The 57,671-nt window shown below is 67.5% G+C and carries 47 protein-coding genes and 1 pseudogene (2 of these 48 only partly in view); 19 read left to right on the forward strand and 29 right to left on the reverse strand.

Annotation, left to right across the window (positions count from 1 at the left end; translation table 11 throughout):
• A protein-coding gene (locus tag G6N25_RS08130) for an acetolactate synthase large subunit (RefSeq protein WP_083075490.1) crosses the window boundary here: on the reverse strand, nucleotides 1-1,455 show its 5' portion. It extends 192 nt beyond the left edge of the window; 1,455 of the gene's 1,647 nt are visible here — the first part of the coding sequence; its start codon is at nucleotides 1,453-1,455; its stop codon lies beyond the left edge, outside the window.
• Between the two features lie 81 nt (nucleotides 1,456-1,536).
• Here G6N25_RS08130 and G6N25_RS08135 point away from each other — a divergent pair, with 81 nt between their 5' ends.
• Entirely contained in the window at nucleotides 1,537-2,913 is a 1,377-nt protein-coding gene (locus G6N25_RS08135; RefSeq protein WP_083075488.1) for an NADP-dependent succinic semialdehyde dehydrogenase, read from the forward strand.
• An 81-nt stretch (nucleotides 2,914-2,994) separates the two neighbouring features.
• On the opposite strand, the gene G6N25_RS08140 is transcribed toward G6N25_RS08135, so the two are convergent.
• From G6N25_RS08140 to G6N25_RS08150, 3 genes are all read right to left on the reverse strand, one after another.
• Nucleotides 2,995-3,933 (reverse strand): R2-like ligand-binding oxidase, encoded by a 939-nt coding sequence (locus G6N25_RS08140; RefSeq protein WP_083075487.1) that lies wholly within the window; start codon nucleotides 3,931-3,933, stop codon nucleotides 2,995-2,997.
• Complete coding sequence (locus tag G6N25_RS08145) at nucleotides 3,930-4,604, reverse strand: TetR/AcrR family transcriptional regulator (RefSeq protein ID WP_083075485.1); 675 nt, start codon at nucleotides 4,602-4,604, stop codon at nucleotides 3,930-3,932. The genes G6N25_RS08140 and G6N25_RS08145 overlap by 4 nt, the downstream gene beginning before the upstream one ends.
• 255 nt (nucleotides 4,605-4,859) lie before the next feature.
• Nucleotides 4,860-6,557 (reverse strand): acyl-CoA dehydrogenase family protein, encoded by a 1,698-nt coding sequence (locus G6N25_RS08150; protein WP_083075484.1) that lies wholly within the window; start codon nucleotides 6,555-6,557, stop codon nucleotides 4,860-4,862.
• A gap of 161 nt (nucleotides 6,558-6,718) precedes the next feature.
• Here G6N25_RS08150 and G6N25_RS08155 point away from each other — a divergent pair, with 161 nt between their 5' ends.
• Nucleotides 6,719-7,696, forward strand: coding sequence for a phosphotriesterase family protein (locus G6N25_RS08155; RefSeq protein ID WP_083075482.1), 978 nt, complete (start codon nucleotides 6,719-6,721; stop codon nucleotides 7,694-7,696).
• Between the two features lie 31 nt (nucleotides 7,697-7,727).
• On the opposite strand, the gene G6N25_RS08160 is transcribed toward G6N25_RS08155, so the two are convergent.
• Nucleotides 7,728-8,903 (reverse strand): acyltransferase family protein, encoded by a 1,176-nt coding sequence (locus G6N25_RS08160; RefSeq protein ID WP_083075481.1) that lies wholly within the window; start codon nucleotides 8,901-8,903, stop codon nucleotides 7,728-7,730.
• 156 nt (nucleotides 8,904-9,059) lie between these two features.
• On the opposite strand from G6N25_RS08160, the gene G6N25_RS08165 reads away from it, so the two are divergent.
• Together G6N25_RS08165 and G6N25_RS08170 are read left to right on the forward strand one after the other, a co-directional pair.
• Nucleotides 9,060-10,334, forward strand: coding sequence for a DUF3068 domain-containing protein (locus tag G6N25_RS08165; RefSeq protein ID WP_158084908.1), 1,275 nt, complete (start codon nucleotides 9,060-9,062; stop codon nucleotides 10,332-10,334).
• Between the two features lie 21 nt (nucleotides 10,335-10,355).
• The gene (locus G6N25_RS08170; protein ID WP_083075477.1) at nucleotides 10,356-12,059 is read left to right on the forward strand and encodes a hypothetical protein; all 1,704 of its coding nucleotides are present in this window, start codon (nucleotides 10,356-10,358) and stop codon (nucleotides 12,057-12,059) included.
• Nucleotides 12,060-12,256: 197 nt separating this feature from the next.
• On the opposite strand, the gene G6N25_RS08175 is transcribed toward G6N25_RS08170, so the two are convergent.
• The gene (locus G6N25_RS08175) at nucleotides 12,257-13,429 is read right to left on the reverse strand and encodes a glycosyltransferase family 4 protein (protein WP_083075476.1); all 1,173 of its coding nucleotides are present in this window, start codon (nucleotides 13,427-13,429) and stop codon (nucleotides 12,257-12,259) included.
• 388 nt (nucleotides 13,430-13,817) lie between these two features.
• Here G6N25_RS08175 and G6N25_RS08180 point away from each other — a divergent pair, with 388 nt between their 5' ends.
• The 4 genes from G6N25_RS08180 to G6N25_RS08190 all read left to right on the forward strand — a co-directional run bounded on the left by G6N25_RS08180 (nucleotide 13,818) and on the right by G6N25_RS08190 (nucleotide 17,358).
• Nucleotides 13,818-14,585: a class I SAM-dependent methyltransferase gene (locus G6N25_RS08180; protein WP_083075474.1), complete on the forward strand. Its 768-nt coding sequence runs from the start codon at nucleotides 13,818-13,820 to the stop codon at nucleotides 14,583-14,585.
• A gap of 115 nt (nucleotides 14,586-14,700) precedes the next feature.
• A complete protein-coding gene (locus G6N25_RS08185) occupies nucleotides 14,701-16,167 on the forward strand; it encodes an aldehyde dehydrogenase (protein WP_083075473.1) in 1,467 nt (488 codons plus the stop codon).
• A 406-nt stretch (nucleotides 16,168-16,573) separates the two neighbouring features.
• Complete coding sequence (locus tag G6N25_RS24130; RefSeq protein WP_264055877.1) at nucleotides 16,574-16,705, forward strand: hypothetical protein; 132 nt, start codon at nucleotides 16,574-16,576, stop codon at nucleotides 16,703-16,705.
• An 86-nt stretch (nucleotides 16,706-16,791) separates the two neighbouring features.
• Nucleotides 16,792-17,358 carry a TetR/AcrR family transcriptional regulator gene (locus G6N25_RS08190; RefSeq protein WP_083075535.1) on the forward strand — a complete coding sequence of 189 codons (567 nt, stop codon included), beginning with the start codon at nucleotides 16,792-16,794 and terminating at the stop codon, nucleotides 17,356-17,358.
• 3 nt (nucleotides 17,359-17,361) lie between these two features.
• Here G6N25_RS08190 and G6N25_RS08195 read toward each other — a convergent pair whose 3' ends face one another.
• The 12 genes from G6N25_RS08195 to G6N25_RS08250 form a co-directional block, all read right to left on the reverse strand.
• On the reverse strand, nucleotides 17,362-17,658 hold the full coding sequence (locus tag G6N25_RS08195; RefSeq protein ID WP_083075471.1) for a hypothetical protein: 297 nt from the start codon (nucleotides 17,656-17,658) through the stop codon (nucleotides 17,362-17,364).
• Entirely contained in the window at nucleotides 17,655-19,148 is a 1,494-nt protein-coding gene (locus G6N25_RS08200; RefSeq protein ID WP_083075470.1) for a class I adenylate-forming enzyme family protein, read from the reverse strand. The genes G6N25_RS08195 and G6N25_RS08200 overlap by 4 nt, the downstream gene beginning before the upstream one ends.
• A gap of 132 nt (nucleotides 19,149-19,280) precedes the next feature.
• Nucleotides 19,281-20,066, reverse strand: a complete 786-nt coding sequence (locus G6N25_RS08205; protein ID WP_083075468.1) for a crotonase/enoyl-CoA hydratase family protein — start codon at nucleotides 20,064-20,066, stop codon at nucleotides 19,281-19,283.
• A gap of 73 nt (nucleotides 20,067-20,139) precedes the next feature.
• Nucleotides 20,140-21,549, reverse strand: coding sequence for a WS/DGAT/MGAT family O-acyltransferase (locus G6N25_RS08210; RefSeq protein ID WP_083075467.1), 1,410 nt, complete (start codon nucleotides 21,547-21,549; stop codon nucleotides 20,140-20,142).
• Nucleotides 21,550-21,593: 44 nt separating this feature from the next.
• Nucleotides 21,594-22,799: an alpha/beta hydrolase gene (locus tag G6N25_RS08215; protein WP_179961658.1), complete on the reverse strand. Its 1,206-nt coding sequence runs from the start codon at nucleotides 22,797-22,799 to the stop codon at nucleotides 21,594-21,596.
• Between the two features lie 444 nt (nucleotides 22,800-23,243).
• A complete protein-coding gene (locus tag G6N25_RS08220) occupies nucleotides 23,244-23,624 on the reverse strand; it encodes a HepT-like ribonuclease domain-containing protein (RefSeq protein WP_083075464.1) in 381 nt (126 codons plus the stop codon).
• On the reverse strand, nucleotides 23,621-24,064 hold the full coding sequence (locus G6N25_RS08225; protein WP_197745674.1) for an XRE family transcriptional regulator: 444 nt from the start codon (nucleotides 24,062-24,064) through the stop codon (nucleotides 23,621-23,623). Before G6N25_RS08225 ends, G6N25_RS08220 begins: the two co-directional genes overlap by 4 nt.
• Before the next feature lie 402 nt (nucleotides 24,065-24,466).
• On the reverse strand, nucleotides 24,467-25,663 hold the full coding sequence (locus tag G6N25_RS08230; protein WP_142272755.1) for a hypothetical protein: 1,197 nt from the start codon (nucleotides 25,661-25,663) through the stop codon (nucleotides 24,467-24,469).
• Nucleotides 25,664-27,276: 1,613 nt separating this feature from the next.
• Nucleotides 27,277-28,566 carry a hypothetical protein gene (locus G6N25_RS08235; RefSeq protein WP_163672405.1) on the reverse strand — a complete coding sequence of 430 codons (1,290 nt, stop codon included), beginning with the start codon at nucleotides 28,564-28,566 and terminating at the stop codon, nucleotides 27,277-27,279.
• Nucleotides 28,567-29,549: 983 nt separating this feature from the next.
• A complete protein-coding gene (locus tag G6N25_RS08240) occupies nucleotides 29,550-29,732 on the reverse strand; it encodes a hypothetical protein (RefSeq protein ID WP_142272827.1) in 183 nt (60 codons plus the stop codon).
• Between the two features lie 28 nt (nucleotides 29,733-29,760).
• Entirely contained in the window at nucleotides 29,761-30,276 is a 516-nt protein-coding gene (locus G6N25_RS08245) for a hypothetical protein (protein WP_083076505.1), read from the reverse strand.
• A gap of 1 nt (nucleotide 30,277) precedes the next feature.
• The gene (locus G6N25_RS08250) at nucleotides 30,278-31,582 is read right to left on the reverse strand and encodes a molybdopterin-dependent oxidoreductase (RefSeq protein ID WP_083076509.1); all 1,305 of its coding nucleotides are present in this window, start codon (nucleotides 31,580-31,582) and stop codon (nucleotides 30,278-30,280) included.
• Between the two features lie 290 nt (nucleotides 31,583-31,872).
• Between G6N25_RS08250 and G6N25_RS08255 the strand changes: the two are divergent.
• Nucleotides 31,873-31,998 (forward strand): annotated as a pseudogene (locus G6N25_RS08255) (LysR family transcriptional regulator); the annotation flags it as partial.
• Between the two features lie 85 nt (nucleotides 31,999-32,083).
• On the opposite strand, the gene G6N25_RS08260 reads toward G6N25_RS08255, so the two are convergent.
• Nucleotides 32,084-33,343: a hypothetical protein gene (locus G6N25_RS08260; protein WP_142272828.1), complete on the reverse strand. Its 1,260-nt coding sequence runs from the start codon at nucleotides 33,341-33,343 to the stop codon at nucleotides 32,084-32,086.
• Between the two features lie 1,348 nt (nucleotides 33,344-34,691).
• Here G6N25_RS08260 and G6N25_RS08265 point away from each other — a divergent pair.
• Nucleotides 34,692-35,750 (forward strand): hypothetical protein, encoded by a 1,059-nt coding sequence (locus G6N25_RS08265; RefSeq protein ID WP_083076520.1) that lies wholly within the window; start codon nucleotides 34,692-34,694, stop codon nucleotides 35,748-35,750.
• A 268-nt stretch (nucleotides 35,751-36,018) separates the two neighbouring features.
• Entirely contained in the window at nucleotides 36,019-36,546 is a 528-nt protein-coding gene (locus G6N25_RS08270) for a hypothetical protein (protein ID WP_142272829.1), read from the forward strand.
• Nucleotides 36,547-37,106: 560 nt separating this feature from the next.
• Here G6N25_RS08270 and G6N25_RS08275 read toward each other — a convergent pair.
• A complete protein-coding gene (locus G6N25_RS08275; protein ID WP_142272830.1) occupies nucleotides 37,107-38,351 on the reverse strand; it encodes a hypothetical protein in 1,245 nt (414 codons plus the stop codon).
• A 1,407-nt stretch (nucleotides 38,352-39,758) separates the two neighbouring features.
• Here G6N25_RS08275 and G6N25_RS08280 point away from each other — a divergent pair.
• A complete protein-coding gene (locus tag G6N25_RS08280) occupies nucleotides 39,759-40,664 on the forward strand; it encodes an alpha/beta hydrolase (RefSeq protein WP_083076535.1) in 906 nt (301 codons plus the stop codon).
• 7 nt (nucleotides 40,665-40,671) lie between these two features.
• Here G6N25_RS08280 and G6N25_RS08285 read toward each other — a convergent pair whose 3' ends face one another.
• On the reverse strand, nucleotides 40,672-41,976 hold the full coding sequence (locus G6N25_RS08285) for an amidohydrolase family protein (RefSeq protein WP_083076538.1): 1,305 nt from the start codon (nucleotides 41,974-41,976) through the stop codon (nucleotides 40,672-40,674).
• The gene (locus G6N25_RS08290) at nucleotides 41,970-43,172 is read right to left on the reverse strand and encodes a CoA transferase (protein WP_083076542.1); all 1,203 of its coding nucleotides are present in this window, start codon (nucleotides 43,170-43,172) and stop codon (nucleotides 41,970-41,972) included. The genes G6N25_RS08285 and G6N25_RS08290 overlap by 7 nt, the downstream gene beginning before the upstream one ends.
• A 104-nt stretch (nucleotides 43,173-43,276) precedes the next feature.
• Between G6N25_RS08290 and G6N25_RS08295 the strand changes: the two genes are divergently transcribed.
• Both G6N25_RS08295 and G6N25_RS08300 read left to right on the forward strand, forming a co-directional pair.
• On the forward strand, nucleotides 43,277-43,726 hold the full coding sequence (locus G6N25_RS08295; protein ID WP_083076546.1) for a tautomerase family protein: 450 nt from the start codon (nucleotides 43,277-43,279) through the stop codon (nucleotides 43,724-43,726).
• 11 nt (nucleotides 43,727-43,737) lie between these two features.
• Entirely contained in the window at nucleotides 43,738-44,277 is a 540-nt protein-coding gene (locus G6N25_RS08300) for a TetR/AcrR family transcriptional regulator (RefSeq protein ID WP_083076549.1), read from the forward strand.
• On the opposite strand, the gene G6N25_RS08305 is transcribed toward G6N25_RS08300, so the two are convergent.
• The gene (locus tag G6N25_RS08305) at nucleotides 44,274-45,269 is read right to left on the reverse strand and encodes a MaoC family dehydratase (RefSeq protein ID WP_142272831.1); all 996 of its coding nucleotides are present in this window, start codon (nucleotides 45,267-45,269) and stop codon (nucleotides 44,274-44,276) included. The two genes, G6N25_RS08300 and G6N25_RS08305, sit on opposite strands and share 4 nt — an antisense overlap.
• Nucleotides 45,270-45,278: 9 nt before the next feature.
• Between G6N25_RS08305 and G6N25_RS08310 the strand changes: the two genes are divergently transcribed.
• Both G6N25_RS08310 and G6N25_RS08315 read left to right on the forward strand, forming a co-directional pair.
• A complete protein-coding gene (locus tag G6N25_RS08310) occupies nucleotides 45,279-46,445 on the forward strand; it encodes an acyl-CoA dehydrogenase family protein (RefSeq protein ID WP_083076555.1) in 1,167 nt (388 codons plus the stop codon).
• 132 nt (nucleotides 46,446-46,577) lie between these two features.
• Nucleotides 46,578-47,009 carry a CD225/dispanin family protein gene (locus G6N25_RS08315; RefSeq protein WP_083076561.1) on the forward strand — a complete coding sequence of 144 codons (432 nt, stop codon included), beginning with the start codon at nucleotides 46,578-46,580 and terminating at the stop codon, nucleotides 47,007-47,009.
• Here the strand turns inward: G6N25_RS08315 and G6N25_RS08320 are convergent.
• The gene (locus G6N25_RS08320) at nucleotides 47,003-47,971 is read right to left on the reverse strand and encodes an enoyl-CoA hydratase/isomerase family protein (protein WP_083076565.1); all 969 of its coding nucleotides are present in this window, start codon (nucleotides 47,969-47,971) and stop codon (nucleotides 47,003-47,005) included. The genes G6N25_RS08315 and G6N25_RS08320 overlap by 7 nt on opposite strands.
• A 2-nt stretch (nucleotides 47,972-47,973) precedes the next feature.
• On the reverse strand, nucleotides 47,974-49,503 hold the full coding sequence (fadD4, locus tag G6N25_RS08325) for a fatty-acid--CoA ligase FadD4 (protein ID WP_083076568.1): 1,530 nt from the start codon (nucleotides 49,501-49,503) through the stop codon (nucleotides 47,974-47,976).
• A gap of 121 nt (nucleotides 49,504-49,624) precedes the next feature.
• Here fadD4 and G6N25_RS08330 point away from each other — a divergent pair, with 121 nt between their 5' ends.
• Entirely contained in the window at nucleotides 49,625-52,219 is a 2,595-nt protein-coding gene (locus G6N25_RS08330; protein ID WP_232065725.1) for a helix-turn-helix transcriptional regulator, read from the forward strand.
• A 12-nt stretch (nucleotides 52,220-52,231) separates the two neighbouring features.
• Here G6N25_RS08330 and G6N25_RS24135 read toward each other — a convergent pair whose 3' ends face one another.
• Nucleotides 52,232-52,360 (reverse strand): hypothetical protein, encoded by a 129-nt coding sequence (locus G6N25_RS24135; RefSeq protein WP_264055807.1) that lies wholly within the window; start codon nucleotides 52,358-52,360, stop codon nucleotides 52,232-52,234.
• 52 nt (nucleotides 52,361-52,412) lie between these two features.
• On the opposite strand from G6N25_RS24135, the gene G6N25_RS08335 reads away from it, so the two are divergent.
• Complete coding sequence (locus G6N25_RS08335) at nucleotides 52,413-52,613, forward strand: hypothetical protein (RefSeq protein WP_142272833.1); 201 nt, start codon at nucleotides 52,413-52,415, stop codon at nucleotides 52,611-52,613.
• A 21-nt stretch (nucleotides 52,614-52,634) separates the two neighbouring features.
• Here the strand turns inward: G6N25_RS08335 and G6N25_RS08340 are convergent, their stop codons facing one another.
• The 3 genes from G6N25_RS08340 to G6N25_RS08350 form a co-directional block, all read right to left on the reverse strand.
• A complete protein-coding gene (locus G6N25_RS08340; protein ID WP_083076572.1) occupies nucleotides 52,635-54,464 on the reverse strand; it encodes a phosphoenolpyruvate carboxykinase (GTP) in 1,830 nt (609 codons plus the stop codon).
• Nucleotides 54,465-54,640: 176 nt separating this feature from the next.
• Nucleotides 54,641-56,116, reverse strand: a complete 1,476-nt coding sequence (locus G6N25_RS08345; RefSeq protein WP_083076593.1) for a hypothetical protein — start codon at nucleotides 56,114-56,116, stop codon at nucleotides 54,641-54,643.
• The gene (locus G6N25_RS08350; RefSeq protein ID WP_083076575.1) at nucleotides 56,113-57,186 is read right to left on the reverse strand and encodes a hypothetical protein; all 1,074 of its coding nucleotides are present in this window, start codon (nucleotides 57,184-57,186) and stop codon (nucleotides 56,113-56,115) included. The genes G6N25_RS08345 and G6N25_RS08350 overlap by 4 nt, the downstream gene beginning before the upstream one ends.
• Before the next feature lie 239 nt (nucleotides 57,187-57,425).
• Between G6N25_RS08350 and trmB the strand changes: the two genes are divergently transcribed.
• Nucleotides 57,426-57,671 carry the beginning of a tRNA (guanosine(46)-N7)-methyltransferase TrmB gene (gene trmB / locus G6N25_RS08355; protein WP_083076579.1) on the forward strand. Its footprint extends 555 nt past the window's final position, so the window shows 246 of its 801 coding nt (coding positions 1-246); it begins with the start codon at nucleotides 57,426-57,428; its stop codon lies beyond the right edge, outside the window.

The following is a 57,671-nucleotide window of genomic DNA, read 5'->3' on the forward strand; positions in this document are numbered from 1 at the left end:
GCCGAACTTCACGTAGTAATGCTCACCGAGTTCGAGGTCCATCTTCCACTCGATCAGGCCATAACCGCCGTCCTCCCAGATCAGCACCACCAGCGGTATCCGCTCCCGAACGGCGGTCTCGATCTCCTGCGAGTTCATCAGGAACGCGCCGTCGCCGACGACGGCCAGCACCCTGACCCCCGGGCGCGCCAGCTTGACCCCAAGCGCGCCCGGCAGCGCAAACCCCATGGTGGACAACCCGTTCGAGATCAGGCACGTGTTGCGCTCGTAGGTCGGGTAGAGCCGGGCCATCCACATCTTGGTGGCGCCGGTGTCCACCAGCACGACGTCGCCGCGGCCCAACGCCGCGCGGGTGTCGGCGACAACCCGAGCGGGTGCCAGCGGATAGCGCGAATCTTGTTGTCCCCGAGCGAATTCCTCGGCGAGCAGGCCGCAGCCGGGAACCTCCGGCTCGGCTTCGAAGACGTGGCCCGCGAGCGCATCCGTGAGCGCATCGAGGGAGGCGCTGATGTCGCCGATGATCCCGACGTCAACCGAATAATGCGCGTCGACCTCGGCCGGGAACCGATGAATGTGGATGATCTTCTTGTCCGCCAGCGGATTGATCCGGACCGGGTCGAACTCCTGCAACTCGTAGCCGACCGCGATGATCACGTCGGCGTTGTCGAACCCGAAGTTGACGTAGTCATGCCGCATGAACCCCAGGGTCCCGATGCTGTTGGGGTGATCGTCGGGCATCACGCCCTTGCCGTGGAAGGTGTTGGCCACCGGAATGCCGAACTCGTCGGAGAACCGCACCAGGGCCGCGGTCGCGTCGCCGCGGGCGGCGCCATGCCCGGCCAGCACCACCGGCCGTCGCGCGTTGCGCAGGATGTCGACGGCCCGTTCCACCTGGCGGGCCGCCGGCGCCTCGGCGCGAACGACGTTGCGCGGCAACGGCTTCAGGTCGTAGTCGGCGGCATCTTCGTCTATGTGCTCGGGCACGGCCAGGTAGACCGCGGCCGGGCGTTCGGACTCCGCCAGCTTGAACGCCTTGCGGAACATCTCGGGGATGGCGTGCGCGGTCGGCACCCCGGCGGCCCAGCGGGTGATCGGCGCGAACATCGACACCAGGTCGACGTACTGGTGCGATTCCTTGTACTCCCGGTCCTGGCCCACCTGCGCGGAGATCGCGACCAGCGGGGTGCTGTTGGTGGTGGCGTCGGCGACGCCGAGTTGCATGTTGATCGCGCCGGGGCCCAGGGTGGCCGACACCACCGCCGCCCGCCCGGTGACGCGCCCGTACATCTCCGCCATGAACGCCGCCGCCTGCTCGTGACGGGTGAGCACGTAGCGGATGCGCGAGGAGGCCAACGCCTGCACGAAGCGGATGTTTTCCTCGCCGGGCAGCCCGAAGACCACGGAGACGCCCTCGTTTTCCAGGCACTCGACCATCAGCTGAGCGGCTTTACTCATCCGGCACCTCCCTGAAAGCCACGATAGTGGCAGGCTTGATGCCGGAAGCTTTCACAACCACCACAGACGAAGGACGTCACCGTGCCCATCGCCACCATCAACCCGGCCACCGGCGAGACAGTCAAGACCTTCACCCCCGCAACCGACAACGAAATCGAGGCGGCGATCGCCCGCGCGCACGAGCGCTTCCTCCACTACCGCCGCTCCACCACCTTCGCCCAGCGCGCGGAATGGGCGAACGCCACCGCCGACCTGCTGGACAAGGAGGCCGACGACGTGGCGGCGATGATGACCCTGGAAATGGGCAAGACGCTGGCCTCGGCCAAGGCCGAGGCGCTCAAGTGCGCCAAGGGTTTTCGCTACTACGCCGAGAACGCCGAGGGGCTGCTGGCCGACGAGCCGGCCGACGCGGCGAAGGTGGGCGCCACGAAGGCGTACACGCGGTACCAACCGCTCGGGGTGGTGCTGGCCGTGATGCCGTGGAACTTCCCGCTGTGGCAGGCCGTCCGGTTCGCCGCGCCGGCGCTGATGGCCGGCAACGTCGGCATCCTCAAGCACGCGTCGAACGTGCCGCAGTGCGCGCTGTATCTCGCCGACGTCATCGCCCGCGCCGGCTTCCCGGAGGGCTGCTTCCAGACGCTGCTGGTTCCGTCGAGCGCCGTCGAGACCATCCTGCGCGATCCCCGGGTCGCCGCGGCCACCCTGACCGGCAGCGAGCCGGCCGGCCAATCGGTCGCCGCCATTTGCGGCGACGAGATCAAGCCGACGGTGCTGGAGCTCGGCGGCAGCGACCCGTTCATCGTGATGCCGTCCGCGGACCTCGACGAGGCCGTCAAGACGGCGGTCACCGGCCGCGTGCAGAACAACGGCCAGTCCTGCATCGCCGCCAAGCGGTTCATCGCCCACGCCGACATCTACGACGCGTTCGTCGACAAGTTCGTCGAGCGGATGCGGGCGTTGCGGGTCGGCGACCCCACCGACCCGGACACCGACGTGGGCCCGCTGGCCACCGAGTCGGGGCGCGACGAGGTCGCCAAGCAGGTGGACGACGCCGCCGCCGCGGGCGCGGTGATCCGTTGCGGCGGTGAGCGTCTCGACCGGCCGGGGTGGTACTACCCGCCGACGGTGGTCACCGACATCACCAAGGACATGGCGCTCTACTCCGAGGAGGTGTTCGGCCCCGTCGCCTCGGTGTACAAGGCCGACGACATCGACGAGGCCATCGAGATCGCCAACGCGACGACCTTCGGGTTGGGGTCCAACGCGTGGACTCAGGACGAGGCCGAGCAGCGGCGCTTCATCGACGGCATCGAGGCCGGCCAGGTCTTCATCAACGGGATGACCGTCTCGTACCCCGAACTGCCGTTCGGGGGCGTCAAGCGCTCCGGCTACGGCCGGGAACTCGCCGGACTCGGGATCCGCGAGTTCTGCAACGCCAAGACGGTGTGGATCGGCTAGCGGTTCCCCTGGCGAGCAGACGCAGACTCGCACGATTTCGCGTGGCGTTATGCGAGTCTGCGTCTGCTCGCGAGAGCTACTTCAGGCCGAGGCCGCCAGGGCGCGCCGGTCCTCGTCGGCGAACGTGTCCTCGAGCCGTAGCGGCGAGTAGTCGAGGTCGATCTCGCCGAGCGGGCGCCCGCGGGCGCTGGAGATCGTGCCGAACCGCCGCATCCCCTTGTCGGCGGCATATTGCAGGAACTCGTCCGTCGAAAGGCCGAAGGGCATCGGGTCGTACAAGGCGAAGCCCTCTTCGATGAGGCGCAGCCCGAGCGGCATGAGTTCGTTCATGCGCGTTTCGAAGACGTCCCAGTTGGCATCGTCGGCGGCGACGTGGCGCCGGCAGGTGAAGGTGCCCCACGCCATGTGGCGCCGCTCGTCGTCGCCGATGCGGCGGACCAGCTCCTGCATGCCAGGAAGGATGCCGCGTTCCACGCAGATCTTGTGCCAGCCGAAATAGCCCGTCAGCGCCAGCATGCCTTCGACCATGTGGTTGTAGGTGACGGAGGCCCGGACCTGCGCGGCCGGCGAGGGATCGTCCGACAAGGTATTGAGGCAGGCCGGCAACTCCTCGTAGAAAATCGTGCGGTAGGTGGGGATGTCGTCGAGATAGGCGTGCAGGTCGTCGGTGATGCCGACGGCGTCGAGCCACATGCGGAAAACCTGGACGTGCTTGGCCTCCTCGAACGCGAACTGCGTCAGATACATCTCGTCGCCCAGCCGGCCTTCGGCCCGCATCGCCGACATGAACGGCTGGATGTCCTCGGTCACCGCCTCCTCGCCGGCGATGAACTCGGCGCACAGCCGGGTGGCGTAGTGGCGCTCGTCGTCGGTGAGCCGTTCCCAGTCCGCGCGGTCGCGGGAGAAGTCGATGTCGGCCGGGTTCCAGAACTTCGCGTTGCCGCCGGCAAACAGCTTGAGCGGCAAGCTATCCCAGTTGAGTCCGCCCCGCGCGAGCGAGCCCGAATGCGTGCGTGTCATGTGACCGCCTCCTCGGTTTTGACGGACAGGTTCGCCGAGAACGCGGCCGCCAACACCGCGACGAGCCTGCGCACGGCCAGCGCCGGCTGCTCGGGTGTGGGTTCGTCGAGACCGAGGATCGGATCCAGGCCGCGCATGTAGGGGGCCAGCGCGAGGTGCGGAAAGATCATGAGCAACAACGACAGCAGCGCGTCCGTGTCGGCGTCCGCGCGCAGATCGCCGCGGGTCTGGGCGCCGTGTATCAGCGGCCGCAGCACTTCCAGGTAGTGGCGATTACTGACGCTGCGCACACTGATGCGGGCCTCGGTGTCGACCTCGAGCGTCACCGCGGCGTGAAGGGCGCGTTCGTGTGGATGCTCCGCGTAGTAGGCCACCCAGCCGTCGAGCAGGTCGGTGAGGAATTCGAAGAACGGCCGGCGCGGGTCGAGCTCGCGGATCAGGTCCTCCATGTAGGCGCGCACCCGTTGGCTGGCGATGTCGGTGACGAACGCGTAGAGGTCGCGCTTGTCCGCGAAGTACTGGAACAGGCTGCCCTTGGCGACGCCCGCGCGGCGGGCGATGACGTTCAGGCTGCCGCGGGAGAAGCCGTGCGCGCCGAACTCGGACTCCGCGGCTTCTATCACCGCCGCGCGACGAGCGGGGTCGACGCGCGCCCACGTCACCGTCGGCATTGAGGCCTCCTAGCGTCGATGACCGCTGGTCATTCTACGGTGATCTACGTCACAGTCAAGGGTCGCTGCGGCACCGCCTAGACGCCGCCACCCGCCGCCTCACCCGCCGCCTCACACGCCGCCTCACACGCCGCCTCACACGCCGAGCGTCACGCTGGCGTGACTCTGGAAACCGAGCGCCACGCTGGCGTGACGCTCGGCGTGTAAGGCGGCGGCGCAGCGTGACGCTCGGCGAGGCGGGACGGGCCGCGGGAATCAGGGGCGCATGCGGTAGGCGCCGTTGATCGGCAGCACGTGCTCCTTCCAGATCTGGTCGTAGCGCCCGGGGTCGTGCACGGGACGCCGGACTATCCGCGTCGCGAAACGTGCCTGGGCGTCCGTCGTCGCGGGCTTGTCGCCGAGCTCCACGGCATAGCCGTTGAAGTCGCGCACCAGCACGGCGAAGATCTCGTCGATCAGCGCCGGATCCACGCCAGAAAGCCCGGCCTCTTCGAGGATCAGCTGCGCGTAGGGCACCGTCGCAAACAGTTGACCCACGGCGAAGGCAAAGTCGATGTCCTTCTGCTGCACCGCATCCGGGGTGGCGCTGGCCAGCATCTCGGTGAGCACCTCGACCTGCGAGCGCAGCAGCGCGACGTTGGGGAGGTGGGCGAAGCTCTCGAACGGCACGCGCCAGTCGTGGAAGCGCACCTTGCCCAGGCCACCGGTCGGTCCCTGGGCGAACAGGAACGTGTCGTCGGCGGCGTCGTCGCGGCGGGTGATCACGGGCAACTCGCCGCTCGGGGCGAACAGGAAGTTGGGCATGAACTTGCCGAGCAGCCCGATGTTGATGTGCACGGTGCCCTCCAGCCGGGGCAACAGCCCGATCTCGCGGGTCACGGCCTCGAAGAAGGTGTCCTTCTCGACGCCCTTGGCGGCGACGACGTCCCACAGGGCGGTCACCACACGCTCGCCCTCGCTGGTGATCTTCGCCTTGGTGAGGGGGCTGTAGAGCAGGTAGCGACGGTCGGCCGCCGACGCGCTGCGCATGTAGTCGCAGGCCCGGGTGGCGACCAGCCTCATGGCGGCCAGGCGCACGTAGGCGTCGGTGAGCAGCCGTCGCACGTGGCTGAAGTCGGTGACGACGGTCCCGTACAGGATGCGGTTGGACGCGTGGGTGACCGCCTCGTACATGGCGTGGGTGCACATGCCGATGGCGCCCCAGCCCAGGTTGTACTTGCAGACGTTGACGGTGTTGAGGGCGGCGTGGAAGGCGTCGGGGCCGCGGTGCAGGAGGTCGGCCTCGGTGACCGGGTAGTCGCGCAGCGCGTAATTGGCGACGAAGTTCTGCGAGTTCACCACGTTCTTGATCAGGTCGTACCGCTCGTGCTGGGAGTCGGCGGCGAAGAACACGTACTCGTCGGACCCGGCGATCTTGCCGAAGGTGGAGACCATCCGGGCGACGTTGGCGTTGCCGATGTAGTACTTCTCGCCATTGGCGACCCAGCCGTGTTCTGCGGGCGTCAGGATCATGTCGGTCTGGTACACGTCGGCGCCGTGGGTCTGCTCCGATAACCCGAAGGCAAACACCTCGCCGGCCTCCAGCTGAGCCGCCGCCCTGCGCTTGGCGTCCTCGTTGGCGCTCATCCAGATCGGGCCCAGGCCCAGGGCGGTGACCTGGAAGGGGTACCAGTAGCTCAGCCCGTAAAAGCCCACGATCTCGGCGAACTCGCTGATCCGGTAGGTGTCCCAGCGACAATCGTCGGCGCCGTACTTCGCGGGTGTCAGCAGGGAGGCGAAGATGCGCTCGCGCCCGATGTGGTCCAGGAAGTCGGAGTACCAGACGCGCTCGTGGTCGTCGTGCTTGAGCCGGGCCTTGCCCCTGGACTCGAAGAAGTCGACCGTCGCGGCCATGATCTCCCCCGAGCGACGGTCCGGGTAGCGGCGTTGCAGGTGGTTGGGATTGAGCAACATGGCGGGCTCCCAGGGGGTGCAGATGAAGACGAGGGTGACGGTACTGCACCAGCGCGTCGAGATCTGCGTTAGCGCGGGAAAGATCGAGTGGACCGCACGCCCGCGTCGATTTCGATGCGGGAGGAGACACGGGGAGACCCGGAGCGCTTAGCATCAGACAGGTGTCAGAAGTAAGCACCGCTCGCGGGCCCATCGACACCACCGATCTCGGCGTGACGCTCATGCATGAGCACGTCTTCATCATGACCACCGAAATTGCCGAGAACTATCCGGAAGCCTGGGGCGACGAGGACAAGCGGGTGGCCGACGCGATCGCCCGGCTGGGCGAGCTCAAGTCGCGCGGCGTGGACACCATCGTCGACCTCACCGTGATCGGGTTGGGCCGCTACATTCCGCGCATCGCCCGGGTGGCGGCGGCCACCGAGCTGAATATCGTTGTGGCGACTGGCCTTTACACCTACAACGACGTGCCGTTCCGGTTCCATTACGAGGGCCCGGGCGGGCTGCTGGGCGGCCCGGAGATCATGACCGAGATGTTCGTCCGCGACATCGAGCAGGGCATCGCCGACACCGGCATCAAGGCGGGCATCCTCAAGTGCGCCACCGACGAACCCGGCATCACCCCGGGCGTCGAGCGCGTGCTGCGCGCCGTCGCCCAGGCGCACAAACGCACCGGGGTGCCGATCTCCACGCACACCCACGCCGGGCTGCGCCGCGGCCTGGAGCAGCAGCGCATCTTCGCCGAAGAGGGCGTCGACCTGAGCCGCGTGATCATCGGGCATTCCGGTGACAGCACCGACGTCGGCTACCTCGAAGAGCTCATCGCCGCCGGCTCCTACCTCGGCATGGACCGGTTCGGCATCGACGTGATCCTGCCGTTCGAGGACCGAGTGAACATCGTGGCGACGATGTGCGAGCGTGGGCACGCCGACAAGATGGTGCTCTCGCACGACGCCAACTGCTACTTCGACGCCCTGCCCGAAGATCTGGTTCCCCAGATGGCGCCGAATTGGCATTACCTGCATATCCACAACGACGTGATCCCCGCGCTCAAGCAGCGCGGCGTCACCGACGAGCAGCTGCACACCATGCTCGTTGACAACCCTCGCCGCATCTTCGAAAGACAGGGCGCGTATTGAGTGAGCCGGCGCTCGGCGGTCTGCGCCGAGATCATGGCGCGATGGCATCCGCCTCAGCATCGATGGCCCGAGGCGTTTCGACAGGCTTGTGCTGCCGCTCCCAGCGACGCAGCGCCTCCCGGCAGGGCGACTCGACCAGGCCGTAGCTAACCGCGGCGATCGCCCAGCCGAAGACCAGCGTCAACACCAGCACCATCGGCATCCGGCCCGTGAACGGGAAAACCCCGAGCACCGGGAACACCATCGCCAAGGCGGCCAGGTGCCATATGAACAGACCGTAGGACCAACGCCCCAAGGTCACCATGCCGGTGGTGCCCAGCACCCGGTGTGGCGTGTCAACTCGATCCAGCACCAAGGGGGCGACCAGCGCGAACGCCACCAGTGAGCCCATCGCCGTCTTCACCGCGAACTGTGCGGCGGTGCCGGGAACGAGGCCCTCGGGACCGGCCAGCGGCGACGCCGCCACCAGGAAGGCCAGCACGGCGACGACGGCCATCACCATCCGTCGCCGCGCCAACACGTGCGGCAAGCCAACGGGGCTGTGCACCCACTCCGCCAGCAGCATGCCGGCCGCGAACCAGGAAAAGAACGCCGGCGGCCAGTTCAGCGGGTTGATACCCGGACCGGCATGCGCAAAAGGCACCCAGCCCCAGGCCCAGCTGAGGGCCGCGAGCGTGGCGATCGCCGGCACCCGCGCGCCGACGGGGAGGCGTCGCGCCAGCAACGCCAGGACCGGCAACGCCAGGTAGAAGCTGACCTCGACGGACAGGCTCCACATCTGCGTCAGGCCACCCGTCAGGGTGAGCGGCACATAGATCTGGGTGAGCGTCAGGTTGGCCAACCACACCGTCGGGCTGGCGTGATCCGCGTCGGGCAGCAGGGTCAGGATCACGACGACGGCCACCACATAGGCCGGCATGATGCGCACGACCCTCGACCGTAGGTAGTGACCCGTGCGCGGACGCGGCCCCAAATCCCGCGCCGCCGCCGCGTGCCCGCGCCATAACAGGAATCCCGACAACGCGAAGAACACCGCCACGGCCAGGTCGAAGCGGCCGAACAGCCGTCCGGCGACACCGCAGGAGTGTCCGGTCTGGAAGGCGACGTGCGTGACGACCACGCCCATGGCCGCGCACGCGCGCATCCCCTCCACGGCGGGCAGGAAGCTGCGGGCCCCGCCCACCTGCTGGCCATCGGTCACCACCACAGTGTGCCCGGCGTCTACGCCCCGGAATCGCCCGGGCAAAGCGACGCGAGGTGCGTAAGCCGGGGCCTTACATTCTGCTGTTAGGGTCGAACGGGTTTGCCTCGCTGCTTGATCAGGTCGGAGCGGGGCAAAAAGCCATTAGGAGGGCACAGCAACGTGAACCGCGCAGTCATGTTGCGCTTCGCCGCATGCGCAGTCATCGGACTCGGAGCCGCCCTGCTGATCGCCGCGCTGTTGCTGTCGACGTACACCAGCAGCAGGATCACCAAGATCCCGCTGGACATCGACGCCACGTTGACCAGTGACGGCTCCGGGACCGCGCTCGACAGCGCGTCGTTGGCCACCGACCACATCGTCATCAACCAGAACGTGCCGCTGGTGTCCCAGCAGCAGGTCACCGTCGAGTCGCCCGCCAACGCCGACGTCGTCACGCTGCAGGCCGGCACCTCGGTCCGGCGCACCGACAAGCAAAAGGACAGCGGACTGCTGCTGGCGATCGTCGACACCGTCACCCTCAACCGCAAGACGGCGATGGCCGTCTCCGACGACACCCACACCGGCGGCTCAGTGCAAAAGCCGCGCACCTTCGGCGACGAGAACCCGCCCACCGCGATCCCGCTGCGGCACGACGGGCTGTCCTACCGGTTCCCGTTCCACACCGAAAAGAAGACGTACCCCTACTTCGACCCGATCGCGCAGAAGCCGTTCGACGTCAACTACGACACCCAAGAGGACGTCAACGGTTTGACCACGTACCGCTTCACCCAGAACGTCGGCTACGACCCGGACGGCAAGCTGGCGGCCCCGGTCGTGTACCCGTCGCTGTACCCCGGCAACGAGGACGGCAAGGTCACCGCGTCCGCCGCGATGTGGGGTGTGCAGGGCGATCCCGGCGAGCAGGTCACCATGACCCGCTACTACGCGGCGCAGCGGACCTTCTGGGTGGACCCGGTGTCGGGCACCATCGTCAAGCAGACCGAGCACGCCAACCACTACTTCGCCCGCGATCCGCTCAAGCCGGAGGTGACGCTGGCCGATTACAAGGTCACCTCCACCGAAGACACCGTCGAATCCCAGGTCAACTCGGCCCGCGACGAGCGCGACCGGTTGGCGCTGTGGTCGCGGGTGCTGCCGATCACGTTCACCGCGGTCGGGTTGATCGCGCTGGTCGGCGGCGGGTTGCTCGCCTCGTTCAGCCTGCGGACCGAGAGCGCGCTGACCGACCCCGGCCTGGACCGTGGCGAGGAGTTCTTCGGCCGCGGCGGGCCCGAAGAGCCGGTGCCCGGCGCCGAAGCCGAGACCGAGAAGCTGCCCACGCAGCGCCCCGCCGCGCACGAAGATCCCGGCCCCGACGCGCCCACTTTGGGGCCCGACGAGCCGCCCGAGTCGGGACCCGAGCCGAATCCGCCCGGCCCGCCCGAACGGGAATAGCCCGGCTCGGATGCGTTAACCGTGCGGTGGACCCGACCGGGGTATGCGCTGCTGTTGGCGCTCCTGGTGGTTGGGCCGCTCCTGCGGCCGGGGTACCTGCTGTTGCGCGACGCGGTGTCGACGCCGCGGTCGTATCTGTCCGATAGCGCCCTGGGGCTGACGTCGGCGCCGCGGGCGACGCCGCAGGATTTCGCGGTGGCGTTGGCGTCGCATCTGGTCGACGGCGGCATCGTGGTCAAGGCGCTGCTCGTCGCGGGCCTGTGGCTCGCGGGATGGGGTGCGGCCCGGCTGGTGGCGGCGGCGCTGCCCTGCGCGGGCGCGCCCGGCGAGTTCGTCGCGACCACGCTGGCGATCTGGAATCCCTTTGTCGCCGAACGGCTTCTGCAGGGGCATTGGAGCCTGCTGGTCGGCTACGGCTGCCTGCCCTGGATTGCGACGGCGATGCTGAGGCTGCGATCCGGGGACGGCGGCGGGTTTTTCGCCCTGGCGTTCTGGATGGCGCTGGCCGGGCTGACCCCGACCGGCCTGCTGCTGGCCGCGACGGTCGCGCTGGTGTGTGTGGCCGTCCCGGTTGAGGGCCCGGGTGAGCCCCGACCGCGCTGGCTGTGCGCCGCGGCGGCGTTGGGCTTGGGCGCCGCGCTGGTGGCGGCGCTACCCTGGCTGACGGCGTCGGCGATGGGCGCGTCGTTGACGGCGCACGCGCCGGCAAGCGCGCCCGGGGTGAGCGCGTTCGCGCCGCGCGCCGAGCCCGGTCTGGGCACGCTCGCCAGCCTGGCCAGCCTCGGCGGGATCTGGAACGGCGACGCCGTACCGGCTTCGCGGGCAACGCTTTTCGCGGTGTCGTCGGCCGTGGTGCTGCTGGGCGTGGTGGCGGCCGGGTTGCCGACGGTGGCGCGTCGTCCGGCCGCGGTGCCGCTGCTGGTGCTGGCGGTGGTGTCGGTGTTGGTGCCGGCGGCGCTGGCCACCGGCCCGGGTCTAGGGGCGCTGCGGGCGGTGATCGACGCCGTACCCGGCCTCGGGGTGCTGCGCGACGGGCAGAAGTGGGTGGCACTGGCGGTGCCGGGGTACACGCTGGCGGGCGCAGGCGCCGTGGTGACGCTGCGACGCTGGTTGCGGCCCGCGCTGACGGCGCTGGTCTGCTGCCTCGCGCTGATCCTGGCGCTGCCGGACCTGGCCTGGGGCGTGTGGGGCAGGGTGTCGCCGGTGCGCTACCCGCCCGGGTGGGCCGCGGTCGCGGCGGCGATCAACGCCGATCCGCGGACGGTGGCGGTGTTGCCGGCCGGCACCATGCGGCGGTTCTCCTGGTCCGGCCCCGCGCCGCTGCTCGATCCGCTGCCCCGCTGGGTGCGCGCCGACGTGCTGACCACCGGTGACCTGCCCATCTCCGGGGTCGTCGTCCCCGGGGAGGGCAAGCACGCCCGGGCCGTGCAGGACTTGCTCCTGGCGGGGCCGGATCCCGCCGACCTGGCCCCGGCCGGCATCGGGTGGCTGGTCGTCGAATCGGACAGCGCGGGTGACATGGGCGCGGCGGCCCGCACGCTGGACGCGCTGACGCCGGTCTACCGCGACGACGAGTTCGCGCTGTATCGGATCGGCGGCGACACCCCCGGCGTCTCTTCCACCCGTCGTGGTGCGACGATCGTCGCGCACCTGGCGTGGCTGGCGGTGCTGATCGTGGGCGCAGTGGTCTGCGTCTGGCGGCGCCTGGCTAGACCACGCCGCTGACTTCGCCGAGGATCAAGTCTCGCGGTGTGCCGCGGCATGCACGCGATGAGACCAGCCGGTGACCCTTGTTATGCTGGGTGCGAGCAAGGATCCGGCTCTCCGGGCTGATAAGCCTCGACAGTCGGTCTGGCCCCTCGGTGTAGCTACGGCAGCCAGGGGCTGCTCTTCTTTTTGGGGGGCTTTTGGCACAGGCCCCGTTAGACCACGCCGCTGACCATGCGGCCGGCGTGCACCGCCTCCAGCACGCCGCGCATCGCGTCGGCGCTTTGGCGCCAGGAGAACTCGCCGCTGCGCATCTGCGCCTTGGTGCCGAGCTGATCGCGCAGCACCGGATCCGTAAGCAGTTCCTCAAGGCGATCCACCAGCTCGGCGCGATCGTCTACCAAGATCCCGGTCACCCCGTCGACGATCGAATCGGACAGGCCGCCCGAGGATCGGTAGCCGATGGTCGGCACCCGATGCTGGGCCGCCTCGACGACCGCCAGGCCCCAGCCCTCTTTGCGCGACGGCAGCAGGTGCACCCAGGAGCTTTGCAGCACATGGTGTTTGGTCAGGTCGTCGACGTGGCCGTGGAAGGTCACCGCGTCGGAAATGCCGAGCCGGTGCGCGTGGTCGACGAGCCGCTGCCGCCACCACCCACCCCCGACGACGTCGAGATGCAAACCGGGTATCCCCGGCCGCAGCGCCGCCACCGCGTCCAGGGCGTCCTCAATCTGCTTGTGCGGCACCAGCCTTGAGAGCACCACCACCCGCGGCGCTGCCGACCGCGGGCCGGACATCGACAGCACCGGCGCCTCGTCAAGGCCGTTGCGCACCACCGCGATCCGCCCGTCGTCGACACCGAGCGCGACCAGATCGCGGGCCGACGGCAGCGACACCGTCACGTACTGGCTGCGGCGGTTCACCCGCGGCGACAAGCTCGACTCGACAAACCAGCCCAGCCGGCCCAGCACCGGCCCGGCCACCGGCCACTGCTCGCGGTGGCAATGGTGCACCAGCACCACGACCCGTCGGCCATACACCAACCGGGCCAGGAACGGCAGGCCGTTCTGGCTGTCGACGACGACGTCGGGCCGCACGCGCCGCAGCGGTCCGAGCCCGAACCGGGCCAAGGCCATCGCCAGCAGCGCCCACACGTACACCGAGTAGTGCCCGCCCGCGCGGCTGATCCGCACGCCGTCGACGACGTCGCGTCGTGGCGCTCCGGGATAGCGGGCGGTGCGCAGCGTGACGGCGACGCCCGACGCGGCCAGCTGCGCGCCGATGCGCTGCAAGTAGGTTTCGCTGCCGCCGCCCTGGGGGTGCCCGGTGTCGCGCCAGCACAGCAGCAATACCGAGCTCAGACCGCGTTCACGCTCTGTGGCAGGCATCGGTCGGTAGCTTAGCCTGGCGACGATGAGCGTCCTGTCGGGGTATCTCTGGCCCTTTACCATGAGATTGACTTGACGGGTAGCGAACCATGGTGAGGAAGGGGGGTTGCAATGGCGCGGAAGCCTATGCCGGTCCCGCGGCCTGGTGATCGTGTACGAATCCGCTTCGGAGCACATACCGTCGACGGAGTCGTAACGAGCGTCCGCGGTAACCACCTTCACGTGAGCGTGATGATCAATGGGGCAGACGATCCGATCGACCGATTCATTCGGGCCGACGACCTAGTCCCTGCCTGAGTTGGTTGTTACCCCCGCCACCGTGCGGGGACCGAAGCGCCGCGACTCGACACTGCGTCCCACACCGTCTAAATCTGCGTAGGGTTGGCCGGTGGCGGTCACCGAGCTGTTTGCGCGGCGCGCGACCCTGGGCCGCTCGCTGCGCCTGCTGTCGGAGTTCCGTTACGAGCGGCCGGACCCGGCGCGGTTCTATCGCTTCCTGGCGTCCGACACCGCGGCGATGGTGGCTGACCTGTGGCTGGCCGCCCACGGAGAGCCCCCTTCCGGGCGGACGCTGCTCGACGTCGGCGGCGGGCCGGGATATTTCGCGTCGGCCTTTTCCGATGCCGGCGTCCGGTATATCGGCGTGGAGCCCGACCCTAGCGAAATGCACTCCGCCGGAACGGCTTTCGAGCGCGAGCCGGGCACGTTCGTCCGGGCGTCGGGCATGGCGCTGCCCTTCGCCGACGACTCGGTGGACATCTGCCTGTCGTCCAACGTCGCCGAACACGTGCCGCGGCCCTGGCGGCTCGGCGCCGAGATGCTGCGGGTGACCAGGCCGGGCGGGCTGGCCGTGCTGTCCTATACCGTCTGGCTGGGCCCGTTCGGTGGCCACGAGATGGGCCTGACCCACTACCTCGGCGGCGAGCGCGCCGCCGCCCGGTACGCCCGCAAACACGGCCGTCCGCCGAAAAACAACTATGGGTCGTCGTTGTTCGCGGTGTCCGCGGCCGACGGCCTGACCTGGGCCGCCAGCACCGGCGCCTTGGTTGCCGCATTTCCCCGCTACCACCCCCGATGGGCGTGGTGGCTGACGTCGGTGCCGGCGCTGCGGGAGTTCGTGGTGAGCAATCTCGTGCTGGTGCTCCGGCCGCGATGAAACATGTTCTCGTTTTGCCCCGGCTTGGGTAGGGTGGCGCCATGCCCGCCGACACGATGCAGTGGGGGCACCTCCCGCTTGCGGGGGACGGAGCGATGAGGAGGAATGGCGGAATATGACCGACATTAAGACCGAATACGACAAGCTTTTCATTGGCGGCAAGTGGACGGAACCGTCGACCTCCGAAGTCATCGAGGTGCACTGTCCGGCCACCGGCGAGTACGTCGGCAAGGTGCCGCTGGCGGCCGCGGCCGACGTTGACGCGGCGGTCGCCGCGGCGCGCGCCGCATTCGACAGCGGCCCCTGGCCCACCACGCCGCCGAAGGAGCGCGCCGCCGTCATCGCCAAGGCGAATCAGCTGCTCGAGGAGCGCAAGGAGCTGTTCGCGAAGCTCCTTGCCGACGAGACCGGCCAGCCGCCCATGACCATCGAGACGATGCACTGGATGGGCTCGATGGGGGCGATGAACTTCTTCGCCGGCCCCGCCGTCGACCAGGTCAAGTGGCGGGAGATCCGCAACGGCTCCTACGGGCAGACCATCGTCCATCGCGAGCCGATCGGCGTGGTGGGCGCGATCGTGGCGTGGAACGTTCCGCTGTTCCTGGCGGTCAACAAGCTGGGCCCGGCGCTGCTGGCCGGCTGCACGGTGGTGCTCAAGCCGGCCGCCGAAACCCCTTTGACCGCAAACGCTTTGGCCGAGGTGTTCGCCGACGCCGGCCTGCCCGAGGGCGTGCTGTCGGTGGTGCCCGGCGGGATCGAGACCGGGCAGGCGCTGACCTCCAACCGGGACGTCGACCTGTTCACCTTCACCGGCAGCTCGGGCGTCGGCAAAGAGATCGGCCGTCGCGCCGCCGAGATGCTCAAGCCGTGCACGCTGGAGCTCGGCGGGAAATCGGCGGCCATCGTCCTCGAGGACGTCGACCTGGCCTCCGCGATCCCGATGATGGTGTTCTCCGGGATCATGAACACCGGGCAGGCCTGCGTGGGCCAGACCCGCATCCTGGCGCCACGTTCGCGCTACGACGAAATCGTGGACGCGGTAAGCGCTTTCGTGCAGGCGCTGCCGGTCGGCCCGCCATCCGACCCGGCCGCCCAGATCGGGTCGCTGATCTCGGAGAAGCAGCGCGCCCGCGTCGAGGGCTACATCGCCAAGGGCATCGAAGAGGGCGCCCGGCTGGTGTGCGGCGGCGGCCGTCCCGAGGGCCTGGACAACGGATTCTTCGTGCAGCCCACGGTTTTCGCCGACGTCGACAACAAGATGACGATCGCCCAGGAGGAGATCTTCGGGCCGGTGCTGGTCATCATCGGTTACGACACCGAGGAGGACGCGATCAAGATCGCCAACGACTCGGAGTACGGCTTGGCGGGCAGCGTGTGGACCACCAACGTGCCGCGCGGCATCGAGATCTCGGAGAAGATCCGCACCGGGACGTACGCGATCAACTGGTACGCGTTCGACCCCTGCTGCCCGTTCGGCGGCTACAAGAACTCCGGGATCGGCCGCGAGAACGGGCCGGAGGGCGTCGAGCACTTCACGCAGCAGAAGAGCGTGCTGATGCCGATGGGCTACACCGCCGAGTAAGGCTTCCGCGCCGGGTAAGGCTTCCGGCTTCCGCGCCGAGCGTGTTCTGAGGGCGAGATTTCGGCCGATTTCTCGCCCTCAGAACACACTCGGCGTTTCGCCGTTAGGGGCCTAGAAGCGGGCCCGCGGCGGGCGTCACGCTGGCGTGACGCCCGGCAACTCGCGTCACGCTGGCGTGACGCTCGGCGTTTGGCGCTCGGCGTTCGAGGGACACAAGCCCTAGGTGTTATGCAATACAGCATAGAAACAGCGATCGTCGCGATCCGGCCGATCAGAGCCGTTAGCGCCTAACCGCGGTGTTTGTGGTGCTGTTCGGCTTACTTAGGGAATAGAACTTGCTTGCTGGACTGATGTCTTATATGGTCCTTAGCATAGTCATGGGCCACACACAGGCCGGGAGAAAATTATGTGGATCATCGAGCTCAACATCGCCGGCTTCCAATTCACCCGCGAGGTGCCCGACTTGAAGCGTCGGCCGTTCCGGTTCAGCCCGCGCAATATGCACTGGCCGGCGCTGCGGCATTCGCACGCCGCGTGACGCTGGCCACGGGAAGTACGATCGTGCCGACTACCGCCGACGCAAAGGACGCCGCTCCGGCGAAGCGCTGCGACACCCGCAAAAAGATGCTGGTCAGCGCCGCCGAGGTGATGCGCGAGCGCGGGGCGGCCGGGGTGACCATCGACGAGGTGCTCGCCCGCAGCGGCGCGCCACGCGGCTCGGTGTACTACCACTTTCCCGACGGGCGCAATCAGATCCTGGCCGAGGCGCTGCGGTACTCCGGCGATTCCATCACGGCCATGATCGACGACGCCGCCGGCTGGGGCGCCAGGGCCCTGCTGCGCGAGTTCGTCGAGTTCTGGGAACGGCTGCTGGCCGAGGGCGACTTCACCGCCGGCTGCCCCGTGGTGGCGGCGGCGATCGGCTCCGACGACGGCGACCCCAAGCTGTCGGCCGAGGCCGGCGCCATCCTGGACCGCTGGTGTGCCGCGCTGACCCGGGCGTTCGTCAACGACGGCTTCGACGACGCCGACGCCGCGTCGCTCGCGGTGATGTCGATCGCCGCCCTGGAGGGTGCCGTCGTGCTGTCCCGCTCCACCCGCTGCGTCAACCCGCTGCGCCAGGTTGGCGACCAGCTCGAATTCCTCATCAAGGCAAGGGAATTCGTCGTCCGCAACAAGATCGGGCAGTAAGCGTCAGTCGCTGGCCGGCAGCGGCTTGACCTCTTTGAGCTGCAGCGGGGTCGAGCCGACGCTGAGGCTGCCCGCGCCCGGCTTGGTCACCAGCACCTCGGCGCCGGTTTCGTCGACGTAGCGCTTGCCCATCACCGTGCCGTCGGAAAACGCCGGGTCCAGCGAGCCCGAGCGCTCGCCGCCGATCGGCACCATCGGCGCGCCGCCGCAGCGCAGATCGTCGAGGCTGTCGGCGCTCCTGACCACGATGACCTGGGTGTCACACACCTGGCTGGCGAGGCGGGTTCCATTTTTGATCATGCGCGCAATCCTTCTAAATCTTGGATGATCTCCCGGCGAAGCACCTTGCCGGTGGGCGTGGTCGGCAGCTCGTCGCGAAACACTACCCGGTCGGGGGTCCGCGACCCGCGCAAGCTCTTTCGGACGTGCTCCCGGAGTTCCTCCGGATCGGGATCGACACCCGCGGCCGGAACCACCACGGCGATAATCGCCTGGCCCCACTGCGGATCGTCGACGCCGACCACGGCGACATCGCGCACATGGGGGTGCTCGATGAGCACCTCCTCCAGCTCGGCGGGCGCGATGTTCTCGCCGCCGCGGATGATGGTGTCGTCGCTGCGTCCGCCGATGAACAGGTAGCCGTCCTCGTCGAGCAGGGCGATGTCTTTAGTTGGGAACCAACCGTTTTCGTCGAGCACCGAGCCGATCCCGGTGTAGCGGCCGGACACCTGCTCGCCGCGCACGAACAGCTCGCCGGTCTCGCCCGGCGGCAGCACCGTGCCCCCGTCGTCGCGGATCTGCACCTCGATGCCGGGCACCGGGCGTCCCACCGACCCCAACCGCTTCACGACGGCCGAATCCGACGCCGCCTGCGCCGCACGGTGGTCGTCGGGGGTCAGCACGGCGATCGTCGAGCTGGTCTCGGTCAGCCCGTAGGCGTTGACGAAACCCACGTGCGGCAACAGTTCCAGCGCCCGGCGCACCAGCGGCAGGCCCACCCGCGAGCCGCCGTAGGCCAGACTGCGCAGCGACGGCAGCCGATGACCGCCGGCCTCCAGCGCGGTGACGATACGGTCCAGCATGGTGGGCACGACCGTCGCGGTGGTCACCTGCTCGGCGTCGACCAGCCGCACCCATTCCCCGGCGTCAAAGTTGGTCAGGTAGACCATTTTTCGCCCGGCGTACAGGTTCGACAGCGCGGCGCTGACCCCGGCGATGTGGTACGGCGGCACGCAGATCAGCGCGGCGTCGCTCGCATCCGCCGACTCGAACTCCACCGTTCCGGTGACATAGCTGGTCAGGTTGTTGTGCGAGAGCTCGACGGCCTTGGGCTGCGACGTGGTGCCCGACGTGAACAACACGATCGCGACGGACTCCGGGTCGGGGAATTCCGCGGCCGACTCGCTGCCACGGGCCGCGGTTAGGAATTCGTCGGAGGCCATCACCCGGGCGGACTTGCCCCCGACCGTGTCCCGGTAGCGGCCGTCGATGACCACCAGCGGCTCGGGCAGCCGCTCGATCAGCGACTGGAGGCCCTCCGCGGACAGTCGGTAATTGAGAGGAGTGAAAGGCAGCCCGGCGCGCGCGGCCGCGAAGATCAGTGTCGGCAGCATCGCGCCGCCGGCGCCGACGTAGGCCACATGCTTGGCGCCCGAACCCGCGATAACCCCCGCGCCGCCGTCAGCGAGGTCGCTGAGCTGCTGCGTCGTCAGCCGCGTCGAACCGGAAACCACAGCCGTGCGCTCGGGGTTGCTCGACGCGGCCATCTCGAGCAGCAACGAGATGCTCATCCACGGCCCCTCTGCGTCTTTACAAAACTGCTCAATAGTGTAATCCAGCCTCCCCAGGCGTTAATGACTCTGCGCTGACCACGGGCCCTACTCGCACTTTTCCCTGGTGGACGCAGAATCAAATCCGAAAGCTCAGGTTCCCGTCCAGCGCGGTGGCCGCTTCTCGGCGAACGCGACCGCGCCCTCCCTGGCGTCGTTCGAGGAGAACACCGAGGCCAAAAGCTTGATCTGCTCGGCGAACATCGTGTCCCGGCTCCACCCGCGGGATTCCACGATGATGCGTTTGGTGGCGGCCACCGCCAGCGGCCCGTTGGCGGTGATCTTCTCGGCCAGCGCGATCGCCGCCTGAAGCGCCTTCCCCGGCTCGGCGAGCACATTGACCAGCCCCAGCTCGTGGGCCCGCTCGGCGGGCAGGTTGTCCCCGGTCAAAGCCAGCTCCATGGCGATCGCGTAGGGGATGCGCTCGGGCAACCGCAGCAGTCCGCCGCCGCCGGCCACCAGGCCCCGCTTGACCTCGGGGATGCCGAACGCCGAGTCTTTCGACGCCACGATCAGGTCGGTGGCCAACGCCAGCTCGGTGCCGCCGGCCAGCGCGTATCCCTCCACGGCCGCGATCAGCGGCTTGACCGGCGGGCGTTCCGTGAAGCCCATGCCGCGGCCCTTGACGACGACGTTCTCGCCGCGGGCGAACGCCTTGAGGTCCATACCCGCGCTGAACGAGCCGCCCGCGCCGGTCAGGATGCCCACCGACAGGCCGCTATCGCCGTCGAGCCGATCCATGGCATCGGCCAGGCCCCGGCTGACCGCGGCGTTGACCGCGTTCTTGGCCTTCGGCCGGTTGATGGTGATGATCAGGATGCGATCCCGTTGCTCGACGAGAACTTCCGGTTCGTTGGCCTCTTCGCTCCCAGTGCTCATAAGGCACGATGGTAACGGCCGATCAGAACGCCATTAACACCAGGCGAGAGTGCCGTTTCCGCGGCCGGACGGCTCAGGCCGGCGCCATGGCGGCCTCGATGACCGTAAGCTCCTCGGAAAGCCCTGCGGCCCTGCGGATTTCGATGAAGTCGGCGACCATGGCCTCGGTCACCTCGTGCGGGTCCTTGACGGTGGCGCCGTCGGACAGCACCGAGATGTTGAGCTGATCGACGTAACTCCACACGGTGATGTTGAGGCCGCTGCCGGCGGTCAACGGCCCGACCGAATAGATCTCGGTGACCAGCGCCCCGCCGACCCGGCCGCGCTCGCGCGGACCCGGCACGTTGGAGATGTTGAGGTTGAGGATCTTGTTCTGCCCGTCGCGGCCGGACGCCCACCGGAAGAAGGCTTCGGTGGGGGCGGGTGGCATGTAGGCCGCCCACCGGCTGACCAGCTCCGGCCCCATCAGCTGGTTGCTCTCCTTGGCGGCGATGGCGTTCTCGTGGCTGCACCGCACCCGCTCCAGCGGATCGTCGGAGTCCGTCGGCAGGCCCACCAACACGCCGGTGAAGCGGTTGCCGGAGATCCGCTCGGGTGAGAAGTCGAAGCTCATCGGCACCGACGCCAGCAGGGGTTCGGCCGTGCCGTCGTAGCGCAGCAGCAGCGTGCGCAGCGCGCCGCTCGACATGGCCAGCACCATGTCGTTGATGGTCGCGCCGAGCCGCTTGCCGGTCTCCTTGACGTCGGCCAGCGCCAGCGTGGCGGTGGCGAACCTGCGCTCCGGGGTGATCATGTGGTTCATGAACGTCGGCGGCGGCTCGAAGGGGCGGGTCAGTTCCGGGGAGAGCTTTCGCGGGCTGCGGCGCACCCGGCCCAGCCCCCGCGCCGTGTAGCTGACTGTCGCGGGGATTCGCCGAACGTGGCGCAGGTGATCGGCGAAGGCCGAACTCATCAACTGCCGCGCGGTGGGGGCCGGGTCCGACACGTACGGGCCGCCCTCCGGCCCGGGCTGCAGGTCCATGCCGCGGGCCATCAGGTTGGCCGAGGCGACGCCGTCGGCGAGCGCGTGGTGGATCTTGCCGACCACTGCGATCCTGTTGTTGGCCAGACCCTCGACGAAGTACATCTCCCAGAGCGGGCGGGTACGGTCCAGCGGGGTGCCGGCGATCCTGCCGATCGCCTCGTCCAACTCGCGGCGACCGCCGGGCGCGGGGAGCCGCCACGGGCGGACGTGATAGTCGAGGTCAACCTCGCAGTGCTCCCGCCACATCGGATGGTGGAGCTTGAACGGGATCTCGACGAGCTGATAGCAGAACGGCTCGAGCTTGTTCAGCCGGCCGGCGATGACCTGCCGAAAGGCTTCGATGTCGAAGTCACGCCGACCCGAAGCCAGCTCGATCACGGCGACCTTGATGGTGTGCATGTGCACGTTCGGCGTCTCGCTGTACAGCAGTACGGCGTCCCAGCCGCTCAGCCGTTTCACCGCAGCCCCTTACCCATAGAGGGACCATACTCAGCGGCGGAAGCTCAGATAACCTCTTTCGCGCCGATCTGTGTTTTGGTGCGGTAGACCTGGTTGAGGAACAGCGACGTGGCGTGCGCCGCGGCACCGGCCCGCTCGCCGTCGATGAGGTCGTAGCCGTGGCCCGCGCCGGGCAATTCCAGGTAGCCGACCGTCGAATGCGAGACCGCCTTCAGCCGCTCGACGAAGCCGCGGGCCTGTTCGACCGGGATGACGGTGTCCTTGCTGCCGTGAATCACCAAGAACGGCGGGGCATTCCGATGCACGCGGGCGATCGGCGACGCGTCGCGGAACACCTCGGGGTGACGGTCGATCTTGCGTTTGACCACCACGCGCTCGAGGAAGTCGACGAACCGGACGCGCTCGGGGGTCGAACGGTCCTCCCAGTCATAGCGGCCGTAGAGCCCGACCACCGCGTCCACCGAACTGTCGGCGCCCTCCGGCAGCTCCGCGCGGTGCGCGGCGTCGTCGGCGGTCAGCCCGGCCAGCGCGGACAGGTGCCCCCCGGCCGAACAGCCCGCTATGGCAACGAAATTGCGATCCCCGCCGAATTTGTCGACGTTGGCGCGCGCCCATGCGATGGCGGTCTTGACGTCGGTAAGATGGCGCGGCCAGCGGTGGTGCGGCGCGACCCGGTAGTCGATCGCCAGGCACACCCACCCCTGCTCGGCCAGCCGCGACATCAGCGCGGAGCCCTGGCCCATGCTCCTGCCGTGTACCCAGGCGCCGCCCGGGACGAAGATCAGGACCGGCGCGGGTTGGGCGGGCAGGTCCTTGCGACGCCACACGTCGAGCACCTGCGCCGGGCTGTCCCCGTAGTGGACGCCGCGGCGGTAGAGGTAGCGGCGCTGACGCAGCGCATCCCAGATCGGCGGCGTCTTTTCCGCCGTCGGCCACTCGGCGTCGAGGTCGGCCGCCGACACCACGCCGCGCAGGGCCGCGAGGGTGGCCTCGTTGGTGGTCTCCCGATCGCGGCGGCGCACGTCGTTGATGCCCGGGGTCAGCCAATCCTTCGTCATCGTGGACAGGGCTTGCGGGGCGAGCCGAGCGCCCCAGACGCCCATCGCCGTCAGCCCGCCCAGCGGCTCGAGGCTCTTGCCGACGACCGGCAGCGAAGCGCCTGCCACGCTTAGGGCCAGCATGTAGTCGGCGGGGCCGGCCCGCAGCAACCATCTCATGCAGGGCGTCATGCGGGGTCCCGGGACAGTCATGTACGGAGCGTACCCGCGCCCGGTTCGACGGAACTGACGATTGCGTCAAAGGGCTTTTCCGTGGCGCTGGTGGCGCGGGTGCGCTGGGCATTGGTGGCGCGAGCAGACGCAGAATCGCATAACGCTACGCGAAATCGTGCGATTCCGCGTCTGCTCGCCGTGCTTATGCGGGGCCACCGCGGAGGGTAGCTGAGCACGCAGCGGTGGGCAGCAGCCACCTGCCGCGGATGGAACCGAATGTCGTTGCGGACGAGGTCTTTTGAATGACCGTGAGCCTGTCTTCGATTGGTCAAGTCATGGACAACCACAGCGGGGGTGGACCAGACGCCAATCGACTGCCACCGGGTGCCGGGTTGACGGTGGCCAGGATTCTGTTGCCCAACAAGGCAACACGTAAAGGCATCGGCGGGCCGGCCGCCGATGTCGGCAATCGGCTCGAAGGCTTTATCCTCCCCCAAGACCCTCAGCCGCGTGATTGATGAGGATCTCCCGGATGCGGCTGGCTTCGGCGGGTAGACGATGCGCCAAGGCATTCCAAATGATTTCGTAGTCCACGTGGTCGTATTTGTGAGCGACGACGTTGCGGGTCGCCTTCATGCTGCGCCAAGCCACCTCGGGGTGAACGGCGATGAATTCCTCAGGTAAACGGGCGACGGCTTCACCGATCTTGTGCAGGATAGCCTCGGCCGCTAGCCGTAACGCCTCGTCGGAGTCGTAGGCGTCCTTGCCGCGGGCAACAAGCCGGGCCGCCGTGTCGGTGAAACGGATGATGTCAGAAAGAGTACGTGCGACACGGTCGACACGGGGGCCGGGCGGACGGCTCACAGCGGACGCGCCCCAGCGACGATGGACGTAGCCTCGCCATCGAGTCCGCGTTCGGACACCACGTCGACGTGCAGCCCGGTGAGTTCTTCCAAATCTGCGGTCAGATCGGCCAGGTCAAAAACATCGGCGTCGGACGCGAAACGCACCAGCAGGTCGATATCGCTGCCGGATACATCGTCGCCCCGGGCGGCAGAACCGAAGACACGCACCCGGCTGGCTCTGTGTTGACGCGCAAGGGCAATGATGGCGTCTCGATGTTTGGCGAGTACCACCGAGGGCCGGGGCTTTGCGACGGCGCCGAGCCTGTCGAGCATCGCCGCCGACGGGATGCGTTGTCCGCTTTCATAAGCCGCGATGTTGGGTTGCGCGACACCAGAGCGGGCAGCAAGCTCATCTTGCGTCAAACCCGCCGCCCGCCGCAGGTCTCCCACTTCGCTCACGCTGCGGATCATATCACTTGATATATCTATGGAGTGGTCGCCGGCCAGAGCCGTTACCGGCGCAATCAACCCATACGAGTACCTATATAGGAGCATCGAAACGCGCCACCGCCGTATGCAAGACCCGCACGTGCCGTGGGTTGGCTGCGATCACCGCCGCCTTCACGAGAAGCACTACTTCGAACCATCAATTCCCAGCGTTCAGCCCTCCCCGGCGTTTCGAGCGTTCTCCCCGGTACTACGACCTCTGCTGACTTCTGCCCCGTCCCCACCTTCCTCGCGAACCGTGTCGCTCCGGCACCACCAGCAACGCTGGACGTAGACGAATCGGCCCCCTTCTTGCGGAAGGGGGCCGATTGCCGTTGGTAGGTCACCGGCTCGCATCGGCGACCGCCAACGGAGTCAGAGCAACTTGAGGAGGTTGGAAATCAACAGCCCGATATTGGTTGCGAACGTTGCACCGAAGCTGGCCAATAGCGACGGCATTTTCGACGAAACGTTTTGCAGCAGCGTGGTCAATCCTGTGCTGATACCGCTGACGGCATTGCTCAGGGAGGGCCAACCATTGGTCAACTGGGTCACGAAGCCCTGCAGTGCGCCCTGAAGACTTCCACCGGTCGCGATATTCACCGCGTTGGGAGCAGTGATCGACTTCGCCAGCCCCGGGGCGAGAGCCTGCAACACGTTGGTGTTGAGGAGGGTGTCGAGCAAGCCACTGCTCGTCCCATTAGTGCCGTTGAGGAAGGCATTAGTCACCACGCCGGGGGTGTTGAGCAGGTTGCTGATCGCCCCCACCGGATCCCCATGGGACCACGCAGTTGATGCAGCCTGGAGACTTGTTCCGAGCGCTTGCTCGATCTGGCCTGGCATCGTGACGGTTAAATAGGAAGCGGTGTCGTTTATGCCGGTCGTCGTCAGATAGTCAGTCACGTTCGCCAGATTCTGGGTGAAGTATCGGGGGATCGCCAAAATATTTTCCAAAGGCGGCAGGACCCGCGCGATTGGAAAGAACGCATTATACAAACTCTGTACCACACCCTTGCCTCCTAGTCCGAAGGAGTAGAAATTTCCTGAGGCAAAGTAGGTGAAGGCCGTATTTAGGTCCCCCCAGAAACCGGCTTGTTGGGTTCCCGTGTAGAAGTTGACGAGGAGATTCGCGGCGGTTTGGTACGACTTGACATAGAGGTCGGCGTAGGAGAGCCAGTTGGCGGCGATCTGCTGCAAGGTCGGGAATGGAAGCGCTTGAATCAAATTGGCGGTTGTTTGCAGATTGGTGCCTGTTGCTTGAAAAGTGTTGACCCATGTCGCGAGCGGCAGGGGTAGTGCGGCGGGGTTGATGAAGTCGGTGAGTGCGGCTGCGGGCACCGCCGCCGCACTTGCGCCGCTGGCGAGGGAGGCTAGTTCGTTTTCCACGCCGGAGAATAAGTCGACCATGCTGCTGGCGGCGTCGGTGAGGTTGATGTCAGCCACGCTTACCTGGCGTAGTTGTTGGGCCGCATGAAGGCCGGGTAGGTGCTGGGCCATGGGGCCGGCGGCGAGGATGGCGGCGCTGGCCAGGGCGATTCCGGCGGTGATGTGGGGGCGGGCTGCGAGGTCCACGACCATCTCCTTTGCGCATTCTGGATAATGACGAGTTGAATGTAGCTGGGAAATATTGCGAGCCAATCGCGACAACGAAATAGGCAATTCACTACGGCGATATGCGTGCGCAGCAAAACCGGCCCGAACTGCACAAAAACTATTACCTGAATTGGGTCAAATTGAAGGCGCCACTAAAATTATTTGTTGACGGCATGGGAACATGCGTGACACGGCGTCGTTGCTAGGTGTCGACAACGCCATGATGTCAGTGTCTCGATCCGCTCATATCTAGGCAGTCGGCCCCGTCAACGTGCCGGTGGATTTCACCGTCCGGCACCACAGCATGCTGGCGCGAGCGGGCGGAAAAAACAGTCGTGCGGCTTGTCCGTACCGCCACGGCACAGGAGATAACCGTCGGCGGGTTCGAAGACGATCATGGCGGGTCAGCGCACGCCAGGCCGGGCAGTGCCGGTATCTGCTTGTGACACAAGCCAATACCGATCAGGTTCGGGGTCTTACCGAAAGCGCTCCGCTCGGGACAGGCCGAGCACACCACGTCTTTTGGGGTGCGCCGTAAACCGGGGCGCACGCAGGTGGCCCGGCGGTGGCGTCGGGTGGGTCGGCCAACTCGAAGCAACAGGTGGGCCGGGCGGGTGCGCAAGGGGTTGTCGTCGCCGGCGGCTACCTGGTTGCGGCAGATCTGGTGCGTCGCAGATCGAGGTGGATCGCGAGGTCGTCGTGGCGTGGCGTGCGGCGGGGGTGGCCGGGCAGCGCCGCGGTGGTCAATGCGGCGTTGGTGTCTGCACTGAAGCGCTATCGGTCAGCAAACGCAAGAGTTTTTACTATTCCCTGGCTAACAATTGTATTGTTGCGGTAATAGCTATCTTAAGTGGGGAGTGAATGCGGGGCGGTTGGTTACCGGTAGGTAGTTTCATATTTTACTATTGTCCCGCCAGGTAGGGTTTGCTAACTGCGTGCTAACAACGCGACTTACAGGAGTTTAGCTGCTCCATCAGGATTGCGGAGCCACACGTTCTTGAAGCGATCGAACAAAGCCTCTCGAAAGTGCCACGGACTTAGGTTCTTCCCAGGTACGTCCAGCTCACGGGCCTGCCTGACGTGGACTCCGCACCGCGCGCACATGCCATGCCCGGCCAGCCGAGCAAGAACGTCACCACGCCGAGCACCCTCCCCCACCGCGAACCCGCAGCTGTTCGAGGGAGGACGCACGGGGGTTTCTTCTTAATCACCTCGCGAACACCAGCAGGTCCACCGAGCCGTTGCCCCGTTTTCCGCCCGGCAGCAGCTAGGCAGCAGTTTTGCGCCATTTGCGCCGGCTTTCGTGGGCCACGAAACAGCCCGTGGCCCACCATAATTCGCCTCCGGCGATACTCCAATATCGCTGGCGCACAATAGAACTGGCCCGTAGCAGTAACGGCTAATCGCACGTACCCATGAGGGCGGCTTCGTTTTCCCAAAACGTTCTGGGGGAGGACATAAACGATGGGCCCCTTCTTGCGAAGGGGCCCATCGCCGTTGGTGGTCACCGGCTCGCATCGACGACCTCCAGCGGACTCAGAGTGCCTTGAGGAGGTTGAGGAGCAGCGTCATCACCTGACCTCCGACGTTGTTCAATAGCGACCGATCTGGCCTGTGGCGTTGCCCACGATCGCCCCGAGAGGCGCCAGCGCCGCTGGGACCCCTTGCAGCGCTGTGGCCAAACCACCCAGGCTGGGGAATGTCTGGCTGAATATCTGTCCCAAGTCGGCCGTCGCGGTGTTCCACAACGTGGTGAGGTCGGTTTGCACCGTCCTGCCAAAGGAGTTCAACGCGAACGGAATCACGCTGGACGTGTTCGTGCCCGCTTTTTTCGACGCCCCGATCGATTGCGAGAGCAGTAGGGGAACCGTCACCCCGAAGTCGTAAAGAAGACTGCCGTTGGTCGGGCCGATTAGCCCGCGTGAAAAGGCGGTGCCGACGAGCGGCGTGAACCCGTTGAGGAAGTCGCCGGTCAAGTTGGCCGGAGCGTTGACGATCGCGCTCAGCACCCCCACTGGGTCCCCGGCCTGTACCGCGTTGATCACCCCTTGAGCGGTATCGCCAAGCGCCGTGGGAACAGCCTCGCCGACGTAGTCGACCAAAGGCAAAACCGAGTCGAGCAAGAGGACCTGCGAGCCGGCCTCGGTGACCAGGTTGCCAAAGTTGCTGGCGATGTCGCCGGGGACCGCCAGGACGGGGAAGAATTGAAGCCCGGCCTGCACTAAAACGGTGGCCTCGAGATTGGTCCAGGCTGCGATCGCTCCGGAGAGGTTCCCCGCGGCGAGGCTGGTTCCAGCGGTGAACATTGTCTGGGCCAGACCAGTTGATCCAGTACTTGCCAAAATGTTCCAAAACTGGCCGCCGGTGGAACTGATCGCCTTGGCAAATATGTTGCCGTAGTTGAGCTCATTCAGCACGACCTGGGACGCCACTGGAAATGGATTCGCGAGCCACTGCTGGCCGAGCACGCCGATGTTGTTGGCGGCCGTCTGGAGGACGTTGGTCCAGGTGGTGATCGGGTTGACGAAGGCGCCGACGGTGGCCGCGGGCGCCGCGGCCGCAGACGCTCCGCTGGCGAGGGAGGCGAGTTCGTTTTCCACACCGGAGAACAAGTCGACGATGCCCTCGGCGGCGTCGGTGAGCTGAATGCCCGAGACGCTCACTGTGCGTAACTGTTGGGTCAGGTGAAGATCGGGTAGATGCTGGGCCAGGGGGCCGGCGGCGAGGACAGCGGCGCTGGTCAGGGCGACTCCAGCGGTGATTTGGGGGCGGGCTGCGAGGTCCACGACCATCTCCTTTGTAAATTCTGGATAATGACGAATTGAATGTAGCTGCGGATTATCGCCAGCGAATTGTGACAAGTAAAATAGCCAATCAACCACGACGATATATGCATGCAGCAAAATGGGCCCGAAACCGCAAAACCATTACTCGAATTGGGCTAAATTGAAGGCTCCGCCAAAATCATTCGTTGACGGCATGGGAGTAGGGTGACGCGGCGTCGTTGCCGGGTGTCGGCGACGCCATGATGTAAGCGTCTCGATCCGCTCGCATCCAGGCAATTGACTCCGCTTCACCGTGCCGGTGGATTTCACCTGCGCGCCGCCACAGCATGCCGATACGAGCAGGCGGAAGAGCGGTCGCGCGGCTTGTCCGTACCGCTACGGCCACACGGAGGTAACCCGTGGTGGATTCGGAGACGACCACGGCGGCTCAGCGCCCGCCAGACCGGACAGCGCCGGTATGTTCTTGTGGCACATGCCAATACCGATCAGATTCGGCGATCGGGCACACCACGCCCACCACTCTCTTGGGGTAGACCGTAAAACGGTGCGCACGGAAGTGGCGCCGCCGGCGCCGGCGGGGTGATCGCTGGGTGGGTCGACTAACTCGGGCAGCAGTGGGCGCGGTGGGTGCGAGAGGGGTTGTCGTCGCCGGCCGCTAGCTGGCTGTCACAGATCAGGTGAGCCCGCAGATCGAGGTGCATCGCGACGTCATCGTGGCACGGCGTGTGGCGAGCAGCGCCGCGGTGACGAACGGGGCCCGGCCGCACCGGTGTCGGCGGGCGAAGCGCTGTCCCTCAGCAAACACAAGGGTATTCACTCTGGCCTGGCGAACAATTGTATTGTCGCGGTAATAGCTATCCTAGGCGTAGGGGGTGAATGCGAGCCGATCTGTTACCGAAAGGTAGTTTCATATTTAACTATCATGGCGGTGGATAGCGTTTGCTATGACGGGTGCCTACAACACGGCTATCAGGGGGTTGTCCGCGCCGTACGGATTGCGGAGCCACGCGTTCTTGAACCGATCGTCTAAAGCCTCTCGAAAGTGCCACGGGCTTAGGTTCTCCGCAGGTACGTCCAGCTCACAGGCCTGTCTGGCGTCGACTCAGGCGCATGCCCTGGCCCACCGTCCGCTGCTGAGCGGGCTCTTTGGGCCAGCGCCACTGCAGCGGTGATGCGTGCAGCGGGGCCGCCAGGTCGGGACCATCTCCCGGCACCGACCACCACCGCACCGGCAACACGGCGTGGTGGCGGTGATCCCGCACGAAACCAAGGCGACTGCGCCGTCCGTGCTTACGCGCGGCCACCCGGCGCGCGGCTCGCCCGACGCGCCAGGGCGAGTCGCGCGGCGTAGCTGAGCGCGCTGGCGGCGAACATCGCCGCGGTGAGCAGCAGCCACCTGCCCAGGAACGGCTGCTGGGTTTGCCCGGTGGCCGCATGATAGGTCGTGGAGCCCTGCTCAATGATGCCCGGAAGGAAAATCACCAGCGTCAGTCCCGCGCCCAGGGCGGGTACCCGAATGTGGTTGCGGGCGGTGATGTTTGGATCAGCAGTGGTTCGCCGGGGGATCCGGGCGAACAGCGCGCGGTCGGCCAGCGCGTAGAGCGGGAAGAGCAACAGATCATGGCCAATGATGGCGGCGGCCAACCAAACGCCAATCGACTGCCACCAGGTGCCGGGATTCCACAGCGTTGCCGGTTTGACGGTGATGATGATGTAGCCCAACAGGGCGAAGCCGGACAGCATGGTCAGCAGGTGCAGCGGACGAGATCCGTAGATCGCGGTGAAACGTGGTGAGAATCCGGACATCTCAGCTTGGCTCGAACTCGATGGAGGTCACCCATTTGGTGTTGTGCACGCCCGGCATCCCCGGAACGATGATCCGCGCCGGATGGCCGTGATCCAACGACAGGTCGACACCATTGACCCGCAGCGCCAGCAAGGCGTCGGGATCGTGAATCTGGTTGGCCTGCAGCGTCGCTGAGCCGAATGCCCCGCCCCGCTGCAGTGATGTCACTCGCGCCGCACGCGGCGTGGGCACCCCCGCCAGCCGGGTCAAGTCGGCCAGCCGTACCCCGCTCCAGGTCTGCACGGTCGACCACCCCTCGACGCAGGCGATGGGCAGCCGCGCGGTGCGTTGCGGCATGCCGGCCAGGTCGGCGCGGTCCAGAACCACCTCCGAGGGGCCGCCGCGCAGCGTCAATCGCCAACTTGCGCCGACACTTTCGGTTGTGACACCCGCCGCGGCCGCGGTTTTGTTGACCGGGAAATCGCCTGTGGAATCGCGAAGGCCGCGGCCGCGCGGCAGCAGTAGCGCGGCGCCACGGGCCGCACCGCCGAGGGTCTGGCCGGCGGTCAGCGCGCCGATCAGCAACACGCCAGACCCGACCAGCGCCAGGGCGCCGCGCCTGCTCATCGTCGGTTCGGCCGGATGGGCGGGCACCAGCCCGTCGGGATCGGGTGGTTGCGGACGGGTATGGGCACGGTTGGTGCGCAACACCTCTCGTAGCGGCAGCGACCGCAGCCCGGTGACCATGCGCGGAATCTTGACCGCGACGTGCATCAGAAAGCCGGCGATGAAGATCCACGCCCCGAAATAGTGGCCGGTGTAGAAGCTGAACCCGAAGACGTAGTCGTACTGGATGTTGAGCACGCCGGTGACGATTTCGAACAACACCCCTCCAACCAGCATCAGCAACGACAATCGCTCCAGTATCTGGGCGATCGAGCGGGCCGGCGGCCACACGAACAGCCGCGGGATCACCGACCACAGCTTGGCCAGCACCACCGGGATAATCACCAAGCCCAGCCCCACGTGCAGCCCCTGGGTCAGCCGGTACAACCACGACGGACGGGTCGGCCAGGCGAAGGCGGGCAGGCGCAGCCAGCCGACGTCGGAGGGGATGGCTTGGCCGAGTTGCGGCGCGTACGCGATGTAGGACAGCAACCCGGTGATGATGACGATCGGCAGCACGATCAACAGCGCCAGCCCGAACACCGACGTCAGCCACGGGCCACGCAACGGGCTGCGAAACTGGGCCAGCCGCCGCACGCCCGGCGGTGGATGCCGGTCCAGCGCCCGCCACAGCTTGGCCGGAAAGCCGTAGCCGCTCACGAGGCGCCGGGCTCTTCCGGCCGTGCAACGGTCACCGCCGGACGTTACGACGAGCCCACCTCACCGACATGTTGATGTTCACGAGATAGGACTGCAGTTCGATCAATCGGATCAATACGTCGATCTCGCATCCGCTAACCGCTCCAGCCAAGGTCGATCCACCCACCGGGGTGGAATGGTTCACACGAGCGCAGTGGTTTTTAGTCGCGGACGCAAGGAGTCCAGATCACAGCCGCGCAAGTCCGGACATCGGGGTGGCAAGCGGCGCAGGTGGATGGTTCCGGTATCGCCCGGCCGATGAAAGTTCCATCGGTTCCCACGGCTCGATCTTTGTGAGGCTCTTCCTGAAATATCAGGTCATCACCGTGGTGGCGCCCAACAGTCCACTGGTCGTTGACATTCCGACACCGACGCTGGGCGCACAACGATTGGCCCCCTTCCTGGGAAGGGGGCCAATCGCCGTTGGTGGTCACCGGCTCGCATCGGCAACCGTCAGCGGACTCAGAGCAATCTAAGGAGGGCAGCGACCCACGATCCGATCTGGCCTGCCAGCGCTCCGCCCATGGTGCCCAACATCGCCGGCAGGTTCGCCAGCGCGGATGGGACGCTTTGCAATAATTGGGTCAATTGAGCGGCAAAGTTTCCACCAAGCTCGTTGGCCAAATTGCCTAGGCCGCTACCCAGGTAGTTCAGGCCGCTTAGAGCACTCGCTGTAGGCAAAGCACTGATTAGCTGGCTACCGAGATTTTGGAAACCAGCTACGAGGCTGCCACCGCTTGCAATGTTCTGGGCATTGGGTGCGACCATGGTCTTCGCGAGAGCCTGGCTGAGAACATTAGCCATCTGATTAAGCAGCCCGTTGGGATTGGCCAGGTAGCCACCAGTGCCAAGGGGATGTGCTTTCGTGGCCAGCCCGTTGAGAAAACCGTTTGCCATTGTGCCCGGGGTGTTGATCAGATTAGTCACAGCGCCGAGTTGGTCTCCAGCATTCCACAAATTGAATGTAGTCTGCAGGCTGGTGCCAAGGTTCGAAATCATGTCACCCGGCCCATCGAAGATCCCATAAATCCCCAAGGAACCAATACCAGTGCTTGTAGCATAGTTCAGCCCATTTGAGAGATTTTGCGCAGCGTATGCGGGAATCTTCAGAATGCTCTCGAGCGGCGTAAGGATGTCTGCGATCGGCTCAGCGTAGAGGCCTTCATAGAGATCGCTCACCATTCCCGAAATATTGCCTGTCATGTAGGCCGAATATGCCGAATTCAGCCACTTCATGAAATCCGTCGTTGCGGTCCCAGTAAGGTAATTAAACGCGCCAGTCCCGGCTTGCTGGTAGGCCCCCACGTAGTCACTCACGTATGAAATCCCGTTCGCCGCGATCTGCTGCAAAACCGGGAAAGGGGTTGCGCTCCAAGTGTTGTAAGTTGCCTGCAATTGGGTGCCCGCGTTCGCCAAGGTGGAAACCCACGTGTACACGGGCAGTGGCAGCGCGCTCGGGTCGAAGAAGTCGGTGAGGGCGGCGGCGGGCACCGCGGCTGCGCTTGCTCCGCTGGTGAGGGAGGCGAGCTCGTTTTCCACACCGGAGAACAGGTCCAGCACGCCGTCCGCGGCGGTGAGGTTGATGTCGGCCACGCTCACCGTGGGCAGGTGTTGGGCCAGGTGAAGATCGGGTAGGTGCTGGGCCATGGGGCCGGCGGCGAGGACAGCGGCGCTGGCCAGGGCGACTCCAGCGGTGATGTGGGGGCGGGCTGCGAGGTCCACGACCATCTCCTTTGAGCAATTCTGGATAATGACGAATTGAATGTAGCTGGGGATTATTGCGAACGAATCGTTATAATAAAGTAAACAATTCACTAGAACGATATATTTATGCAGCAAAACCGGCCCGAAGTACACAAAAACTATTGCCCGAATTGGGCTAAATGGATGGCCCCGCCATAATCATTTGTTGACGGCATTCGAGTGGCGTGATGCGGCGTCGTTGCCGGGTGTCGATAACGCCATGATGTAAGTGTCTCGATCCGCTCATATCGCAGGCAGTTGACCCCGTCACCATGCTGGTGGGCGGCGCCATAGCGGGGTGAGGCGGGCGGGCGGGGAAAAACAGTCGTGTGGCTTGCCCGTACCGCCACGACACAAGGGAGTAACCGTCGACGGGTTCGAAGACAACCATGGAGGATTGGCGCCCGCCGGACCGGACAGCGCCGGTATGCGCTTGGGGCACACGCCAATACCGATCATCGGCTGGTGACCGAGCACGCCACACCCGCCACTCTCTTGGGGTAGGCCATAAAACGGTGCGCACGGAGGTGGCCACGGCGGTGACGGCAGCGCGATCGCCGCATGGGTCGGCCACCTCGAAGCAACAGGTGGGCCCGGTGGGGCGGGGACGAATTGTCGTCACCGACCGCTGCCCTGGCTGCCACAAATCAGGTGAGCCCGCAGACCGAGATGCCTCGCGATGCCGTCATGGCGCGGCGTGTGGCGAGCAACGTTGCGGTGACGAACGCAGCCTGCCGTATCGGTGTCGGCTGTGAACACTATCTGTCAGCAAACACGAGAGTGTTTACTCTGTCCTGGCAAACAATTGGATCGCCGCGGTAATAGCTATCCTAAGCGCGGGGGTGAATGCGGGTCGGTCCGTTACCAGTAGGTAGTTTCATATTAAAGTAATATCCTGGCGGATGGTGTTTGCTATCCTATGTTCTATAACACGGCTAGCAGGTGTTTTTCGGCCACGTGGGGATTGCGGAGCCGCGCGTTCTTGAAGCGATCACCTAAAGCCTCTCAAAAGTGCCGCGGGCTTAGGTTCTCCCCAGGTACGTCCAGCTCACAGGCCTGTCTGACGTCGACTCGGGCACATGCCCTGGCCCACCGTCAGCCGCTGAGCGGACTCTCCGGCCGAGCCCGCTGCAACGGTGATATGTGGAGCGGGGCTGCCAGGTCGGACTATCCTCCCGGCACCGCCAACCACCGCACCGGCAACAACGGCGTGGTGGTGATGATCCCGCACGAAATCAACGGCTGAGGTATCGGGTGTGCACTGAACTGTCTCGAATTTGTCGACCAACTGTTCAGCATGACCGTCTGATCTGCGTACTCTCGACACATGCATCAGCACGATGACGATGCTCAAGCCGGCGCAGGGGAACCCGCCGACGCTGACACGCCGCGCCAAAATGCCGGAAATGACAAAGACGACGAGGCAGCGGCGCGCACCGATGCGGACGTCGCCGATCCGTTTCGGAAACTCGCTTCCTACCAGCGCTGTGTCCAGCGGATTCAAGCGGCGTGGCCAATGTTTGCCGCTCGCCGTCGTGAACGACTGCGGCAGGGCTTGTACGGCGCACCGGTCGAGAAGGTCGCCGAGAACATCCTCGAGGACCTGTTCACGACTGTCCTCGACTGGTCTTTGGCGGACGTCAACCTTCAGGTCGGTCGCGCGGATGTGGTGTTGTCTTACTTAGGGATTAAGCGGCTCGTGCTGGAAGTGAAACGGCCTGATTCGTTGGTCTGGCGGCGGGGCGCTGTCGAAGCGGCGTTGGATCAAGCGCGCCGCTATGCAGCCAGCCAGCGGGTGGGCGCAGTTGCGGTGAGCGACGCGACGATGTTGTATGCGGCCGACGTGATCGGCGGGGGACTGCGCGACCGTGTGATAGTGACTCTCGACACCCAACAACCTCCTGACGACCTGTGGTGGGTGTCGGTTCATGGCATCTATCGGCCATGCCCGAGCGTGGCGGTTGCGCTTGATACGGCGCCAAACCGTGACAGCTCCGGTGGAAGCGTGGCCGGTCCCGGCGTGGTGCTGCATCCGAAGTACGCACTCAGCATGCAGTGCTTCGCGTACGTGGGCACCGCTGACAACGCCCACACCTGGAAGTTGCCGTATCTTCTGGCCGACGGCAGCCCCGACGCTAAAAGGCTGCCGAAAGCCATCCAGTGCATTTTGAGTAACTATCGGGGCGCCAAGGTCGACATTCCCCGAGTCGCGGTCGGCGGTGTGCTGGTCCGCCTCGGGATCGCCGCGGCGCAGCTTCGCAAGATGCCTTGCCAAAACGCGTCGACCGCCGATGCGTACGTCGAGGCCCACCAAGCACTCGAACAGCTTGGTCGGCTTGCCGACGTCGCCTGCTGCAACGGGTTGTCCGATTTTCTCGTCGACTGAGCTCGATGCGTAGGTCAGGTGCGCCCAACCCGCCAGGCTTGTCGGGAGTGTCCGGAATGCAGCCAAGCGGCATACTGTTACGTACCTGCGTATGGGTCGCGTAAGCTTGTGCGTAGTTGTGAATGGTAGAAGGGGTGGGAATGGCCAAGACGGGCGCCGTGACCGTTGTCACTCGCAAAGAACTGACCAAAATGGTTAGCAGGGATACCCAGCCCAGTGAGGCGATGAAGTCCGCGTTAGCAGCACGGAACGCTAAAGTCCACGATCGTTGACGGATCTGCGCTTTGACGCGATAGACCGAAAGCACCGGCTCCAATATTTCGATTCGGGCGTCCGCGCTCTCGATGATTGGCTTCGCAGGGAAGCTCTTGCAGCCCACCGTGGAGGTTTGTCGAGAACCCACGTCTCCACAGAACGCGACGATGACGAGTTCGTCGTCCAGGGTTACTTCACCCTTGCTCCGACGATTGTCACGGAGCAGATACCTGGCAGCAGTGGGAGCCGAAGGGAGGGCTATCCCTCGTACGTGCTAGCCAAGCTGGCACGCAACCTAAACGTGGCGGGCACAGGACACGGCGCCGAACTGCTCGCAGAAGCGGTGGTCAAGACCGTGGAAGCAGCCGATGCGGCTGGCGGAAGGTTCCTCGTCGTAGACCCGCATTTCCGCGATTTGACACCCGAAGGTGCCGAAAGCTTGCGCACGTTCTACCGTAAGTACGGCTTCGCGGATCTTGAGGAATCGAACCGAATGTACGTGACTATTAGCACCCTGCGACGGGAGTTGGCCGGCAAGTGACGCCATCTCGGCGTCGTTTAGATGACCGCGAGCCGGTCGTCGGTCGATCACGATAGGACACCGAAGCAGCTTACCGCGCAGTCGCTTTCAGCCCGGTAGCATGCCGCTGCGGGCGTGCTACGTCGAGCCGCGCTTGCCTTGACTCGGATTCCGTTGCCCAGCAGGACAACACGTAAAGGCATCGACGGGCCGGCCGCTGATGTCGGCAACCGGGTCGAAATCTTTATCCACCCCCAAGACCCTCAGCCGCGCCGTCGATGAGGATCTCCCGGATGCGACCGGCTTCGCCGGGCAGACGATGCACCAAGGCATTCCAAACGAATTCATAGTCCACGTGGTCGTATTTATGAGCAACATCGACACTCCCCTCCACAATCAGGACACACTCCTGGAGGAAGCCGGGCCGAGTGTCATCTGGCCGATATTGGGTCGCGTACTCGCGGGCCGCTGCGCACCCGGCTGACAAACGCACCAACAAAAACGATTGGCCCCCTGCTTGTCTAGCTAGGGGGCCAATCGCCGTTGGTGGTCGCCGCTCGCATGGCGACCTCCGCGGGACTCTAGAGCGCTTTGAGCAGGGTCAGGAGCAGCGTCCCGATCTGGGCTCCGATGTTGCCCAACGCCGACCCGACCTGGCCGGTGAAGTTACCGATTAGCGACCCCAAAGGGGCCAGGGCCGCCGGGACGCCCTGCAACGCGGTGGCCAAACCACCCAGACTGGGGAACGTCTGGCTAAAGATCGTGCCCAAATCGGTCGTCATGGTGTTCCACAAGCTAGTGAGCTGAGTCTGCACCGTGCTGCCAAAGGTGTTGAACGCGCCCGGAAGAAGGCTCGATGTGTTCTGTCCGGCCTTGGCCCCGATCGATTGCGCGAGCAATGGGGGAACCAGCCCGAAGCTGGAAAGAACACCGCCGTTGCTGGGGGAAGTGCTGAGTAGCCCGGTAAGTGTGCTGCCTGAGATCGGATTGAAGAACCCGTTGAGGAGGTTGCCGGTGAGGTTGGCCGGAGCATTGACGATCGCGCTCAGCGCCCCCGCCGGGTCCCCGGCCTGCACCGCGTTGATCACCCCCTGAGCAGTAAGGGCAAACGCGTCAGGAACAATCGCTCCGAAGTACTCGATCGAAATCAAACTCGTATCGAACAAGACTTGCGTCGAGGAGAGCTCCGTGACCAATTTGCCAAAGTTCGTGGCGATGTCGCCGACGAGCGCCAGGGCTGGGACGAAGTTCTCACCGGCGCTTAATATTAAGCTGAGCTCGAGGCTAGTCCAGGTATTCACCGCTCCGAAGAGGTTCCCCGCAGCGAGGTCGGTCCCCGCGGTGAACATTCGTGCGGCCACGCCAGTTGCAGGCCTTGCCAAGCTGTTCCAAAACGAGGTGCCGGCGGTATTGATCGCCTTGGCCAATATGTTGCCGAAGCCGAGCTCATTGATCACGACCTGCGATGCCACCGGAAGTGGATCCGCGAGCCATTTCTGTCCGAGCAGACCGATGTTGTTGGCTGCGGTCTGCAAGACGTTGGCCCAGGTTGTGATGGGGTTGATGAAGACGCCGACGGTGGCTGCGGGCACACTGGCCACAGCGGCTCCGCTGGCCAGGGAGGCGAGTTCGTTTTCCACGCCGGCGAACAAGTCGATCACGCTGCTGGCAGCGTCGGTGAGCTGGATCTCCGTGACGCTCACTGTGCGTAACTGTTGGGCTAAGTGAAGATCGGGTAGGTGCTGGGCCATGGGGCCGGCGGCAATAACAGCGGCGCTGGCCAGGGCTACTCCAGCGGTGATGTGGGGGCGGGCTGCGAGGTCCACGACCATCTCCTTTGTAAATTCTGGATAATGACGAATTGAATGTAGCTGTGAAATATTGCGAACGAATCGTGACAACAAAATAGACAATTCACTGCGACGATAAACGAATGCAGCAAAACCAGCCCGAAATGCCCAGAAGCTACTACCCAAATTAGGCGAAATGGAAGGCCTCATCAAAATCATTTATTGACAGCATTCGAGCAGCGTGACACGACATCATTGCCGGGTGTGGACAACGCCTTGATGGCAGTGTCTCGATCCGCTCATGGCCAGGCAGTCGGCTCCCCGTCACCATGCCGGTGGATTTCACCGGTCGGCGCCACAGGATGCTGACGCGAGCGGGCGAAAAAAGCAGTCATAAGGCTTGTCCGTATCGCCACGGCACAAGGAAGTACTCATCGAGGGTCCGGAGGAGCCCATGGCGGGTCAGCGCCCACCAAGACCGGAGAGCGCCGGTGTGTGCTTGGGGCACAGGCTAATACCGATCAGGTTTGGTGACCGGGCACACCACACCCACCACTTTCTTGGGGTGGGCCGTAAACGGTGCGCACCGAGATGGCCCCGCCGGCGATCACGGTCAGGTGATCGCCGGCGGGTCAGCCAACCCGGAACAGCAGTGGGGCCCGGTGGGTGCGGGAAGGGTTGTCGTCGCCGACCGTTAGCTGGCTGTCACAGATCAGGTGGACTGCAGATCAATGTGCATCGCGAGGCCATCGTGGCGCGGCGTGTAGCGGCGGTGATCGGGCGGCGCCGCGGTGACGAACGCGGCCCGGCCGCGTCAGTGTCGGCGGCGAAGCGCCGTCCATCAGCAAACGCCAAAGTTTTCACTATACCCTGGCAAACAATTGTATTGCTGCGACAATAGCTATCTCATATGTGGGGGGAATGCGGACCGTTTGGTTACTGATAGGTAGTATCGTATTTAACTATTATGACGGGGTTTAGAGTTTGCTATCCACGTGTTGATAACGTGACTAGCAGGTGTTTTCCTACTCTACCAAGATTGCGGCACCACACGTTCTTGAACCGATCACACAAAGCCTCTCGAAAGTGCCACGGGCTTAGGTTCTTCACAGGTACGTCCAGCTCACGGGCCTGTCTGACGTCGACTCCACACCGCGCGCAGACGCCATGCCAGACAAGCCGAGCAAGAGCCTCACCTCGCCGGACACCCTCCCCCACCGCGAACCGCAGGTGTCCGAGGGACTATGCAAACACCGCGTCTCTAAGCCTGGATCCACCGATCGACTGTGGTCTTGGTGGTGAGTGGCATCGGTAGGGCTGGGGACGTGGTCGATCGCCCGACCTTGAGCCGATAAGCCGACCGACCCTCCGCCGCCCGAAGCTCTGGGCGACCACCGCGGTCCTTCCCGCGTCGGTGTGCTTCGCGTCGGCAATACTGGATCGATGCCGGACAATGACGTTCACCCCGACCTGCGCCGCATCGCCCGCATCGCCCCGCGACGCATGATCGGTCCCCGGAGCCTGCCGGTCATGCGGGCATTGAGCGGGCTGACCGGTCGGCTTCGTAGGCCCGGCGTGGACGGCGACGTCGAGGTGGTCACCCTGGGATCCGGGGCCGGCGTTCGGCTGTTCCGGCCCGTCGGCGTGAGCGAACCCACGGCCGCGCTGCTGTGGATCCACGGCGGCGGATACGTGATCGGCACCGCCCAGCAGGACGACAGGCTGTGCCGACGGTTCAGCGGACAGCTGGGCATCACCGTCGCGTCGGTGGAATACCGCCTGGCGCCCGAACATCCGTATCCCGTTCCGCTGGAAGACTGCTATTCGGCGTTGGCGTGGCTGGCCGGCCTGCCCGCGGTGGACCGGGGCCGGGTGGCGATCGGCGGCGCCAGCGCCGGCGGTGGCCTTGCGGCGGCACTGGCCCTGTTGGCGCGAGACCGCGGCGAGGTCATCCCGGCGTTGCAGCTGTTGGCGTATCCGATGCTGGACGACCGAAGTTCGTCGACCGCCGGCAACGCCAACTACCGGCTGTGGGACGCGCGCAGCAACCACTTCGGCTGGACGGCCTACCTCGGCGATGCCGACCCGCAGGTCGCCGTCCCCGGACGCCGCGACGACCTGAGCGGGCTGCCGCCGGCGTGGATCGGCGTCGGAACCAACGACCTGTTTCACGACGAAGACCTAACCTACGCCGAACGCCTGACCAAGGCCGGCGTCCCGTGCCAGGTCGAAGTCGTTCCGGGCGCCTTCCACGGCTTCGACTTGTTGGCGCCGAAAGCCCAAGTGTCACAGCGGTTTTTCGACAGCCAGTGCGCAAGTTTGGGCGCAGCGCTCGCCCCGGCGGGCTGATCGCCGGTCACATGGCGAAGTAAGCGAGCTCACCGCCGATGATGGTGGCCGCCACCATGCCGGCGTCGAGTTCGGCCAGCGCCACCACGGGCGGCTCGGTCAGCACGCAGAGGTCCCCCGGCTCTCCGGCCTCGACGGTCCGCGCCCGCCCCGGTTGATCCGGGCGGCCCAGGAACATCGTCAAAGCCGTTAGCGCCGAAACACATTCGTTCGCGTTGAGGACGGCGCCGCTCGGCGTGGTGCGGTGCACGGCGGCGCGCATCGCCGTCCACGGGTCGCCGTGGCCGAACGGCATGTCGGTGGACAGGGCGACTGGCACCCTGGCGTTCAACAGGGATGCGACGCGCCACAGCTGGCGGTGCTCGGCGACGGGGACCTCGGCGAGGTACTGATCGCCGCGCTCGGCGACGAAGTTGGGCTGGGTGACCACCGTGACTCCGAGGTCGGCGAGATCGGCCAGGCTGTCGTCGGGCACCACGGCGGCATGCTCGATGCGATCCAGCGGATGGCCACCTGCGGCGCGCAGGGCCGCGATCGTGACGACGAGTTGGGCGGCGGTCACGCAGTGCACGGCGACCGGCCGGCCCGCGTCGTGGTGATCGGTGATCCATTGGGCGAGGCCCTCCAGGTCGAGGCGATCGTCCTGCAGGATCTTCTTACCCGGCGACAGAAACCGCAGCCGCGGCCGGAATTCGCCGCGGCGGTGTGCCACCAACAGCGCGACCATGTCGTCGGCGTCGAGGTCGGGGGTGGCGTCGGTGACCCCGGTGACGCCGGTCGCGGTGATGCGGCGACCCAGTTCGGCCAGGTCGGTTTCGCGCCGCGCCAGCGCGTCCGACCAGGCGCGATCGGCGCTGCGCAGTCGCCCGTCTGGATGCTCGGCCATGCCGACCCGGCCCAGCGCCTCGGAGTTGAGGATCCACAGCACACCGCTGCGGTGCTGGATGCGCACCGGGACGTCGCGCACGACGGCATCGAGGGTGGTGCGGTCCAGCTCGCCGGCGACCGACTCGTGGTAGCCGACGGCGCGAATCCACCCGTCGGGGCCCGGCGTGGCGTTCGAGAGCAGTTGTGTCAGTTGAGCTTTGGTGCTGACGCCGGGCGGCCCGACGAAGAACGAGTCCAGCGCGGAGGCCGCCGAGCGCAGGTGCACGTGGTGGTCATAAAGCCCCGGCAGGACGGTGCCGCCGCCGGCGTAGAGCACGCCCTCCCCGGGGCTGGCGGCCAGGTCGTCACCCAGCTCCTCGATCCGCGCGCCGACCCGGATGTCGGTGATCCTCCCGTCCAGCAGCGCGGCTCGCCGAATCAGCATGACAGGCAGTGCCTTTCGGATACCATGCGGCGCACGGCGCCGTTGTCGGCTCCGAGTTCGGCCGCCGGATGGCATGCGGGCGGCGCCTGCGGTGGCGGGGCCGGGTCCCCCGAGACCGACGGCCCGACGGGCAGCGCCGCGTAGGTCGCGGCGACGTTGGCCATCGACACGTGGATCAATTCGCCGCCGCCCCGGCTCAGCGAGTCGGCCACCGCCAGGGCCGCTTCCAGCCCGGCCAGCGGGTCGGCGATGGCGTCGCCGCAGAACACCGGCCCTTTTACATCGGCACCGGCGGCGGCGCGGACCAGGCCACCGGCCACCGCGGCGTCGTCGCCGAACGCGGGTCTGTGGTCGTCGTATCCGGTGATGCGCAACCAGATTCGGCCCGGCCGGGGTGCGACGTGGTCCGGCCCCAGCCGGCGCCGTGCCAGCGCCGTGGGGCGCGAGCCTTCGATCACGATGTCGGCGGCGGCGAGCAGCTCGCGCAGCTCGTCGGCCTGGTCGTCGAAATCGATGCAGTAGGACAGCTTTTGGCTATTGATCCAGTCGTAGAACGCGCGGTTGCCGGCCCGGGTGCCGTCGAGGCGGCGCGGGCTTTCGACCTTGACGACGGTGGCTCCGGCGCGGGCCAGCAGGCGCCCGCACAGCGGGCCCGCCCACATCGACGAGAGATCGGCCACCAGCAGGCCCGCGGGCCCCCGCGTCGTCGCCCGGGGGCCCAGCCGGTCTATCCGCGGCCCTCGCGGCGCGGCCTCACCGAGACCGGCCGCCGGGATGTCGAGCAGGGCGGCCCGCTCGGTGATCGCGGACACCGGATGCGTTGCGGCCCAACGCCGCAGGGTCGGCCAGGGGTCGGCGGCGACTTCGTCGGCCTGCAGCAGCGCGGGCACGGCCGCGACATCGTCGGGGCGCGACAGCGTGATCGCGCACCAGCCGTCCCGGGCCGCCAGCAACCGGGTGGCGCCGCCGGCCGACACGCGGCCGCGGCGGGTCAGCCCGAGCAATGCGGCCCGGCCGGTCAGCACGCCGGCCGCGTCGACGGCGATATCCAGTCGCCGACCGACCGCGGCGGCCACCCGCTCGGCGCGGGCCAGGACGTTGGCGCGGGAGAAGTCGGGCGGCCCGTCGGGCAGTCCCGTCAGGTAGGCCAGCCCGCTGCTTCCCCACCTCGACACGGCCGAGCTCACGCCCACCATTGTGCGCGCGGCTCGCGGCGGAACGCCGCGTGGCAACCCGGGCTTGAGTTAGTGATCAATCACTAATATAGTGACGACATCACGCCTCGTGGAAAGGGAAAGCCATGCCGCACTTGCAGCTGGACACCGCGGGTTTCTATTCGGTCGACGTCAAGCGCGAATTCGCCCGTCGGCTCGGCGAGGTCTATGCCCGGCAGATGCAGACCTCCGCCGACATCGTCGACGTGACGATCCGCGAGCACGGCCCGGGCGGGGTGTGGCGGTGCGGGGACGAACCGCATCCGTCGGCCGTGCTGTCGTGCGACATCAGGCGGGGACGGACGGCGGACCAACGCGCCCGGTTGGCCGACGCTCTGGTCGACGTCGCGGTGCAGGTCCTCGGCGCCGACGACCGCTACTTCAACGTGGAATTCACCCAGCACGACGGGGACGAGATCTACAGCGCCGTCGAGATCGACGGCGTGGTCCACCGCGGCCTCGCGCCCGACTGGAGCCCGTCGGAGGCCACAACGCCTCTGCGGGAACAGATCCGCTCCGAGGCGCACGGCGGTTAGTCGCGGTGCGGATGAGCGCCGAGGACCGGCGCGAGGAGGTGCTGCACGCGGCGATCATCGAGTTCGCGCACCGCGGCTTCGGTGCGACCTCGACCGAGGCCATTGCCCGGCGCGCGGACGTGTCCCAGCCGTACCTGTTTCGGCTTTTCGCCGGCAAGCGCGACCTCTTCCTCCAGTGCGTGGAGCGGTCCTTTCGGCACACCGAGGACTCGTTGCGGGAATCGGCACGCGGACTCACCGGGCCGGACGCGATCACCGCGATGGGCCGCCGCTACCGGGAGCTGATCACCGACTCCGCATACGTCCAGTTTCAGCTGCAGCTGTATTCCGCCGCGCCCGACGATCCGTGCGGCCGCGAATTGGGCCGTCACCACCTGGCCAGCCTGTGGCGCATGGTCGCCGACGTCACGGGCGAGGACCCGACGGAGGTCACCCGGTTCCTGTCCACCGGGATGCTGCTCAACGTCCTTGCCGCCCTGGGCATCCCGCACGAAGCCGACCGGCATGACCTGCCGGGCTCGCTGGAAGCGTGGGCCCGCGGCGCCGGTTAGAACTGCAGCGCGCTGTAACGCCAGTCCAGCACCGGACGGTCGGGATCGCCGGCCGCGTAGACCAGCGACCGCAGCCCCAGCACGCCGCCGTGGTCGGTCGGGCGGGCGGTTTCCACGTGCAGCTCGCTATATAAGGTGTCCCCCTCGTGCACCGGGCCGGTGTGATCGCAGGACTCCCAGCCCAGGACCGTCGCCAGGTTCGGCAGCAGCCTGCTGGCCTGCGCGAGCGCCAGCCCGATGGTGTGCCCGCCGTAGACCAGGCGCTGGCCGCCGACACGCGAATCATGGTGCACCGCGGCGATGTTCAGCGTGAGCCTGGCGAGTTCGGGCGCGCCGGTGACCACGTCCCCGGTGCTGCGCAGCACCGCGCCCACCAGCCCGGGGTCGAAGTGCGGGCCGGGCACCTTGTTCCGGAACGCGTCGGCGTCCCATTGCGCGGTCGGATCGTGGGCGGGGCCGGGGACGTCGGCGCCGACGGCCGACAGGTCGTCGGCGGCCGCGCCAGAGGGGCTCCAGTCCGGGCCGGCCGGCAGCATGGCGCAACGGTAGAAGTCGAGGACCAATCGGTCGGCCTGGTCGATGGTGATCATCCGCAGCGCCGCCATCCCCGTCGGCACCCGGCCCGGCTTGAGCGAATTCGCCCGCAGCCCAACCACTTCCGTGCGCGTGTACAGCGAGTCGCCGATGAGCGGGAAGCGGTGAAACACCAGGCCGCGGTAGAACAGGTTGGCCTTGACCCGCTGGGTGGCCAGCGTCGACTGCCCGATCGCCACGTCGCACACCAGCGCCGGATGCGCCAGCGGCCCCGGCGAGCCGGTCACCGCCGCACACAGGTCGGTGTCCAGGGCCAGCCGCAACCGGTCGCCCACGATCGCCTGATGGGCGGCGGCCAGCCCCGCCGAGAGCGTCGCCGCCGGCGCCCAGTCGAACACCTGGCCCACCGAGAGGTCGTCGAAGTAGGGGCCGCCCTCGCGTACACGCGCATAAGTCACGGGGCCAATATGGCACAGGTGAGCAGTGAGCTGAACGAAGAAGAGGACATGCTGGTCGCCACGGTGCGCGCATTCGTCGACCGCGACGTGAAACCGAGCGTCCGCGAGGTCGAGCACGCCAACGCCTACCCCGAGGCGTGGATCGAGCAGATGAAGCGGATCGGCGTCTACGGCCTGGCGATTCCCGAGGAGTACGGCGGGTCACCGGTGTCGATGCCGTGTTACGTGCGGGTCACCGAGGAGCTGGCCCGCGGCTGGATGAGCCTGGCCGGCGCGATGGGCGGGCACACCGTGGTGGCCAAGCTGCTGGCGCTGTTCGGCACCGAGGAGCAGAAGCGGGCCTACCTGCCCTCGATGGCGACGGGCGAGCTGCGGGCCACCATGGCGTTGACGGAACCGGGCGGCGGCTCGGACCTGCAGAACATGACGACGACCGCGCTACCGGACGGCCCAGATACCTTGCTGATCAACGGTTCCAAGACCTGGATCAGCAACGCGCGCCGCTCGGGATTGATCGCGCTGCTGTGCAAGACCGACCCCGAGGCCACCCCGCGGCACGCGGGGATCTCGATCGTGCTCGTCGAACACGGGCCGGGCCTGACGGTGTCGCGGGACCTGCCCAAGCTGGGCTACAAGGGCGTCGAAGCCTGCGAGCTGTCGTTCGACGACTTCCGCGCGCCGGCGTCGGCGGTCCTGGGTGGCCGGATGGGCGAGGGCTTCGCGCAGATGATGAAGGGGCTCGAGACGGGCCGCATCCAGGTGGCCGCGCGGGCCCTGGGCGTGGCGGCGGCGGCGCTCGAGGACGCGCTGGCCTACGCCCAGCAGCGGGAGAGCTTCGGGCGGCCGATCTGGAAACATCAGTCGATAGGAAACTATCTGGCCGACATGGCGACCAAGCTCACCGCCGCCCGCCAGCTCACCCGCTACGCCGCCGAGCGCTACGACAGCGGCGAACGCTGCGACATGGAGGCCGGGATGGCCAAGCTGTTCGCCTCCGAGGCGGCCATGGAGATCGCCCTGAACGCCATGCGCATCCACGGCGGATACGGCTACTCATGCGAATACGACGTCGAGCGCTACTTCCGGGACGCGCCGCTGATGATCGTCGGCGAGGGCACCAACGAGATCCAGCGCAACGTGATCGCCGGGCAGCTGGTCGCCCGGGGCGGGATCTAGGGCAGCAACACCCCGGATCTCCCGGTCCGGCGTCGGCGTGTGCTGTATATTTGCCTGACTTCTCATACCAGCAAAGCGGCGCGGGAGTGAACGTTATTGGTCCCGAAAGGAACCAAGGGAAGGCAAGTCGCCATGAGTTATCCCCCTGGGCCGTACGAGGGTTCCCCGGAATGGCAGGGCCAGCAGCCCCCGGAATGGCAGGGGCAACAGCCGCCCGCTTGGCAGGGTCAGCCGCCGCCCGGTTGGCCGGCCCCGCAGCCGGGTTGGCCAGGCCAGCGCGAGCCCGACAACTACCTCGTCTGGGCGATCCTGTCCACGGTCCTGTGTTGCCTGCCGCTCGGGATCGTCTCGATCGTCTACTCCACCAAGGTGTCTGGGCTGTGGGCCCAGGGGCGGTACCCCGAGGCCCAGTCCGCCGCCGACAGCGCCAAGAAGTGGGCCATCATCGCCGCGATCGTGGGCGCCGTCGTCTACGTGATCATCGGCATCTTGTACGTTTTCATCTTCGCGGTGGCCGTCTCCAACCTCCCGTCGACCACCACCACGACGTTCCCCGGCTACTGAGCAACGCCCTGGGCGCCAACGTAAGTCGCGTCCACCAGCCCCCAGGCGAGTGCGGTATCGGCATCGACGGTGCGCCCGGACAGCACCAGATACGCCGTGCGCCAGCGGCCGATCCTGCGCGTGACGCTGACGGTGCCGCCGGCGCCGGGGATCAGCCCCAGACCCAGTTCCGGCAGCCCGAACACCGAATCGTCGCGCGCCTCAACCCATCCGCAAAACGCCGCCATCTCTAATCCGCTGCCCAGCACCCGGCCGTGCACCTCGGCCCGGCACGACCGGCCGAGCCTGGCGGCCAGCGCGTCGAGCGCCAGGGCGGGGCTGTGCCGGGTGCGGGCCAGGTGAGCGCTGGCCGGGTCGGCGAACGTGCCGAATTCCGCGAGATCCCCGCCGCTGCAGAACGACGGCCCGTTGCCGCTCAACACGATCCCGGTCACCGACGGGTCCAGCTGCGCGACGGTCAGCGCCTCGAGCAGCGCGGCGCGCGCGTCGGTGGAAAACGCGTTGTGGCGCCGCGGCCGGTTGAACGCGACGCGCAGGGTGTCGCCGTCGCGCCCCGCCTGCACCGGGTCGGCGATGTCGGGCATGCGGGCCGGGCCGCGCTCGTCGAGCCAGCGCGCGAACTCCGGCCCGGCCTGCAGGGTCGAGTAGGCCAACGACTCGGTGACCACCCCGGCCAGCGTCGGGCCCTCGGGGTCGATCGCGCGCAGCACGTCGTCGCACACGGCGCTGGCGTGCGGCCAGCGTTGGCAGCGCCGGGTCAGCTCGGCCAGGGCTTCGGGCACCGAATCGACGGTGACCGCCCTGCGGTCGGCGCAGGGGTCCTCGGTGAGCGTGAAAGTCGCTGCCCGCGGCCAGTATTCGGCCGTCGCGATGTCCGCGGCCGAGCCGACCGCGACGACTACGCCCGGCGGCGATGCCGCGGGGGCATCGGGACCGTCGGACACGTGGACCACGCGGAGCATGGTCACACCGAATACTTCTCGATGAGCCCGTTCTTGTAGAGCTTTCCGGTGTCGGTGCGCGGCAGCTGCGCCTCGAACGCGATCGACCGCGGACATTTGTAGTGCGCCAAGCGGTCTCGCAGCCAGCCCAGCAGCTCGTCGGCGAATTCGTCGGTGGCGTCGGCCGGATCGACGGTCTGCACGGCCGCCGCGACGCGCTGGCCCATCTCGTCGTCCGGGACGCCGAACACGGCCGCGTCCAACACCTTCGGGTGGGTGACCAGAAGGTTCTCGGCCTCTTGCGGGTAGATGTTCACCCCGCCGGAGATGATCATGTGGTGGCGCCGGTCGGTCAGGTACAGGTAGCCCTCGTCGTCGACGTAGCCCACGTCGCCGACCGTCACCCAGCCGCGCTTGTCGTGTGCCGCGGCGGTTTTCGTCGGATCGTTGAGGTATTCGAAGGCGAACCCGCCCTCGAAGTAGATCTCGCCGGGCTGGCCCGGCGGCAGCTCGGTGCCGTCCTCGCCGAGGATGTGGATCTGGCACGCCATGGGCTTGCCCACCGACCCCGGATGCGCGAGCCAGTCCTCGGCGCCGATCAACGTCGATCCGATCGCCTCGGAGGACGCGTAGTACTCGTCGACGATCGGCCCCCACCAGTCGATCATCTGCTTCTTGATCTCGACCGGGCACGGCGCGGCGGCGTGCATCACCCGCTGCAGGCTGGACAGGTCGTACGAATCACGAACGGCCTGAGGCAATTTCAGCATCCGGGTGAACATGGCCGGCACGAACTGGCCGTGCGTGACCCGGTAGTGCTGGATGGCGTCCAGCGCGCCCTCGGGATCGAACTTCTCCATGACGACGGTCGTGATGCCGCCGGCCTGCGCGCTCATCGACCATACCGACGGCGCGGTGTGGTACAGCGGCGCCGGGCTCAGATAGACCGACTCGGGGGTCATCCAGAAGCCGACCAGCGCCGACATCATGCCGGGCGCCTCGGCGGGCGGGACGTGCGGCAGTTCGCGTTTGATCCCCTTGGGCCGGCCGGTGGTGCCCGACGAGTACTGCAGCAGGTCGCCCTCGCGCTCGTCGTCGATGGGGGTATCCGGTTGGTCCGCAACGCATTCCGGGTAGCGCTCCCAGCCGTCGAGGTCGCCCCGCGAAAAAGGGCCCGCGATCATCAGCAGGCCCGGCAGCCCGCCCGGTAAATGCTCCGCCAGCCCGGCGCACGTCGCGCGCAGCGCCGCCGACCCGATGATCGCCTTGGCGCCGCTGTTGTCGACGATGTAGGCGGCCTCGGCCGCGGTCAGGTGGGTGTTGATCGGCACGTAGTACAGCCCGCTGCGCCGCGCCGCCCACATGACCGCGTGGATGTGCTCGTTGTTCTCCATCAGGATCGCGACGGTGTCCCCCTCGCGCAGGCCGGCCCCGCGGAACCGGTGCGCCAGTCGGTTGGCCCTCGCCTCCAGCTCGTCGAACGTGATCACCGTGCCGGAGGGGTGGAGGATGACGGCGGGTTTGCCCGCGCCGATATGGGGGCGGATCTCCATACGCCGACTGTAGCGCCGGCCGAGCAGACGCAGAATCGCACGATCCGGGGCCCGGACGTGCGATTCCGCGTCTGCTCGCGCTACCCGGACGCGGACGACGATCTGTAGAGTTCTGGCTCTGGTGGATGTCGAGGATTGGCCGCTGGTACGCCGCGAGCCGGAGTTCGCGGCGGTTCGCGCTGCCCTCACCCAACAAAGCCGCACCGCCGGCGTCGTGGTGGTCGGGGAGGCCGGCGTGGGAAAGACCACGCTGGCCCGCGACGTCACCGAGTCACTGCCCAATCGCGTGCGCTGGGTGGCGGGAACGGAATCGTCGCGCAGCATCCCCCTGGGCTCGTTCACCTACCTGGTCGGGGCCGCGACCACCCGCGACCCCGTGGCCTGCCTGGCGGCGGCCCGTGACGCGCTGACCGCCGATCGCGGCACGGTGCTCGGTGTCGATGACGCGCACCTGCTCGACGACCTGTCGGCCACGCTGGTGCACCAGCTGGCGCTGGAGCGATCGGTGCCGATGGTGGCCAACATCAGGGCCGACCAGCCGGTGCCCGACGCGATCACCTCGCTGTGGAAGGACAGCTACCTGCGGCGCATCGAGCTGCGGCCGTTCAGCCGGGAGCAGTGTGTGGAGCTGGTCGAACGGGTGCTGGGCGGGCCGGTCGAGGGGCTGAGCGCCGACGTGATGTGGCGGGACTCCGGCGGCAACGCGCTGCTGCTGCGCCAACTGGTGGAGGGGGCGGTGGAGGCCGGCACGCTGCGGCAGGTCCGCGGGATCTGGCAGCTGCGTGGGCCTGCCGTGGTGCGCGAGGAACTGGCGTCGTTGGTGGACGAGCGCATCGCGCAGCTGCCCGACGAGGTCGCGCGCGCGTTGGGGCTGCTCGCGTTCTGCGAACCGCTCGACCTGGACACGCTGATCGGCCTGGCGGGCGCCGGCGCGGTGGAACAGGCCGAAAGGCGGGGCCTGATCCGCATCACCGAGGGCAGCGAAGTGCAGTTCAACCAGCTGCTGCTGAGCGATGTCATGCGGCGACGCCTCGGCGTCGCCGCCGCCCGCCGATTGCGCGGCGAACTCGTCCGGGCGTTGTCCGCCAAGCCGATCCGCGGGCCAAGCGAGCGGATCCGGCTGGCCGAGCTGACGCTGGACAGCGACACGAGCCCCACCTCGGACATGCTCGTTGAGGCCGCCGACGACGCGATCGCGCTGACCAACGTCACCCTGGGCGAGCGCCTGGCCCGCGCCGCCGTCGACGGCGGGGGCGGCCTGGCCGCCGGCGAACTGCTGGCCAGATCGCTGCTGTGGCAAGGCAAATCGGTGGAGGCCGACCTCGCCCTGAGCGCCTATGACCCGGACACGATGGACGAGGCCGAGTTGCTCGGCTGGGGCGTCGCGCGCGTCGTCAACCTTCAACTGTCGATGGGCGACACCGACGCCGCCGACGACGTGCTCGCGCTGCTGCGCCGCCGCGTCCGTGATCCCAGGCTGAGGCCGGTGGTGGACGGGCTGGCGTCGGGTTCCCTGGCGTTGGCGAACCGGTTGGAGGAGGCCGCCGAGCTGTCCCGCGGCGTGCTGGCCGATCCGGCGGCGCCGCCGGCCGCCCTCGGGTGGGCGGTGTTCGGCGGCGGCCTCGCGTTGGCGCTGACCGGGCAAGGCGATCAGGTCGCCGCCCTGGCGGAGCGCGGCCGCCGGGTCGAACGCGAGGTCGACGGGGTGTTGCGACACCTGATGGCCTACGCCGAGGTCTGCGCCCTGGTCCTGACCGGGAGACTCGACGCCGCCGACGCCCGGTTGGCCGACCGCGGCCGGATCTTCTCAACCCACCAATACCTCGACTGGGGACTGGACAACATGTCGGCCGGCACCGTCGACGTCGCGCGGGGGCGCTTCGCGGTGGCGGCGTCGCGCATGGAACAGACCGTCGCGGCGCTGACCACCGAGTCGGCCGCCTGGTGGAGCATGCCCAGAATGTCTCTGGCCCAGGCCTATTGCGGGCTCGGCCGCGTCGAGGCGGCCGCCGCGACCATCGCCGAACTGCACAGCCGATCGGCCGCGCAGCATGCGGCGTTTCGCCCGCAGCTGCGCATCGTCGACGCCTGGCTCGCCGCGGCGCAGGGCAACGTCACCGGGGCCATCGCGGCGGCGATCGACGCCGCCGACCTGGCCCGCCAGTCCGGTCAGCGGGCGATCGAAACGCTGGCCCTCGTCGCCGCGGCCCGCTTCGGGGACCGAGCCTCACTCCCACGCCTGGTCAACGCCACCGCGGTGGTCGACGGTTGCCTGGCGCGCGCGTACGCCGACTACGGCGCGGCGCTACGCGATGGCGATCCCGTGGCCCTGTGCGCGTCGAGCGAGCGTTTCGAGCAGATCGGGGCGCTGTTGTGCGCCGCCGACGCGGCCGCCCAGGCCGCGGAGATGTTCCGCGCCCGCGACGATCGCCGCCGGGCCACCGAGGCGGCCGCCAACGCCGACCGCATCGCCCAGGGCTGCGGCGGCCTGCGGACCCCGGCGCTGGGCGCGGCCGCCCAGCCGCTGCCGCTCAGCGCGCGGGAGCGTGAGATCGCCAACCTGCTGGCGACGGGACTGAGCACCCGCGAGATCGCCGAGCGGCTGGTGGTCTCGGCGCGAACCGTCGAGGGCCACATCCTGCACGCCTGCACCAAGCTCGGCGTCGGGGACCGGAAAGCCCTGGCGGAATTCATGCGACGGGCCGCCCGCGCGTGACCGCGTAGGAAGTTACGCGGTGGCCGTCCCGGACGGCGCGGGCGCGTATCCGGGAACCGAGTAGGTCGCCGCGCCGGTGGCGGCCGGGACGGGCGAAATCGCGTACCCGACTACGGATGTGCGCGCGGGGATCACCGCCATAGCGTGGCCTCACGCGCCGCGGCAGGCGGCCGAACGCTCGAGGAGGTCTCCGGTGCTCAACCACAATCAGGGTCGACGGGACGGGGCACCAACCGCGGTCGTGATCGACCTTTTCGACAAGAAGCGCGATCGGCTGATCAAGAAGTACGGCACGTCGCACCCCTCGCTCCACGCGCAGGAGGAGCGGGACACCCTGGCGACGGTGACGCCGATCAGGGCCGGTCGGCGGCGGCGCGGCTCGCGCGGCGCGTGAGATGCCGCGCGGGGTGGGGCGCTACGTCGACTCGGACAGCCGCTGCTTGAGCGCCGCGAACTCATCCCTGACGCCGGTGGGCAGCTTCTCGCCGACGAACTCGAACCACTCCTCGATCAACGGCAGTTCCTCGCGCCACTCGCTCGCGTCGACCTCCAGGGCCTCGGCGACGTCGCCGCTGGCGACATCCAGGCCCTCGAGGTCCAGGTCCTCGACCGCGGGCACCGTGCCGATCGGTGTGGTCCGGCCGCCGGCCCGGTGCTCGATGCGGTCGACGATCCACTTCAGCACCCGGCTGTTCTCGCCGAAGCCCGGCCACAGGAAGCGACCGTCGTCGCCGCGGCGGAACCAGTTGACGAAGAACACCTTCGGCAGCTTGGACTCATCGGAGTTCTTGCCCAGGTCGATCCAGTGCTGGAAGTAGTCGCCGACGTTGTAGCCCAGGAACGGCAGCATGGCCATCGGGTCGCGGCGAACCGTGCCGACCTTGCCCTCGGCGGCGGCGGTCTGCTCGGAACCCAGTGTGGCGCCGATGAACACGCCGTGCTGCCAGTCGCGCGCCTGCGTCACCAGCGGCACCGTGGTCTTGCGGCGACCGCCGAACAGGATCCCGGAGATCGGCACGCCCTGCGGGTCGTCCCACTCCGGCGCCAGGATGGGGCACTGCGACATCGGCGTGCAGTACCGCGAATTCGGGTGCGCCGCAGGGGTTTCCGTCTTACCGGCGTACCAGTCGTTGCCCTTCCAGTCGACGAGGTGCTGGGGCTCGCCCTCCAGGCCCTCCCACCACACGTCGTTGTCGTCGGTGAGCGCGACGTTGGTGAACACCGTGTTGCCGGCGGCGATGGTGCGCATGGCGTTGGGGTTGGACTTCCAGTTGGTGCCCGGCGCGACCCCGAAGAAGCCGAACTCCGGGTTGACCGCGTACAGCCGGCCGTCCTTGCCGAACCGCATCCAGGCGATGTCGTCACCCAGCGTCTCGGCGCGCCAACCCGGGATGGTCGGCTGCAGCATCGCCAGGTTGGTCTTGCCGCACGCCGACGGGAACGCCGCCGCGAAGTAGTAGGCCTTGTTCTCCGGGGAGATCAGCTTGAGAATCAGCATGTGCTCGGCGAGCCAGCCCTCGTCGTGGGCCATCGCCGAGGCGATCCGCAGCGAGTAGCACTTCTTGCCCAGCAGCGCGTTGCCGCCGTAGCCGGAGCCGTAGCTCATGATCTCCCGGGTCTCCGGGAAGTGGGTGATGTACTTGGTGTCGCTGCACGGCCAGGCCACGTCCTTTTGACCCGGCTCCAGTGGAGCCCCGACGGAGTGCAGCGCCTTGACGAAGAACCCGTCGTCGCCGATCTTCTCCAGGGCGGCCTTGCCCATCCGGGTCATGGTGCGCATCGACACGACGACGTATTCGGAGTCGGTGATCTCCACGCCCAGCTTGGGGTCGTCGGCGCCCAGCGGGCCCATGCAGAACGGCACCACCCACATGGTGCGGCCGCGCATGCAGCCGCGGTACAGGTCGGTCAGGGTGGACCGCATCTCGGCGGGGTCCATCCAGTTGTTGGTCGGCCCGGCGTCGATCTCGCGCTCGGAGCAGATGAAGGTCCGCGACTCCACCCGCGCCACGTCGGACGGGTCGGACAACGCCAGGTAGGAGTTGGGGTGCTTCTCCTCGTTCAGCTTCGTGAACGTGCCCGCCTCGACCAGCTGGGCGGCGAGCCTGTTGAACTCCTCGTCGGAGCCGTCGGCGAAGACCACCCGGTCCGGCTGGGTCAGCTCGGCGACCTCCTCCACCCACGCCAGCAGGCCCGGGTGATTTGTCGGAGCGGTGTCCAGACCGGGAATGGTCGCTGAAGTCATCGAACTCTCCTGAATTCTTTTGCCTTTTTACCGGCGTCTCTCGCTTGCGTATGCGTTCGCCCACACAACTGTTGACATGGTGGCGTTAGCTACAGGTTATCGTGATCGACTTGTCGGGGAAGTCTCGGGCGGGTATAAGCCTTCTCACAACAACGATTCAGAAACCTCGCCGCGCGTCAGGCAGGAGCGCCGTCCGCGCCCGGTTCTCCCAGCTCAGCGCGCACGGCGTCCAGCGCGGCCCGGACCGTGGGCATCTCCCGGTCGCGCACGGCCGCGGCCCGCGCCGCGGCGATCGCGTGCTCGCGCAGTTCGCTGTCGATGGTGCTGACCTGATCGGCCACCTGCGCGTTCTCCGCCTCGTCGCGGGCGATCAGCGCCGTGCTCAGCACCGATTCGGCGACCAACACGCGGGTGGCGACCAACTCCTCGACCACCGACCGCAGCGACGACGTCACGTCGCCCGCCCAGCGGTCCAGCAACGCCCGGTCGCGCAGCAGTCCGCGGATGTGGATCACCAGGAACGTGACCGCGAGCCCGATCGCCGCGCACCCCACGGCCCCGGCGATCGCCAGCCCGGGACCCAGCCGGGAGGCCAGCCCGCCGACCAGGCGACCGAGCGTCAGCGCCACACCCAACCCGAACCCGGCGCCCAGCAGCATCATCAGCCAGGCTTCCTGGCGCCGCGATTTCAGGGGCGGCGGCGGCATCTCGACGGTCGGCAGCTCGTCCTCGGCGTTGTGGAGGGCCGGCACGCCCAGCTCCTGGGCGACGTCCGCGAGCTGGGTGGTGGTTCCCTCGCTGACGTCGGCGACCACCTCGTCGACCCGGCCGCGCGTGTGCGCCTCGAAGCCGGCCATGTTCCGCCGGGACAGATTCGCCGCGTCCTCTTGCAGCTCGGTGCGCACCGACGAGCACCGGTTGCGCGCGAAGTGGGACAACTGGACCCGGGCCTGCTGGATCTGGCCGCGCAGCGTGATGGTGCGTTCGGTTTTCGCCTGGCGCCGCTGCCGCAGGGCCGCGCTGCGCTCCTCACGCAACGCGTCGACCCGGGCCCGCCGGCCGGCGCCCTCGGCGTCGCGGTCGAACCGCTGCGCGACCGTGCGGAGCCGGGATTCCCACGCGCGCAACCTGTTCAGTCGCGGGATATCGCGATCGGCGAGTCGCGCCGCGACGGCCCCCACCAGGTCGTCGACGATGGGCTCGCCGAGGTCGGGCAGGGCGGCCGCACCGACCCAGGGCACCTGGGCGTAGCGGGGCGCGTGCGCGGCCAGGATGTCGCGGTCGGCGGCCACCACGTCGCGCCAGTTGCGGTGGACGTCGATCTTGGACACCACGCCGATGACCACGTCGGTGTGTTCGGCCGCGGCATCCAGGAGCGCGCAGTCGGACCCGGTCAGCTGGGCGGCCGCGGAGACGACGAACACCACCGCGGTGGGTGCGTCGCCGGGTCCCAGGTCCGTCGACTCGACGAACTTGTGCTGCGGCAGCCGTTCGCGCAGCGCCGCGACCACCGCGGTGACGCCGGCCATCCACGGGCCGGCCACCAACACCACGTCGCGGCGGTGGACGGCGGGCGAATCCAGCCGCGGCCCGATGGTCGCCACCAGCGCGTCCACCCGGGCGGCCGGGTCGTCGCCGGCGTCGCGGCTCACCGGGACACCCCCGGCGCCGACGCGCGGGCCCGCGACCACAGCCGCAGCGATCCCCGGGCGATGTCCGCCCCGCAGGCGCGGTGCAGGTCGCTCACCGGCCCCACCCTTTCACGGCTGTAGCGCTGCCAGCGCACCGCGCGGGGCAGGTGCGCGTCCGGACCGTCGCCGTCCAGGCCGGCGGGGTCCAGCCCGGCCGCCTCGGCCAGGTCGACGGCGGCCGCCATGCGGGCGACCACGGTGTCGTCGCGGGACAGGAACCCGCCGATCGTCCCGGCGATCTCGTCGTGGCAGACGGCCAGGGCCTCCAATTCCGCGACGGCCGCAAGCACCCGCCGGTAGCGCACCTCCGCGCCGGCGACGCAGACCCTGGCCAGGACGGCGTCGACGCCGCTCGTGCGGCGCAGCAGGGCCCGGACCTGTGCGGGCGTCCCGCCCCGCCGGACCGCGGCGATGCCGAGCGCGGTGCCGAACAGGTCCAGGGTGTCCAGCAGGCGCAGCCGCGACTCGGTCGGCACGGGGATGTCCGCCGCCAGGAACCCGGCATAGGAACCGTCGAGGCAGGTGGCGCCGCCCGGATCGTCGGCCAGCGCCCGCAGCGCCGCCCACAGCGCGCCGTCCAGGTCGTCCAGCGCGGCGACCGCGAGCAACCCGATCATCGGCTCCATGGGGACGCCGACGAGCGCGGAGAACTCGGCGCAGCGTTGGCGTGCCGCCGCGATCGGCCCGTCGCCGGCCCGGCCCGAAAGGGAGCCGGCCAGGTCGGCTTTGTTCAGCACCGCCACCACCGGGCGCCCGGCGGCGATCGCCGCGCCGTCCTCGGGTTTGACCACCTCGGCGGTGACGTAGGCGACGACGTCGGCGGCGTCCGTCGTGATCGAGATCCCCGACGCGATCCCGGCGCGGCCCAGCGCCCGCGCCACCGTGCCGCGCCCCACGCCCGGGCGGCCGCGGACGGCCACCCGCAGCGGCGCGGCGGCCCGTTCGGCGATCGCCGTCACGCGCGGGTCGCCGCGGCCGGCAGCAAAGCGCGCCAGCTCGTCGGCGAAGGTTCGGTGCCCTTGTCCCGTCATGTCCTACCCGTTCGATCCGATCGTCCCGATCGACCTGTCCGCGTTGCCGCCACCGGATGAGGGGCCGTCGCCGAGGCTATCGCCGTTTGCCGGACGGACGACCGGGTCTCATCGAATGGTGGCACCTACGTCACCGAGATGCGAGCCACCGTTTATCTGTTACCAGTCGAAGGCAACTGTTGGGTATCAATCTGGATCAGGGGCGGCTACATCGGGGGTTCATGGGCCACCATGGACGAATGCACGCGCAACCCGGGCTCGGGACGTGTCCCGATGCACCGGTGGGGCGGGAGGCTGGCCTGGAGACTGGAGAACGCATGGCCCCGGCGCGCGAGGCCCCCGATTCGGACCGTCCCGAAGAGCACTACCTCCCGGCCACGAGTTTCCGCTCGCGGCGTTCCGCTCTTTCCGGCGCCCAGCGCCAGACCTGGGAGCGGCTGTGGCCGCGACTGGGCCTGTCCGAAATACCCCGCCGCCTGGAGCCG

Source organism: Mycobacterium heidelbergense, from assembly GCF_010730745.1.
Lineage (GTDB): Bacteria > Actinomycetota > Actinomycetes > Mycobacteriales > Mycobacteriaceae > Mycobacterium > Mycobacterium heidelbergense.

Coding starts and splice junctions, on each gene's coding strand:
- G6N25_RS08205 (WP_083075468.1), bottom strand. CDS start 20,066: ATGAGCACTGGGAGCGAAGAGGCCAACGAACCGGAAGTTCTCGTCGAG.
- G6N25_RS08290 (WP_083076542.1), bottom strand. CDS start 43,172: ATGGTGGGCGTGAGCTCGGCCGTGTCGAGGTGGGGAAGCAGCGGGCTG.
- G6N25_RS08215 (WP_179961658.1), bottom strand. CDS start 22,799: ATGACTGTCCCGGGACCCCGCATGACGCCCTGCATGAGATGGTTGCTG.
- G6N25_RS08145 (WP_083075485.1), bottom strand. CDS start 4,604: ATGCCGACGGTGACGTGGGCGCGCGTCGACCCCGCTCGTCGCGCGGCG.
- G6N25_RS24135 (WP_264055807.1), bottom strand. CDS start 52,360: ATGGCGGTGATCCCCGCGCGCACATCCGTAGTCGGGTACGCGATTTCG.
- G6N25_RS24130 (WP_264055877.1), top strand. CDS start 16,574: ATGTGGATCATCGAGCTCAACATCGCCGGCTTCCAATTCACCCGCGAG.
- G6N25_RS08150 (WP_083075484.1), bottom strand. CDS start 6,557: ATGTTGCTCAATCCCAACCACCTGCAACGCCGCTACCCGGACCGTCGC.
- G6N25_RS08300 (WP_083076549.1), top strand. CDS start 43,738: ATGAGCGCCGAGGACCGGCGCGAGGAGGTGCTGCACGCGGCGATCATC.
- G6N25_RS08295 (WP_083076546.1), top strand. CDS start 43,277: ATGCCGCACTTGCAGCTGGACACCGCGGGTTTCTATTCGGTCGACGTC.
- G6N25_RS08315 (WP_083076561.1), top strand. CDS start 46,578: ATGAGTTATCCCCCTGGGCCGTACGAGGGTTCCCCGGAATGGCAGGGC.
- G6N25_RS08285 (WP_083076538.1), bottom strand. CDS start 41,976: ATGCTGATTCGGCGAGCCGCGCTGCTGGACGGGAGGATCACCGACATC.
- G6N25_RS08185 (WP_083075473.1), top strand. CDS start 14,701: ATGACCGACATTAAGACCGAATACGACAAGCTTTTCATTGGCGGCAAG.
- G6N25_RS08280 (WP_083076535.1), top strand. CDS start 39,759: ATGCCGGACAATGACGTTCACCCCGACCTGCGCCGCATCGCCCGCATC.
- G6N25_RS08200 (WP_083075470.1), bottom strand. CDS start 19,148: ATGAGCATCTCGTTGCTGCTCGAGATGGCCGCGTCGAGCAACCCCGAG.
- G6N25_RS08195 (WP_083075471.1), bottom strand. CDS start 17,658: ATGATCAAAAATGGAACCCGCCTCGCCAGCCAGGTGTGTGACACCCAG.
- G6N25_RS08140 (WP_083075487.1), bottom strand. CDS start 3,933: ATGACACGCACGCATTCGGGCTCGCTCGCGCGGGGCGGACTCAACTGG.
- G6N25_RS08245 (WP_083076505.1), bottom strand. CDS start 30,276: ATGTCCGGATTCTCACCACGTTTCACCGCGATCTACGGATCTCGTCCG.
- G6N25_RS08350 (WP_083076575.1), bottom strand. CDS start 57,186: ATGACGGGACAAGGGCACCGAACCTTCGCCGACGAGCTGGCGCGCTTT.
- G6N25_RS08320 (WP_083076565.1), bottom strand. CDS start 47,971: ATGCTCCGCGTGGTCCACGTGTCCGACGGTCCCGATGCCCCCGCGGCA.
- fadD4 (WP_083076568.1), bottom strand. CDS start 49,503: ATGGAGATCCGCCCCCATATCGGCGCGGGCAAACCCGCCGTCATCCTC.
- G6N25_RS08190 (WP_083075535.1), top strand. CDS start 16,792: ATGCTGGTCAGCGCCGCCGAGGTGATGCGCGAGCGCGGGGCGGCCGGG.
- G6N25_RS08340 (WP_083076572.1), bottom strand. CDS start 54,464: ATGACTTCAGCGACCATTCCCGGTCTGGACACCGCTCCGACAAATCAC.
- G6N25_RS08310 (WP_083076555.1), top strand. CDS start 45,279: ATGGCACAGGTGAGCAGTGAGCTGAACGAAGAAGAGGACATGCTGGTC.
- G6N25_RS08175 (WP_083075476.1), bottom strand. CDS start 13,429: ATGCCTGCCACAGAGCGTGAACGCGGTCTGAGCTCGGTATTGCTGCTG.
- G6N25_RS08265 (WP_083076520.1), top strand. CDS start 34,692: ATGCATCAGCACGATGACGATGCTCAAGCCGGCGCAGGGGAACCCGCC.